Below are 57,671 nucleotides of genomic sequence, written 5' to 3' on the forward strand. Positions count from 1 at the left end.
AAATCGGTGCCGAACCAGTGCCTGACAGCGACTTCTTGACACTGATTAACGCTCGGGGTCGCTTGGAAACCGTCGACGAATTTGGCGACATCGTTCTCAAACGGGGTAGCAATGGTGAGATCCTTCGCCTGGAAGATGTTGCCCGATTGGAGATGGGCGCCGGCAACTACACTCTTCGATCACAGTTGGACGGCAAAGACGCTGTTGCCATTGGCGTGTTCCAGGCGCCAGAGGCCAATGCGCTGGAAATCCGGGATCAAGTCATTGCAACCATGGATGAGTTGTCTGACCGCTTTCCTAACGACGTAAAATACGAAGCCGTCTACGACACCACCATTTTCGTCAGCGATTCCATCAAGTCTGTGGTGGCTACCCTGCTGGAAGCCGTCTTGCTGGTTGTACTGGTGGTCACACTGTTTTTGCAGACTTGGCGCGCTTCGATCATTCCTCTGTTGGCGGTACCAGTGTCAGTGATTGGTACCTTCGGTGCGCTATACCTCCTGGGCTATTCCATCAACACCCTGACGCTGTTCGGGCTGGTTTTAGCTATCGGTATCGTTGTAGATGACGCGATCGTAGTAGTGGAGAACGTGGAGCGGAATATTGAGGAGGGGAGAACGCCCCTCGCCGCTGCTCATCAGGCCATGAGAGAGGTATCTGGGCCGATCATCGCCATTGGCCTTGTCCTGTGTGCCGTGTTTATCCCAATGGCGTTCCTGTCAGGTGTTACCGGGCAGTTCTATCGACAGTTTGCAGTCACGATCGCTATTTCAACGGTGATCTCAACCATCAACTCGCTCACCCTGTCGCCCGCCCTGGCGGCAATGCTGCTCAAGCCCCACGCCGCGCCGAAAGACCGGCTACAAAAGATGATCGATTTCCTGTTTGGTTGGGTCTTCCGGCCATTCAACCGTTTTTTCAACGCAAGCTCCGAAAAATATCGCGGCGGCGTGTCACGCTCTTTGCGGAGTCGTGGCGCAGTGTTCGTCATTTACGCCTTTTTGCTCGCAGGTACGGGCGTCTTGTTCAAGACCGTCCCGCCCGGTTTCATTCCTATTCAGGACAAGCTGTATCTGATTGCAGGTGTCAAACTGCCGGAAGGCGCATCGCTTGAGCGCACCGACCAACTGCTACAGCAAGTCACGGATATCGCACTGGAAACCGAAGGCGTGGCAAACGCCGTTGCGTTCCCCGGCCTGAACGCCCTGCAATTTACCAACACATCCAATACGGGCGTGGTGTTCTTCCCCTTGAAGCCGTTTGAGGAGCGCAGTCTCAGTGCAGGAGAGATCAATGCCCAGATTAACCAGAAGATCAGTGGATTGAAGGACGGTTTTGCGTTTTCCTTCATGCCGCCGCCGATCCTCGGGTTGGGTAACGGTTCGGGCTACCAGTTGTTTATCGAAGATCGCGCCAACCTCGGCTATGGCGCCCTGCAGGATGCGGTAAACCAGTTCCAGGGCGCGATCAGTCAGACCCCCGGAATGGGCTATCCCATCAGCAGCTATCAGGCCAACGTGCCACAGCTGGATGCCAATGTGGATCGGCTGAAGGCCAAGGCGCAGGGTGTTCCGCTTACCGAGTTGTTCGATACGCTACAAACCTATCTCGGCTCCACTTACGTCAACGACTTCAACCGGTTTGGCCGCACCTGGCAGGTCATTGCCCAGGCCGACGCGCCGTATCGTGACAGCGTTGAGGATATCGCGCGTCTAAAGACACGCAACGATCAGGGCGAGATGGTGCCTATCGGGACAATGGTGGATATCCGGCAAAGCTTCGGCCCTGATCCGGTCTTGCGTTATAACGGCTATCCCGCGGCCGACATCGCGGGGGAGGCAGACCCAAGGGTGCTCTCATCGGCGCAGGCGATGGATGCTCTGGCTGCCTTGGCGGACCAGACCCTGCCCGCCGGTATGGCCTTCGAATGGACGGACCTCAGCTTTCAGCAGGCCACACAAAGTAACGCAGCGCTGGTGGTGTTTCCCCTAGCCATCTTGCTCGTATTCCTGGTGCTGGCCGCGCTCTATGAGAGCTGGACGTTGCCACTGGCGGTGATCCTGATCGTCCCGATGTGTATGTTGTCGGCGCTGATTGGCGTGTGGTTTGGCGGTGGCGACAACAACATCTTCGTGCAGGTGGGTTTGGTGGTGTTGATTGGGCTTGCGTGCAAAAACGCGATTCTGATCGTCGAGTTCGCCCGTGAGCTGGAACTGCAGGGCCGTGGCATCGTGGAGGCGGCATTGGAAGCCTGCCGGCTCCGTTTGCGCCCGATCATCATGACTTCGATTACCTTTACCGCCGCCGTTGTACCTCTGGTGTTGGCCACGGGAGCCGGCGCTGAGGTACGGCAAGCCCTGGGTACCGCAGTATTTGCGGGCATGATCGGCGTGACGCTGTTCGGGCTCTTCCTGACACCGGTGTTCTACGTGGCCTTACGCAAACTCTCCGGCAGCCATCCCCTGAAGAGCCACCACACCTCAACACTGATCTGCGACGACCAACCCGATGAAAAGTCACTTCCAGGAGGGAACCATGTTTAAAGTGAGCCTTGTTATCAGTGGCCTGTTCCTGATTGCCGGCTGTGCCGTAGGGCCGGATTACAGGGCCCCAGCCATACCGGAACCAGAAGCCTACTCGAACGGCGAAACCATGGTCGCCAGCGAAAGCGACCAAGCGCTTTTCTGGCAGGGTTTTGATGACCCGATGTTGGAGCAGCTGATTAGCCAAACTCTGGAGTCCAATTACACACTCGAAGCGGCGATGGCACGGTATCAGCGCTCTGCAGCCCTGTTATATGGCGCAGAAAGCGACCAGTGGCCTGACGTGTCATTGAATGCGCAAGCCGCCGAACAATACCTGGCCGATATCGAGCAGTCGCCTCCCGGGGCGGGCCCTGAGCGGGTACAACGATTCCAAGTTGGTGTGGCGGCCACGTGGGAGCTGGACTTGTTCGGGCGCCTGAGACGGGCAACCGAAGCGCAACGGGCAGAGCTTCAGGCCTCCGGTGCTGAGCTGGGTGCCGCCCGGGTCGCACTGGTGGGCGAGCTGGCCAGCAGCTATTTCGAGCTGCGGGGGTTGCAACAGCAATATCAGGTGGCATTACACAACGTCGATTTGCAACGTGAATCCCTGGCAATCGTGAACGCACGGGTGAGGGCAGGCCGGGGGACCGAATTCGATCGGGTACGGGCCAGTGCCCAGCTTGAGCAAACCCGGGCCGAGCTGGAGACACTGCAGGCCGGCGTTCACGCTGCCATGCATCGGATTGCCATCCTCACTGGACAGCCGCCAACCGCCCTGGTGGACAGTCTGTCCATCCCCGGTGAACTACCTCAAGTGCTGCCGGTGATTCCCGTGGATAGCCCTGGCGATGTGCTTCGCCGTCGTCCAGATGTTGCGGCCGCAGAGCGCCGCCTGGCCGCTGCCACAGCAAGCATTGGCATGGTAACGGCCGACTTGTTTCCGCGCTTTACCCTGAGTGGGCTTCTGGGCTCCGTAGCCACAGACACCAGTGACCTGTTTTCCGGGCCTGCAGACACCAGGCAGGTCGCCCTTGGGATTGGCTGGACATTCCTGAACCAGGGCAGGGTAAAGGCCCATATCGAAGCGGCGGGCGCCGAGAGCCGAGAAGCCTTGGCAAACTACCAACAGATCGTACTGGAGGCGCTTGAGGAAACGGAAACCCGTCTGGTGCGGTACAAGCGAGCTCAACAACGACAAGAACGTTTGTCCCGTGCGATGGAACTTGCAGGTCGGGCAGTGGAACTTGCCAGAGAGCGCTACGAGGCGGGTGTTCTCGGCTTTTTCGAGGTACTCGCGGCGGAAAGAGAATTGACGTCGGTTCGGGATGATGTAGTGCGCAGCCGTACCGCGGTTGTGCTGGCTATGGTGGATGTATACCGATCACTGGCCGGACAGCCACTGGGTTAGAGACGATTAAGCTTTTTTGAACGCAGACGCCAACATTATCTGGCTCAAACCACATAACCTGGTATTACTGGGCGTTGGGGTAAAACTGTATGTCATGGCCCTTATTGCCATGGCTACGAATTGAACCGAGGCCCCATAGGAGATGGCTCGCTCGCAGACGCCATGGCTCACCGGAGTTTATTGATTGACACTTGCCATTAGTTCGTCAACCGGCCCCCATTTCTTGCCGTTTTCTGCGCCTTTGCCATACTGAAGGGATTGGAATAGGGCACTCACACGGCCCCCTAATTCCTCCCTGCAATTGACAGAACCCCGGAGGGGAAATGTCAAAATCCATCACCAGCGCGCGGACATTTCCGCGAGCCCGATCCAACACCAAACCTTTTGGATTCGAAGAACGCCCTCTGGTGTCGTTTCCCATCCAACGGGTCGAGATCGATTGGGATCGACTCATCGCCAAACGTCCGATGCTCCTGGAAAGCCTGGACGTCATGCCCAAGTACCTGCTCAAACCGGAGATTCTGGGCCTGCTGGAAAGCGAGTCACACCCTATGCACCGGCTGATCCTGGATCTGATGTGGTGCACCGGAGCCCGGGTCTCCGAGGTGCTGGCCATTACACCAGCCAGCTTCATCGACGACGGCTACGACTTCGGCGTAATGCTCAAGACGTTGAAGCAAGGGGCAGGGCGGCCGAGCAAACGCAGCCTGCAACGCTCCCCCAAACGGTTTATTCCAATTCTGGATCGGGACTTTCAGACCCGGATCCAGAGCTACCTGTGGATGGGGAAGTTTCGGAAGGACGAGCGGATCTTTCCGATCACGCGCCAGGCGGTCAGCGCAAACATCGACCGGCTGATCGATCAGGTGGGGGGAGAGCCGCCGTTCAAGATCGGATGTCATACCTTTCGGCACAGCTTTGCGGTGCACTTGCTCCTGCACGGCCGGCCATTGAAGTTCGTGAGCCAGCTTCTAGGACACAGAAGTGTTGAATCAACAGAGGTTTACACAAATGTGCTAACGTTCGATGGGGCACATTTTTTGGAAGGGGTGGAGTTTCATTAGCTTGAAATTGATGAACTTTTCGAAAAGCAATAATCTCCTGTGGTGGAGATTAAACGGAAGATACGGACTCAAGGAGTATTGGCGAGGCTTGATGGTGTGTAACGATGAGTATACCTCGCCTTGCAGTTAGGACGATTTCCCTCTCTGTGATCCTATTTAGCTCTCGTTGCACTTCCTTTTTCGTTAGTTACACCCACTAGTTTCCAAGTGGGGACAACGCCAGAATGGATCAAAAAAGAAGCAGGCGAAATAGACCAAAAAGGGCTTCAGAATTCGTTGAGGCGCACCAAGAATTTCAAAAATTCGTTCGTAAAGACTTTTCCGGCGCGAAGAATCTCTAAAAACAGCGCTAAATATGGGCTTTCGAAGGGCAGCACTCTGCGCCGCGTCAGCCCTCAGACAACTACACGGAAATGGAATGCCCTGGACCACGGAACATATCAAATGGCTGTTTGACACCGAAGAAAGATTGAACACTGAGGATGGCAAGGAGGTTGAAATCTGGCAGTTTCGCCACGAGCAGGACGACTGTGCACTCTCCGAATGGGCGAAACACTTTCGCAATCATTACTGCCTAGATAGTGAAATTGATTATTGGCGCAAAGGATATGGATGCTCGCGCGAGGAATATTTAAACACCATCAAGTTTCCAGATCCCAAGGATGCCCCAGGTCCTAGCATACGTGCAGGCGACTTTGGAGAGGTACTGGTTGCGGATTTTCTTGAATATCTGCTGGGCTACTGGGTTCCTCGAACTCGATATGGCGATAAAACTGTTCGTAATGAATCGACAAAGGGCAGTGACATTATTGGTTTTTACATTGTTGAAGAGGGCAAAAATTCTTCTGACGATAGGTTAGCGGTCTTTGAAGCAAAGACCCAATTTACAGGAAAGAAAGGGAAAAAGAGGCTTCAAGATGCGGTGGATGGCTCAGCGAAAGATATTGCAAGGAAGGCAGAGTCATTGAATGCCATAAAGCAGAGATTGTATTACCAACAGAAGCGTGAGGAAGCGGATAAAATTGAACGCTTTCAGAATAAAGTGGATCACCCTTACATAGAAGTATATGGCGCGGTCGCGCTTTTCGAAAATGCCCTTTTTGACAGCAGCCTGACGTCAAAGACCAACACGGCCACTCATCCGTATTCCGATAACCTTACGTTAGTTGTTATTTCGGGGAGCGATATGATGGCACTAGCCCACGAGCTTTACAGGAGGGCTGCAGTTGAGGCCTGAACGGAAGTCCCAGCTACTGCTTGGCGTTACTCGGTCAAAAGCCAAGATGCTCGAATATAGTATCCCTGCTGAGCACCACATAAGAATAACCCAAGATCCGGCTGAGCTTTTCCCCCTTTCGATTGGTATGCTGGGAGATCTTGCCTCTGTTTTAAACCGCCAAGAGCTTGACCTCGAACTTGTAACTGAACTGAAAGACAGCCTGTTATTCTCAGCGCGTTTCTTTGACTCTTTTCTCCAATCCAAGCTGAATCAGCCTCTAAATCCTTACCTCCTGCTCGTCGGTTCCGCTTCGTATTATCTATGTGATTTGCCAGGAAGCGCTTCGGTATTGGCGTGGGAAGTAGATGAGGATTTCCCTGACCTGGATGCCTGTGGCCTAGAAAATCTGCTTTTTTGGATGTTAAGAGGAGACATAAGTCGCGACTTTGGTGGTGCCGAGAGAGCACTTGGAAATTTCATTGACGACGTTTTCGAAAACATAGTCCGGTTCCTAAAAAGTGGAGATGGCGAAGCCGAGCTCATTGGCTATGTCGATGAGCTCAGAAGTGCCGTTTACGAAATTGGCTCGCCGCGGCAGCTTCTTCTTGGCGATATCGTCGCCGCCGTAATTAGAAGAAAAATCGAGAATTCTAGTTGGAAAGCTCTGCCTGTTTACTCAGGGATTCCAAGAGAAAAATGGTCGTTAGCGCTTCAGAAAACGTCTTTCATAAAGGAGCTATGGCCTGCTCAACATCTTTTGGGCAAGGCCGGTGTGCTCAGAGGTGAGTCTGCCATAGTTCAAATGCCCACAAGCGCAGGTAAAACCAAAGCAACAGAACTTATTCTCCGAAGTGCATTTCTGGCAGACCGGGTGGCATTGGCCATCATAATCGCTCCCTTTCGGGCATTGTGCCACGAGATCACTAACAGTCTCGCTGAAGCCTTCAAGGACGAGCCAACCAAGGTGGATGAACTATCAGATGCCTTACAGACCGACTTTGAAATTGCTGCACTCTTGGGGCATCAGCAAATCCTGGTTGTCACCCCAGAGAAGCTAGTTTATGCACTTCGACATACGCCAGAGTTGGCGGCCAGTGTTGGCTTACTCGTCTTTGATGAAGGCCACCAATTCGACAGCGGAACTCGTGGTATCACCTACGAATTGCTCCTGACGTCTCTGAGCTCAATGATCCCCGAATCCACTCAGAAAGTGCTAATTTCGGCAGTTATCAGCAATGCAGAGGCTGTCGGCGAGTGGCTGAACGGCCATCCTAATGTGGTCGAGGGCACCGCTCTAACTCCCACTTTTAGGTCTGTTGGTTTCGCGAGCTGGCTAGATCAGTTGGGAAGAATCGAGTATGTCGACAGTCGTGACGCTGAGCAGAGCGAGTTTTTTGTCCCGAGGGTTATCGAGAGATTTAATCTGGGAAAAAAAGGGCAGGAGAAGACCGATCGTTTCTTTCCAGAAAAGACTGACGGGCAGGCAATCGCCCTTTACCTCGGTCTTAAATTGGTCTCGAATGGCAGCATCGCGATTTTTTGCGGAAGAAAGGATACAGCGGCAAAGATCTGCGAGAAGGCCGTTGATATCATAAAGCGAGATGTACCCTTATCATTGCCCTCTGATTTCTCCGACTCTGAAGAAGTAGAAAGACTGACATTTCTACACGTTCAAAATCTTGGCGTTGACGCCCCTGCATCTCAAAGCGCTGCACACGGCGTTTTCTCCCATCATGGCAATACACCGCATGGCATTCGTCTAGCGGTTGAGCAAGCCATGAGGGACGGTCTTGTGCGATTTGTTGTTTGCACATCCACCTTGGCCCAGGGTGTAAACCTACCTATTCGTTATTTAATCGTAACCAGTATCTACCAGGGCATGAAACGGATAGCGGTCCGCGATTTCCACAACCTCATCGGCCGCGCTGGGCGTGCTGGGATGCATACCGAAGGTAGTATCCTGTTTGCAGATCCGTTGATTTATGACAAAAGAAAGGTGTTTTTGCAGAGCTGGCGTTGGAATCAGGTGAAAGAATTACTTGAACCGCGTAATTCAGAGCCATGCATCAGCAATCTTTTATCGATATTCGAGCCCATCAAGAGTGATGACGAGAAAAACACCCTTTCTATGGAACCGTTGGATTTCACTAGAGCGTATATCAACGATCCGGATGGGATTTTCAAAATTGCGGCCGAGATAGTTCCAAGGGTTGCAAATCGAGGATTCTCACAGGACGGAGTCGAGCGGCAAGTCGCCTGGAGAATTGGTCTCATCGGTTCTGTAGAAAGCTTTCTATTATCCCACTGGGATGAAACTGATAATGATCTTTCGGAGGCTGACGTGACGCGATTAGCCGAAGGGACGCTCGCTTTTTTCTTGGCTGACGACCAGAAAAAGGAACACATCCGGGAATTTTTTAAGATTCTCGCCGAGAACATACGTGCAAAAATTACGGATCCCGCCCGGCGTAGAATCTACGGCAGAACGCTTTACGGTATTCAAAACGCCCAAATTATTGAGTCATGGGTACAGTCCAACGCTGGCAACCTACTGTCAGTCGTGGATGACACAGAGTTGCTCGACCTTTTTTGGCCGCTTCTTACACAGCTGATTAAAGGTGGAATTTTCACCAAGTTTGATAAACAAGAGGTGCTCTTGGAAGTCGCTCACGAATGGGTCAGTGGAAGACCTTTCAGTGATCTTTTGAAAACAATCCATAGGCGAAAAGCCAAAATGATTTGGGGCTCTCGCCGGAGGGATTTTAAGATTGATCATGTAGTCGAAGTTTGTGAAGGTACACTGGCTTATGACGCCGCGCTTGTCGTGAGCGCTATGTGTGAATTCTCGAACACCTTTGACCACGAAGGTGCTAGAGATCTGGTTAATCGCTTGGAGCTTTTTCAAAAGCGCTTGAAATATGGCCTGCCTAGCAAAATCACCGTTGCCCTTTATGAGCTTGGGTTTTCAGACCGTGTAATTGCTCAGGATCTTGCCGAATCTTTTAGCTTTTCTTCCGTTCAGAGGCAGGATCTTGTAGACGCACTGAAAAAAGACCAAGTTAAAGCGGAGGCGTTAATAACGAAATACCCCAGGTATTTCCATAAACGTATGAATGAGATCCTAGCCTGATGAAACCTAATGGATGCTAACCGGACTATCGACATATCTTGTCGGTTCATAGCCAATGATTTGGGCGAAGTATTCTGGGTTTTCGCCTTCGAGACCAGAAACCATACTGAGCAATACACGAGCATCGACAGCTAGAGCTTCGAATCCGCTTGCAATTGCTTTCTCAAGCATGCGCCGTGTTCTCGTTTGCTCGAAAGAGCCGTTATTGCCAAACTCTGAATAGGATTGCAGTAGTTGGGACCAGCAAAGCTCGTATGGACAATTCTGCGCGGTTGAAAAATCATACGCCTCATCTGCAATAACAGAAGCCTTTTCCCATTGCTTCAAATACAAATATGCGGATGCAAGTACCAATAGGCCCTCCAGTCGCAGCTGCTTATTTGAGAGATTGTTCAGACGGGCACTCAAGCGTGATGATGCTTTTTTCATTTTTTGGTTGTCATGGTGCGCGAGACAAATTCGAACGTTGGAGAGATCAAGCAGCACTTGTGCGTCTGGAGAGTCAAGTTGATGGCGGGTTTGTTTTAATATCTCTAACGCCTCCTTTGCTTCAATCATAGAGCCTGTACAGATGTAGGACTTGAGTAATTCGTAATAGGCTAGGCTACGCGCAAGCGATGCGTCAGGGCGGACAAGTCGCTCGACCGCTTTTAAAGCAGCGTGGTTGCTTTTGATGGCGTCAGAAAAATTCCCTAGGCGAAAGAAAATTCTCGCCTGAGCACGATAGGGAATGTGTCTTCGGTGACCAGTGGTGCATGTTAAAGCCTCTTCAACTAACCGCAGTCCATCATCCAATTCTCCCAGGTGAATTGCGAATTCAATTGCACCATTCAAGAAGTGCTTACGATCAATTGAATCCCCCTTTTTATCTGCCGCTGGTTCACGAAGGAATGATTTCAAAAAAGCGTGACAGATTCGCTTCCCATCCTTTGGCAATCCAAGACTGAGAAATGCCCCTCCTTTTTCCAAGCGATCCACATAAAGCGATTTAGCATTTTCAATCGCATTACTTTCCAGAAAAGTTTCGATGGCAAGAAGAATGGGTTCAAGCCGTGTAGCTCCAACGAGCCCATTTGCATCAGGTTGAGCTTCGGCCAAGTACCGTGCCGCGTCCATCCCTGCGTCGCGATCCACCTGAAGCAAAGTATCACGAAAGTAGTCTCTGATTATGGGATGACAAGAATATGCTGACACCCCTTCGATATTATCGAGCAGCACTAGTCCCACGGCGGAGAGGCGTTTTAGCTCTACAGCCAACAATGAAGGCTCTATCTCTTGCTCAAGTAACCTTGTAGCCAAGGAAAGCAATAAGTTCTGGGCGGAGGGAGAGCGCATTAACGCCAATGATGAGAGGATCGCGTTCTGCTCCAAGCTGATCGCATCTTGGTAGTACGTGAGGAGCCTTTTTAATTTGTTCCCGAAAGTGCCGTCGATATCTTTAAACAATAACTCGGCATGACTTGCCGGGGCTCGAAGGAGGTGTCTAGGTATGGTGGCGCTGAATAGCCTCAGGCACAGAGCATGCCCGTCAAGCTGTTCCGAAACTGCGCAACGGTCCTCCAAAGAGCCTAACACTCCCAAGTTTGTAAGGATCTGGGCGCCTTCACGAGGAGCAACGCGATCGAGTTTTAGGGAGCGGGCTCTTGGGTTACGATTGAGGTCGGTCAATGGGAACCGACTTGTTGCCACTGTAATCCAGGGCTTTTTCGTCTCTGCAAGCGAAAGTACCAAGTCTCTTAAATCAGCATCAATGAAAGCTCCATGTGCACTTCCAGCAGATACTGTTTCTTGGAGCACTTCAAGCCCATCTAAAACTAGAGTCATAGGAGGGATTCTTCCCAAACCTCGAAGAAGGCCTTCTAGCGGAGATATTGAGTTCTTCGTAAGATTCTCATCGGTAATTTCTTCTATAAAACTTACGAGTTTTTCGATGAACACCGATGTTTGACGCTCTGCGTAAAAGCTCCAATAAAAAATCCCAACTGTGTCTCGTGACAGCATTGCGCTGCAAGACTTTAGAACGTGACCCACCAAAGATGTTTTACCAACTCCCCCCAAACCTATTAGCGATATACATCGAATACTAGAATTATTGAACCAACTGACGAAGCTACCGATCTCTCTGTCGCGTTTTACGTAATTCGCATCGTCCGTTGTTTCATGATTCCACCTCTCATATTGCCAAAGGGGGCGTGGTAATACAGACGCCTGTGGCTTGCCAGCTTGTTCGGCTCTGGCTTTCTCTTCAGCTTGTGTTTTCCATTTAATGAGAACCTCCGCGCTGTAATATTGCCAATCAGTATCGAAGAGTTTGTGGCAGGAGCCGCAGAGCCAAAGCGCATTTTCTATAGAGCGCCGGTCAGAATCGGTTTGCATCGGATCATATCGAGGTCCGCCGGGTTGAGCGGCGTGAATATGCGCTGCTTCGCCTGTATTGGTAGATTTCGAGGGATCGCTATGTGGCCCGCTCGTGGAACGTCGGCAGTCCGGATTGGAACATTTATGTCCGGTTCGTGCTGCACACTGATTTTTGATAGCAACCGTGAAGTCAGCTTCCCTTCTACCCATAAAGGCTAGATTCTCTCATTTTCCTTGGATATTTATTCCATTAGGAAGTCGATGTGTACTTTGATTAGCAAGCAGACTACCGCATGGTGATAGGCATTGTCGCGTTTTTGTCCCTATCTAGACCAGATTCACAATGCAATGCCGCAATGCATCATTCGATGTAACTGAAACCGGCAGTATGAAGCGCCTCCGCAAGCGATTCCTCCGGCGGTTCTTCATAGATCAGCGTCGTGGACGGTGAAACATGGCCGGCAATTTTCTGGGCAATCTTTACAGACTTTTTCTGATCATGAAGGATATTTGTCATCAAAGTCCGTCGGCCACTGTGCGAACTCGCCCGTTCAATCCTTGCCCATTGCCTCTGCATAAGCGCGAAGTGCTCTTGGAGAGTATTTGGAGAGTAGGGGCCTCCTTTTTGAGTCAGGAATAGGGGATCGCTTTTTTTGAGCAAAGGGTTGCTTGCGAGGCGGTCTGAGAGGTAGTTTTCTAGGGCGGTTCTCAGCGCACCGTCATTCATCGGAAGATCTCGCGATTTACCTCGATGTTTTTTTACCTCAGGATAAAAATCCTGCGGTTTAATCTCCGCACCAGCCTTTGCCATCGTCTCAATTTGCCGTACGAGCTTGTCGAAATCGTGCACACTGAAGCTTATCCGGCGACGTTGATACGTTGATTGAGACCGCTTCAGCGCATTTGCACCCTTGGTGTAAGCGGCCGGCAATGCCAAAATTTCTTTAAGTTTGAATGAACGCTGGCCAGAGCTTTCAGGGCCGAGTTCGGCCACGTCTTTGATCTGTAGAAGCGCAATCTCTTGAACTCGTAGTCCGAGCTTGAAACTGATCTGTACGAGGGCCGTGTTCTTTTCCGGATAGCGATGCTCCTGGATGACGCTCAAGAGGTAGGCGAACTGTTCGGGCGTGAGCACGCGTGCCTGGCCGGTTTTGCTCATCGGATAAGCTCCTGGTAAGCCGCTCGGATGCGAGGAGAGGGTAAAGATAAAATCCGTAATAATGTTAAATGAAAGCATATCGAACTGCGCATAATGTATATTATGTTAAATACGATATAGACACACTCAAGCTCATCCCCATACAGTCGTTACACTCCATGAACCCAACTCACCTATCCGGCTCTCAGGTGTTCATTAATGAAGTGGTACCGGCTGTTTCTGTTTTCCCTGTTGTTCTCCTTGATACCGCTGGGTCCTGCGGCGGCTAATCAGGAAACCATCCGGATCACCACCGGCCAGTGGCCTCCCTATCTTGATAAGGAGCGTCCAGATGGCGGTTTTCTAGCGCAGATTATCCGCGAGGCTTTTGCCAGCGAAGACATTCGTGTGGAATTTTCTTTCTTCCCCTGGTCCCGAGCACTGGCCCTGGTTAAGTCCCGGAAGTACCAGGCTTCGGCGGTCTGGTCATGTACGGCGGAAAGAAGACGCGAATTCATCTATTCAGCGCCGATTTTGCCCTATCAATATGTGTTTTATCATCGGCAGGAAATGCCATTTGATTGGGATGCTTTGTCAGATCTGAGTGGCATGAATGTCGGACTTACGCAGGATTACAGCTATGGAGAGACACTCAGCGATGCCATTGATAGTGGCCTTGTAGACGCCGATGTCACCACGTCCGACATTGCCAATTTCCGGAAGCTGTTGCTTGAGCGGATCGATCTTTTCCCTATGGATCCGGTGGTTGGCGAAGCGATGATTGCCCACCACCTGGGGCCAGAAGCCAGAGCCCGGCTGGAGTTCCATCCAAGGCCGCTGAGAAGCGCCCTCTACCATCTTCCATTTTCACGTGACGATCCGGAGGCGGGTCGCCTGAAGCGGGCTTTTAATCGTGGTTTAGCCAATCTGCGTGAAAGCGGCCGCTACCAGGAGATTATTGAAAATGCCCTGGAGGCTCACAGTTCGTCGGCGGCGGCCGCAATACTGGAAGAAAAGCTGGTGAACTGGGATGAAGATCCCAGTTCTTGTGGTTAAGAGTCCGTATCGGTTTCCTCTACCACATTCTCGGCATGTCTCTTTGCCAGCTCTTCCAACGTCATGTATTCACACTCTTTTTCGGCCATAAACGAGTCTGCGGAATCGATGAGAATATTGTCATCGCGCATGAATCGCCGGCCCAGCAGTGCCGGATAGGAGAATTTCCCGCGGTCGGTCAGTGAAAACTGTGTGGTGTGGGTGGTTCCGGCGATGCAGAAGTCCATCATGACCACATATCGTTTTTGGGATGGCGCTCCCTTTCTTTTGATCAGCACGGTCCGTTCGACAGGCCGCTCCAACTCAAGAATGATATCCTCGTGGTCAAGTTCGCCTTCCGTGGGCTGGTCGCTGTGATCTCCCAGGGGTATCTGGAAACTCACCCATTCATCACCCTCTTTTTCAAAGGGTTCGATGTTTACGGCGTGTAGTGATGAGGTTTTTGCGCCAGTATCCAGCCGGGCCTTGAGACGAAGGCTGGTATCCTGCATGACAACCCATTCAACGTAACCAAGGGTTTCAGGTGGGCGCTGATCCTTTTGTGTATCGGTTTCGGCTGAAACCGCCATCGCTGATGGAAAAACCAATGCCACAGCCAACAACGCCCTGTTAACAAACCTCATTCAATACCTCCTGCAAATTTCTGTAAATCTGGGAAAAACGATAAAAATTTGTGCTCCAGTTCGTCCTGGTTTGCGCGGATCTCCGTGATCATGCCGGTAAAATCATTTCTGAACCGTATGCGCCCTGCAACACGGTCCAGTGCGTACCCGATGTTTTCAAGGTCCTGGTAGGCTCCGAACCAGTCGTTCCAAACCATCCTTCGCGTAACCCGGGCCATTTTGTCCGGCATTAAATGTTCTTTTTGCTGCAACTCGTTGTAGATACAGCGAATAAACGCCTCTCGCTCAATGTGACTGAACCGGTTCCAGTGCTTCAGAAGAAAGTGGTCATAAAGAATATCGAGTGCAACGCCGGCAAATCGCCGTCGCTGACGGGAGAACACCTGCTTGCTGGCAAGTACGTCGGGGTGCTGGTCGGTAAAGCTGTCGACCGCCCTATGATGTCGAACGCCCTGCTTCACGGAATCCGGGAGTGTCGAGAGGTCGACACCCCGGGTAAAGTCACCGAGAATGCTCCCCACCCTTGCTTCGGGCGAGTCCGGCGCGAGAAATACATGGGCCAGATGGTTCAAACAGTCTCCCCGGTGGCCTGGTCTCAGAAGTTGAACTGAATGCCGACACCCAGACCATCGATTTCAGCATCACTGTCTTCATAGTAACGCATGTACTCGAGGTTGCCGGACAGGTTCGGCGCAAATTCCATATTCATGCCGATGCCATAGGACACGTCCGTTTCGTCCTCGGTCGCTGTGCCCAGGAACGAAGAGGCTTCAATTTCGACCCGGGTAAAGCCGAGAACGGCGTAAGGGGTGATTGGCGATTCGTTGGCCAGATTGAACGTGGCGTAACCACCGAAGAAGTTATCCAGTGAATAGTCGACGCCGCCGATTCGCTCATCATCCACACCAAAACCGCCCCGGGCTTCGATTCCCAGGTAAGGCGTTGCCATCACACCAACCTTGGCAGAGAGGGTGCCAACATCGGCGTCCGCGTTACCGCTTTCAAGATTCATAAAGGTGTAGTTCAGGCCTGTGTACAGCCCACCAACGCCAGACTTGTACATATCCTGGGCCGAGGCCGTGCCGGCAGCAGCCAGACCGGTGGCAAAAACAACGGCAATTGAACGTACGTGTTTCATCTTGGTATCTCCTTAACCGAATCATTCGGTGTACATCGCTGAACTTGCACCAGGCTCACGCGTTTTACCATCAGAAAGATCCGCATTTACGCGTTATTTACACCGATTTAATTCGCCGGTAATTTCAGTATCCGCGCGGTGTTACCTTGCGGAAGCCGGAACCCACAGGTATTCTGACGCCGTCTCCCGGTATCAGCTGGCTCGAGCATCCATTGAGAAATCTCTACCCCGTCATTTTCATTGTCAGCGTCATGTTCGTGCTTTTGAGCATCTTCATGACATTGCCTGTCATTTTGCTTGCGGGCTCCGAAACGCCGAATGCCATGGCGTTTGCGGAATCGGCCGCTATTGTCTGCGGGCTGGGAATCCTTGGGATGGCCGCTACCTATAGCAAGCCACGGGATCTAAAGCCCCGTTACATGTTTGTGCTCACGGTTTCGTCCTGGTTCATCATCGCGCTCTTTTCATCCCTTCCTTTCTACCTGAGTGACCTTGGGATTTCCGCGGCTGACGCTTTCTTCGAAGGCACGTCCGGTATCACAACCACGGGGGCAACTGTCCTCAGTGGCCTGGACGATATGGATCGGGATCTGCTGATCTGGCGCTCCATTCTGCAATGGATCGGCGGCATCGGGATCATCGGCATGTTCGTTGCGGTGCTTCCGTTTCTTCGTGTCGGTGGTATGAGGCTGTTTGCCACGGAGTCTTCCGAGTGGACGGACAAGGCGCTGCCCAGGATGAAAACCCTCAGCCGTGGCCTGCTGGTGGTTTATCTGGCGTTCTCGATCATAGCGGTGGTGACCTACTATTTCTCTGGCATGACGCTCTTCGATGCCTTTAACCACGGTCTCACCAGTATTGCCACCGGCGGCTTTTCCACCTCAGATCTGTCCATGGGCAAGTTCAATGATCTGATTCTCATGGAAGCCACCTTGTTCATGATTATCGGCAGCCTGCCCTTCTTCCTGTTTGTACGCGAAATGCACGGCCAGCACGGTGTCCTGTTCAGGGACCAGCAGGTTCGTCTGTTCCTGGCGATCCTGTTCTTTGTGCCCCTGTTGCTCACGCTTTATCGCTGGATGGTGTCTCCGGTTCCGTTTGACCCCATTCACAACTACGCGGCCACCCTGTTTAACGTCACTTCGGTGGTAACAACCACCGGTTATGCTTCCGAGGACTATTCAGCCTGGGGACCACTGGCGTTCGTGCTGTTTTTCTTCCTGATGTTCGTGGGCGGCTGTTCCGGCTCCACGGCCGGCGGCATGAAGATTTTCCGTTTCCAGCTCTCGCTGATCATTCTGCGTGAACAGTTGATGCGACTCCTGCACCCGCGAGCCGTGCTTACCCGGAACTACAACGGTCGGGCAGTGAGCGATGAGATTATCTCGTCAATGATTGCCTACACGTTTATTTTCCTGCTCTGTCTCCTGTTGATCACGGTTGCCTTGGCTGCGATGCAGCTGGATTTCGTGACAGCCCTGTCAGGCGCCCTCACCTCTCTGACCAATGTTGGGCCGGGGCTTGGTGACATCATTGGCCCGGCTGGGAACTTCGGCCCCCTGCCTGATGCCGCAAAGTGGGTGCTGTCTGTAGGCATGTTGATGGGGCGTCTGGAGATCCTGAGCGTCGTAATTGTGCTTTCCCCGGCGTTCTGGAGAAGCTGAGGATTACTTGAGCCAGAGTGTGGCGGGGTTTTCCAAAGGCAGGTTCAGGCGTTCATCTCGCACGCGAAGCCTGGGGGTATAGTGCCCTTGCGGCCGTGAAGGCACCGTGCATTCGTAGAGATAGGTGTGGGCAGAACCGCTAAGTGGGTGTTTCATTTCCATGGCGGTTACGGTTCTTGGCCCGTACTCGGATTGTTCCGCTACCAGTTCCACCGCAATCCGCTGTTCGTCGATTCCATCCAAATAGACTTCTACCGTGCAGGTCTGGCCTTCGTGGGCTTCGCTGTTATTGAAGCTGTTGAATCTCAGTCGCGGCCAGTGCCGTTTTATTGTGCTGTATTCGTCCAACAGCGCCTTTGAGGTTTCCCGCGTGCGTTTGCTGCCTTTATCGGCCATGGGCAGGTAGAACTGTTCCACGTACTCACGCACCATTCGATTGGCGGAATACGCCGCCGTCAGCTGGTCCATGCTGGCCCTCATCCGTCTCAGCCAGTTTCGTGGGATGCCCTCGCTGTCGACGTCGTAGAAGCCCGGAATGACCTCGTTTTCCAGCAGATCAAACAGCTCATCCACGTCGGAAAGGTCGTGGTCATGGTTGTTGGAGCCGCTCAGTTCATCGAAGGTTGCGCCGGGTCGAATGGCCCAGCCCACATCCGGGTTCCAGGCCTCCGCCCACCAGCCGTCGTACTGGGACAGGTTCAGCCCCCCGTTCACCAGAACCTTCATGCCGCTGGTGCCACAGGCTTCCCAGGGGTGTCTTGGGCAGTTCAGCCAGACATCCACACCCTGGATCAACTGGTTGGCCACGCCCAGATCGTAGTCTTCAATGAACACGACCTTGCCTTCCACATCCGGTCGCCTGGAAAACGCTTTCCATTGGCGGATAATGTCCTTTCCGGGCAGATCATAGGGGTGAGCCTTGCCAGCAAGAACGATTTGGAGTGGCCGATCCCGGCTTGCAAGGAGTTTGAGCAGACGGTCCTGGTCCTTGAGCAAAAGGTCCGGTCGTTTGTATTCGGTAAAACGCCGGGCAAAGCCCAGAGTCAGGGTTTCATGGTCCAGTAATAGCCCGCAGGCGGCCGAATGGTCGAACCCCGGGTTCTGCTCGCAGTGCTGGCTTGAGAGCCGTCGGCGCAGGTAACTGATCAGCCGGTTCCGCTGCAGGCGCCTCATTTCCCATAAGGCCTCATCGGTGATACCGGTCATAGGGCAGGATTTCTGGAGCGGATGGCGCCACCGGTCCTTGCCGCAGGCCTGGGTCCAGATAGCATCAGATTCCGGCGAGTCCCAGCTGGGCGTGTGAATACCATTGGTCACATAGTCTGCTGGAATATCCTCGGCAGGCCAGCGGGGAAAGAACGGCTGAAAAATAGTCTGGGTAACCTTTTGATGGATACGGCTGACGCCATTAAACCGTCCGCTCATGTTCAACGCCAATAGAGCCATATTGAGCTTTGGGTTTCCGGGCTGATTACCTGTGTCACCGTTTTCGCTTCCCAGAGCCATGAGCTGGTCGATATCCAATTCGCGTCCATCAAGCCATGGCGCAAGGTACAAGCGCAACAGCGATCGGGAAAAATGGTCAAAGCCGGAGGCCACCGAGGTGTGCGTGGTAAACAGGTTGGTTGCCCGCGTTGCGGTACGGGCAACGTGGAATTCGCAGTTGTGCTGGTCCTGCCAACTGAAGGCGCGCTCAATCAGTGCCAGGGCGCAATGCCCCTCGTTGAGGTGGCAGAGGGCGGGCTTACGGCCCAACTGTTCAAGCAGGCGCCAGCCCCCAATTCCCAGTACCATTTCCTGCTGCAGGCGCTTTTCCGGGTCGCCGGTGTAAAGCTCACTGGTAATCCCCCGGTCGCCGGGTTCATTGCGGGGGTCGTTGCTATCGAGCAACAGCAATTCGCAGCGCCCCACCTGAGCTTTCCAGGCACGGAGGCGCAAATGCCTCCCGGGGAACGGAACAATCACCCTCACCCACTGGCCTTCGTAATCCCTCAGAGGAGAAACCGGCAGCATTGTCGGGTCGTTGTAGGGGTAAAATTCGAGCTGTTCGCCATCGGTGCTGATGGCCTGGCGAAAATAGCCCTGCTGGTAAAGAAGGCCTACGGCTACCACCGGGACACCCAGATCGCTCGACGCCTTCAGGAAATCTCCGGCAAGCACCCCAAGCCCACCGCTGTAGAGCGGCAGAGACTCGCTCAGTCCGTATTCCATGCAGAAATAGGCAATGCCCTCGCCCAGATCACCCGGGCAGTCGGAGGAATACCAGGTGTCTGCTTGGATAAACTCATCATGGGCCGCCATCTGCTCACGGTAGCGCTCCTGGAAATCAGGATCGGCAGCCAGCTCTTCCAACCTCTCACCGGAGACACTATTCAGCACCAGCCAGGCGTTCCGGGTGGTGTCCCAGATTTCCGCATCCAGGGCACGCCAAAGCTCGTCGGTGCCGTGGTGCCAGGTCCATCTCAGGTCCAGGGCCAGCTGAAAGAGCCCGGTCAGGGATTCCGGCAAGGACCGCGGGGTATAGGCTGCCAGCGTCAAATTTGAGCTCCGCTCAGGTTGGTCGGATATCAGCGAGCGGTGTAACCGCCATCGATTACCAGTTCACTGCCAGTAACAAACCTGGATTCGTCGGAGGCGAGATAGACCGCGCCCTTACCTTTAAGTCGTTCCATGAGAGATCTCCCTGATCAATTCAATAGGCTTGCTGCCGGCGAACCGGAAAATAGTTGACGGGCATATGATGGCTTTTCAGCCAGTGCATCAGTGATGAGATGGTGAAACTGTCGTTCTCAACCCCTTCAAAATCGACACCCAGTCCCCGGTCTGATTTCCGGACCACATGGGCCTTGAGACGACGGAACCGCTTTTCCTGGGTGTCAGGAAAACGAAATTCCAGTTCTACGGTCTGGTTTAATTGAATGTCGGTGTAGTCTGTGGCAATGAACAGGCCACGCTTGGAAGCATCGCGGATCTGTCCGGTTGCCACCGGCATTCCACGTTTGTATACCAACAGGCCGAGCTTTCCCTGTACGCGTTTACTGAGTCTATGTTCCATGTTCCCCCCTGGTGACTCATTCAGAACGCCATTTTTTGATACTGCCTGTGTTTTATAGCGAAGGTTTGCGCGCGCCTCTTTGATGCTGATCAAAAAATGGTCAGTCTTGGGGGAGGCGCCCATTTCGCTGTACCGCTTCAGAGATAACTTTTGACAGGTCTTCTTCGGGAAAATTCCAATCCAGTTGCCAGATCCAGTTATTAATTGTCGTGCCCGGCGTGTTGAATCGCGCCTCTGTTCCAAGTGCAAGAAAATCCTGCATGGGCACAACAGCGAGAGAACAAACGGACCTGAAAGCTGCCTCAATTACGGGCCATGGCATCCCGTCGCCAGTGGTTCCCAGGTAATCATTCACGTAGCGTCGGGTGTGGTCGTCCAGACTCTGGTACCAGCCCAGTGTGGTGTCATTGTCGTGGGTGCCGGTGTAAACAAGATCCCGGGCATGGTGGTTGTGCAGGAGGTGGGGATTGTTGGGGCTACCGTCGAAACCAAACTGCATCACGGTCATTCCCGGCAACCGAAACCGTTTGCGAAGCTCTTCCACATCGTCGCTGATGATGCCGAGGTTCTCGGCCACCAGTGGCAAGTCCGGAAACCGGTTGAAGCAGGCCTGGAGAAAATGATCGGCCGGGCCGGGAACCCAATAGCCAAATCTTGGTTGCGGCGTTTCGGCCGGAATCTCCCAGTAAGCCTGCAGACCGCGGAAATGATCGATCCGGATCAGGTCGAAAAGATGACGCTGGCTTTCGAGCCTTTCCAGCCACCATTGGTAACCATCTTCCGCCATGGCCTGCCAGTTGTAGAGCGGGTTTCCCCAGTGCTGTCCGTCAGGGGAAAAGTAGTCAGGCGGTACACCGGCAATGACCGTGGGGTCGCCTCGGCCATCCAGTTTGAACAGATGTCGATTGGCCCAGACGTCGGCACTGTCATGGGCGACGAAAATAGGAATGTCACCAAACAGCAGGATGCCCTTGCCCCGCGCATAATTGCGCAGTGCCTGCCACTGATGGTTAAACAGAAACTGCTCGAACCGTATCCGGGCCAGCCGTCCCTGGTTCTGGTCAATAAATGCCTGCAGCTCGGCGGAATAGCGGTCTCTCAGCGGCTCTGGCCATTGAAGCCAGCCCGGCGACTCCTGAACCTCCCTTATTGCACAGAACAGACAGAAATCATCGAGCCAGTAGTCGTTTTTGGCGCGAAACTCATCGAAACCTGCCAGATCGAGGCCGTTCAGGGCTTCCCCCTTGCCATCGAAAAAACGTTGGGCGGCAATGCCCAGCAGTTGCTGGCGTGATTCGGCAACGGGCTGTTTCAGTTCCGTGTCTGCTAGCAGACCAGCCTGCAGTAGTTCGGACAGGTCGATAAAGTCCTGGTTGCCCGCATGCGCGCTCAGCGACTGATAGGGGGAAAGATCCCGATGGGTCGGACCGATAGGAAGAGTCTGCCAGACGGTGATGCCACTGGCGGCCAGAAAATCGACGAAGCGGCGCGCGCCAGCCCCCAGAACACCCAGGGTACCGGGCAGGCAGGTTGGATGAAGGAGCACGCCCGCCCTTCTGACACTGAACAGATCATTGGCGTTGGCTAACGTCATGCCGGTTTATCCGCTTCGTGTCCCGGACGCATGGTCCCGCCACGGGCGGGTTCTCCGCTGCCCTGGCTTAGTTGCTGGAACACAGAAGGAGGCGCCGGGTGCCCGATCATTTCATAGAGGTTGACGAGGTGGCGCCGGTAAAGATGTTCGAAGTCGCTGACGATCTGGGCCGGGTTGTAGTCGCCGAACCACCAGAACCAATCGGACCCTTCACAGATCGCAAGTTGCTGCATGGCGGCCTCTTTCTGATCCGAATTGAGGCCCCCGTTTTCCAGGGCCCGGTCGAAGTGGGCCTTGGCCTCACAGAGCAGGTCCCAGGCACGGTTCTTGTCCGGATCGCCAATCCAGGTCGAGAAGGTTCCGTAAATCCAGCTTCCGGCAACCAGATGCGGCAGATTAACGGGCTCAGTGACCGGGCTAGCAATCAAATCGCTATAGGTGGTCAATTTCAGTGTGGGGTGGTTTGCCAGTACCCGGTAGAGTTCATCCAGGAAATGAAAGCCATTTTCCGGGTAATACTCCCAGGCGTTTTCGCCATCCATAATCACGGAAATCACAGTCCGTGTTTTGCTTTTGCCCTGTCCGGCGATGTTTTCCATGTGGTGAACCAGGTCGCCAACGGCGTCCTTGGCGTGCCAGTCCGCATAGGTAAACCCGATAAGGTCGGAAAGGCCGTCGTCCCGAAAGAACACCGATGTGCTTGATTCGCCGAAGGTGTAGGGCCGGTGAATGCCGTAATCCGGCAGGTCCGGGGTTGTTTCCCTGGCCCGGTTAAGGCTGTTGTGCACAACGGAATCCCCGCTGGCGGTCCAACGGAATTGATGGTCATCCAGCAAGCCCAGAGTGGCCTGGCTGAGGCCGCCCTCGGAGGCCCAGCAACCGGTAGGATCAACGCCGAAGAACCGCTGAAATACCGCTTTTGCTTGCTGTAGCTGCCAGCCAGCCCGTTCCTTACCACCCGGATAATGACTGTGAAACGGCAAGGCAATCTCTGGCATGGCCTCGCGGGCGGAGGCCAGGTCAATCAGCAGAGGCAGCATGGCATGGGTATAGGGGCTAACAGACAGTTCTACCTGGCCTTTCTGCGCAAGGTGACGATACCTCGGACCGATGCCGGATAACACATCAAAAATCACATCCAGTAGCGCTCGCCGGTCATCCATCGAGAAGTTATGGCCTTTTTCCTGAAGGCTCTGGATGCAGTTGCTTTTTCGCCGAATAGTCTCCCCCATCCAGCCAAGGTGGTACCAGACCAGCAGATCGGACAGCAACCGGCTGGAAATGTACCTCTGGAGTTCCGGTTTGCCGCGGTAGACCTCGGCCAGTTCTGCCAGTCGCGCGTACGCGGGATACCGATTGATAATCCTCACCCGATTGGCCCTCAGGGACTTCTCCATCAGGCCAAGAAACGCCGGTGTTCCGGTTTCCGGGAGCTCCTCGGCTACCAAAGCGGACAGTAGAGGATCGCCAATCTCGCCGGCACCGTGGCGCCAACGCTCTATCTGGATCAGGTAGGTCTCGATCTGCTCAAGCAGAACCGGGGCGAAATTGACCACCGCCCTCGCCTCCGGGGCTGCCTCCAGATGCGCGGCCATATCGCTGTAATCCTTGATGGTGTGCAGGTACACCCAGGGGAACAGGAACTGATTGGTTCGCATATCCTGATAGGACGGCTGGTGCATGTGCCAGCACAGTACAACCGGCGTTTTTGTGTCAGAGGCCATGGGGGTAATCCTGCCCGAGCATCTCGGGCGTGATCAGCACAACACCTTTGGGGGAAACGTAAAACCGTTTCCGATCTTCGACAGCATCAAAACCGATGCGTGTGCCCTCCGGAATACGGCAACCACGATCAATCAATGCATTGCGGATATGGCAGTGGCGGCCAATCTCCACATCCGGGTAGATGACCGAATTTGATATCTCACTGAAAGAATGCACCATAACCTGGGAGAAAAGCAGGGAATGCTTCACCAGAGCGCCAGACACGATGCAGCCTCCCGCCACCATGGAGTCCACCGCCATCCCCCGCCGATTGTCATCGTCGAATACAAACTTTGCCGGCGGCAACTGCTCCTGGTAGGTCCATATCGGCCAGTGGGAATCGTAGAGATTCAGTTCCGGGCTGATACTGATCAGCTCAAGGTTCGCTTGCCAGAGTGCGTCGATAGTGCCCACGTCCCGCCAGTACGCCGGTTTGTTCTGGACCGGATTGCGGAAGGGAAAGGCCACAACCCGAAGGCGTTTGATCACGGACGGAATTATATCCTTGCCAAAATCATGGGAAGAGTCGCCATCCATCTGCTGATCGCGCATCAGTTCATCAAACAGAACCTGGGTGCTGAATACATAGATACCCATTGATGCCAGAGCTTTATCGGGCTGACCGGGCATGGCCTTGGGGTGCGCCGGCTTCTCCACGAATTCGGTGATCTTCATTTCATCGTTCACCGACATGACTCCGAATGCGGAGGCCTCGTCAATGGGCACTTCGATGCAGCCAACGGTGATATCGGCGTCGTTTTCAACGTGGGCAGCAAGCATCGTCCCATAGTCCATCTTGTAGATATGGTCACCGGCGAGAATCAGAACATACTCGGGCATGTGGCTGCGAATGATGTCGAGATTCTGCAACACAGCATCGGCCGTTCCCTCATACCAGGAGGTTTCGATGCGTTGCTGGGCCGGTAACAGCTCGACAAATTCATCGAGTTCACCCCGGAGGAAGCCCCAGCCACGCTGAATATGCCGTATCAGGGAATGGGATTTGTACTGGGTAATTACGCCAACCTGGCCTATGCCCGAGTTGATGCAGTTGGAAAGTGGAAAATCGATGATCCGGAACTTTCCGCCAAAAGGCACCGCCGGTTTGGCACGCCATTTGGTGAGATCATGGAGGCGGGAACCCCGCCCTCCGGCAAGTACCAGAGCAAGAGTCTGACGAGTGAGACGACTGACGAAACGCTTGGCCGTTTGCATAGCTGCTTCCCTGGAGAAAACCTTCCCTGTGACCGGTCGTTCAACCGCAAGGGTTTGCCACGTTTTTGACGCCTTAAACTATATTAGAACACTAGCACGGAATTATGACGTAAACTTGTTTTGGGTCATTTTTTAAACAGGCCCGTTCGCGTCCAATGAACGGACGCCCAATGCGCTCCACCTGGTCAGGAATAGCACGGTCTATGGATAGTCCAACGCTCAGCGAATTTGACCTTCATCTCTTTGGCGAAGGCCGCCACTGGCACATTTACAACGTGTTAGGTGCCCATCTTTGCAGGAGCCGGAGTGTGGAAGGCGTGCGGTTCGCGGTCTGGGCGCCCCATGCCCAAGCTGTCAGCGTTGTCGGAGATTTCAATCACTGGAGCTCTGGCGCCAACCCGATGACTCCACACGCTGCAACGGGTGTCTGGTCCTGCTTTATTCCAGGCATTGGAACTGGCTCCCTCTACAAATTTTCCATTACCACGGAGAAAGGCCATCAGCTTCTGAAAACGGACCCCTATGGCCAAGCCTTCGAATTGAGGCCCTCTACTGCCGCCGTAGTGACCGAACGCGGCCACTTTGGCTGGGGTGATGGCGATTGGCTGGCCAGGCGGGGCCGCTGGAACTGGCAGGATTCTCCCATCTCTATTTACGAAGTTCATGCCGCTTCGTGGCGCCACCACGGGTCCGGCCGATGGCTGACCTATCGAGAGCTGGCGGACCAGCTGATCCCCTATGTGCTGGAGCTGGGCTTCACTCACATTGAGCTTTTGCCGGTAACTGAACACCCACTGGATGAGTCCTGGGGTTACCAGACCACTGGCTACTACGCGCCGACCAGTCGTTTCGGTACCCCGGACGATCTTCGATACCTGGTAGACCAGTGTCACCGGCACAACATTGGCGTGATCCTGGACTGGGTTCCGGGGCACTTCCCCACCGATGAGCACGCCCTCGCCCGATTCGATGGCAGCGCGCTCTATGAACATGAGGACCCTCGCAAGGGTCGTCATCAGGACTGGGGCACCCTGATCTACAATTATGGCCGGCATGAGGTGCGGAACTTCCTGATCGGCAGTGCCCTGTTCTGGCTGGATGCCTTTCATATCGACGGGCTGCGCGTGGATGCGGTGGCGTCCATGCTGTACCTCAATTATTCCCGCAAGGAAGGCGAGTGGCTGCCTAACGAGCACGGCGGCCATGAAAACCTGGAGGCCATCGAGTTTCTGCGCGAACTGAACCGGGTCTGCCAGAGCCGATTCCCGGGAACGCTCGTCTGTGCGGAAGAATCCACCTCCTGGCCACGGGTGACCCGGCCACCGGAAATTGGCGGCCTGGGGTTCAACCTGAAATGGAATATGGGCTGGATGCACGACACCCTGGATTATCTGGCGCAGGACCCGGTTTACCGCCAGTACCATCACGACAAGCTGACTTTCGGGCTGTTGTATGCGTTCTCGGAGAATTTCCTGTTGCCGCTGTCTCACGATGAGGTGGTTCATGGCAAAGGCAGCCTCATCAACAAAATGACCGGCGACGAATGGCAGCAGCGGGCCACGTTACGGGTGCTTTTCACCTACATGTTCAGCTATCCCGGTGCCAAATTGCTATTTATGGGCGGCGAATTTGGGCAGCGCCGGGAGTGGAGCGAATCCCGGGAGCTGGACTGGTCTCTGTTGGAGTACCCTGAGCATCAGGGTATCAAAAAGCTGGTTCAAGACCTGAACGGGATCTACCGGCGGGAAGTCTCACTGCACGGTGCCTGCTTCACCCCGGATGGTTTCGACTGGATCGATTGCCATGATTCCCCCCAGTCTGTGATCAGCTTCCAGCGCACGGCGAAAGGCGAGACATCGGTTATTGTGGTCAATTTCACCCCAATGCCCAGACACCATTACCGGATTGGGTTGCCCCAGGGCGGCAACTGGCGTGAAATCTTCAATTCCGATTCTGAGTATTACGGTGGCAGCAACCTCGGCAACCCCTACCCCATGCCTGCCGATCAGCAGCCCTGGATGAACCGGGACTGGTCACTGGAACTGACCCTGCCGCCGCTGGGGGCAATCATCCTGAGGCCGGCGCAATGATCCGGGTTCTCTTCGCCACCAGTGAGGTCTACCCGCTGGTGAAAACCGGCGGTCTTGCCGACGTCTCTGCCAGCTTGCCGGAAGCGCTCTGCCGCCTGGAGTACGATGTTCAGATTCTCTTACCCGGCTACCCGGACGCTGTTAAGGCTGCCAGAAAAGCGGGTTCCCGCAGAAAGGCCCGGTTCCAACTCGGCCAATACAACGTAAGCCTTTGGCAGACCCGACTTCCAGGCACCGCCGTTACACTCTGGCTGGTGGACTGCCCGCCCCTTTTTGATCGCCCTGGTAACCCCTACAAGAATGAGGAAGGGAAAGACTGGTGGGACAACGCCCACCGGTTTGAGCTGTTTGGCAAAGTGGGCGCCATGATCGCCATGGGCGAAGCGGGTTTGAACTGGAGGCCGGATCTGGTGCACTGTAATGACTGGCAGACCGGGCTTATACCGGTGTTCCTGGAAGCCTACCAGGACCGGCCCGGCACCGTGTTTACCATTCATAATCTCGCCTATCAGGGGCTGTTCTCCCACGAGACGTTCCGCGCCCTGGGCCTGCCGGACTCACTCTGGAATCTCGAGCAGCTGGAATTCTACGGCCAGCTTTCGTTCATTAAAGGCGGCCTTGTGTTCAGTGACCGGATTACCACCGTCAGCCCCACCTACGCTCGCGAGATTCAGACTCCGGAATTCGGCAGCGGTCTTGATGGCCTGCTGCGGCACAGGCAACACGCATTGACCGGCATTCTCAATGGCATAGATACCCGGGTCTGGGACCCGGAGGAAGATCCAGAGCTGGCCTTTCACTATGGTCGTGATCATCTGAAGAGCAAAGCCCAGTGCCAGGCCAATTTGCAGCAAGAGCTTGGTCTGGAGGTGAACGGTGGCCCCTTGCTGGGTTTTATCGGGCGATTGGTGGAACAAAAAGGCGTGGACTGGATGCTGTCCGTGATGCCGGCTTTGCTCGAACAGGACTGCCAGTTTGTCATTCTCGGTTCTGGAGAAGACCGCTACGAGGAACCCCTGAAACAACTGGCACGGCAATGGCCGGGGCAGATGTCCCTCACTCTTGGCTACAACGAGGGGCTCTCCCATCGCATCACCGCCGGCTGTGACCTGTTCCTGATGCCTTCGAGATTCGAACCCTGCGGGCTCAACCAGATGTACAGTCTCAGGTACGGCACGGTTCCGGTGGTGCACGGTGTTGGCGGACTGGCCGATACGGTGAAGGATCCCCAGGATGTTGGAATCGATAAGGCCAACGGATTCGTTTTTACCGGCGCCAGAGCCGAGTCCCTGCTGGCCACACTAAGCCGGGCGCTCCAGTTTTTTGAAAATCGCAAACAGTGGCGGCGGTTGCAGGAAAACGGCATGGCAATCGACTATTCCTGGAAACAGCGGGCTCGCACCTATGGCGAACTGTATCAGCGCATCCTCAAAGAACGTGACCAACAACAGCTGGATTAGTGCGAGCGTTTGCCCGCCTGGAGGCAACCAAAATGCATAAAGCAACGGAATTCCGACTTGAAGCTCATCCACTGATTCCAGAACCCCTGGAAAGACTGGAAGAGCTTGCCAACGATCTCTTCTATAGCTGGGATCATGGGGTGCGCAGCCTTTTCGCCCGGATTGATCTCCGGCTCTGGCAGAAGGTGGAGCACAACCCGAAGCTTTTCCTGCGCCGGGTCGCCCAGGACCGGCTCGACGAAGCGTCCGACGACCGTGCCTTCCTGGCCGAGTATCGCCGGGTGCTGAGCAGCTACGATGCCTATCTTGAGGCCGGTCCCGGCCCTGAAGTGACGGAGAAGCTGGACCCGGAGCAGGCCCTGGTGGCTTACTTCTGCGCCGAGTTCGGCTTCCACGAGAGTTTTCCCATCTACTCCGGCGGTCTTGGCATCCTGGCCGGGGATCACTGCAAGGCGGCCAGCGATCTTGCTCTGCCGTTTGTAGCGGTCGGGCTTTTGTACCGGCAGGGGTACTTTATTCAGAGTATTGATGCCCACGGCCAACAGATAGCGCGCTATCAGTCCCATTCAAGCGATGAACTGCCCATAACGCCAGTGGAGATCGAGGGCCAGGTACTCAAGGTGTCGGTTCCCTTCCCCGGTCGCGACGTGGTGGCGCGAGTCTGGGAGGCGCGGGTCGGTCATATCCGGTTGTACCTGCTGGACAGCTACACTGAGGAAAACGGCCCGGAGGATCAGGATCTCACCCTCCAACTGTACGGTGGCGACGAATCCACCCGTATCAGCCAGGAGATGCTGCTTGGCATCGGCGGAACGCGGGTACTGGAAGCCCTGAGCCTGAAGCCGACTGTCTGGCACATCAACGAAGGCCATGCTGCGTTCCAGATCCTCGAACGTTGCCGCAACGTCATGATGAATTCGGAGCTCGGCTTTGAATCAGCTCTGGAAGCAGTTGCCGGCGCTACCCTGTTTACCACGCATACACCGGTACCTGCCGGGCACGATATTTTCCCGAGAGCCCTGGTTCATCACGCTCTTGGTAGATATCTGGAAGAAGCCGGGCTGGATTTCCAGCAGGTGTTCGCGCTGGGTGCGAAAGATGGCGGCGACAGCTTCAACATGACCAGCCTTGGGCTGCGTGGCTCCCGGTACCACAACGGCGTCAGCCGTATTCACGGGGGCGTCGCTTCGCTGATGGAAGGCGATATCTGGCCCCAGGTGCCGCCGGCAGAAAACCCCATCGGCTACATTACCAATGGTGTGCACGTGCCCACTTTTCTGGCGCCGGAATGGTCCAGTCTGTTTGATATTCAGGCGCCCACCTGGAAGAGCGAGCTCAGGAATCCGGATTTCTGGGAATTTATCGACCAGATTCCGGATTATCACTACTGGAGTGTACACAAGGCCCTGAAACAACAAATGGGCGAGTACGTTGTTCGGCGCCTCAAGCGCCAGCATAAGCGCAACGGCACTGGTCACTCCGTAACAGACCGCATGACCCGGCAGCTCACGTCCTCGGAAAAAGACACGCTGGTCATCGGTTTTGCCAGACGGTTCGCAACCTACAAGCGCGCGACGCTGATTTTTTCCGATCTGGAGCGGCTGGAGCGGATTCTCACCAATCCGGATCGGCCGGTGGTGCTGGTCTTTGCCGGTAAGGCCCACCCGAAAGACAAGCCTGGCCAGCAATTGATCAAGGTTATCCATGATCTGTCCATGCACCCCTCGTTGATGGGGCACCTGATTCTGCTCGAGGATTATGACCAGGCCATGGCCCGTCGGCTCCTCAGTGGCGTGGATGTGTGGCTCAACACCCCGGAATACCCGAAGGAAGCCAGCGGCACTTCCGGCGAAAAAGCCGCCCTGAACGGTGCCCTGAATCTCAGCGTACTCGATGGCTGGTGGGGGGAAGGCTACAACGGCAAGAACGGCTGGGGCATTCCGCCCAGGGATACCGAACTGGATCCGGAGTTCCGTAACGAGGAAGAGGCACGGGACCTCATTGACCTGATCGAATTCGAGGTAGTGCCCCTGTACTACGATCGTGCCTCACAGGGTTTTTCCAAGGGCTGGGTAAAGCGCTCCAAGGCTTCGATGAAATCCATTACGCCCCGGTTCAATGCCCAGCGCATGGTGATGGACTACGTGAATAATTATTACCAGCCAGCATCAAGCCAGGGTGCAATTCTTATGGCCGACGGCGGCCAGGTTGCCATCGGGCTGGCAGATTGGAAAGCAAGGGTCAGGTACGCCTGGCCGGGTGTTGAATTGCGGGTGGTCGGCTGCGTTAAATCTTCGTGTCCCCATGATGGCGCCGTAGAGCTTCGGGTAGAGGCGACGCTCAATGGCCTGTCAGCCGAGGATGTTCGCGTGGAATGCCTGGTCAGCCCTGAGTGTACCGGAACCCACGGCAGCCCGGGGCCTGACAGCTTCTTTCTGGATAAGGAGAGTGAAGCGGAGGGCCGAACCGTGTTCGCCACCTGTGTGCAGCCACCCTATCCTGGCTTGCAGACCCTAAGGTTACGGATGTATCCGTACCATGAATCGCTGACCCATCCGCTGGAGATGGGCGCCATGCTCTGGGTATGAGCCCGGGCATGGCGGTTCTTCAAAGCAGGTGTCGGCGAATGAACCGGCCAATGTCCTGGATTTCCTCAAGGCACACGCTGTGTTCCATGGGGAAGGTCTGGTAGGAGGGCTCGTAGCCCATTTCCTTCAGGGCCTCAACACTGCGCACACCCAGTGATTCCGGCACCATCGGATCGAACGTTCCGTGATAGACACTGATTGGCACATCGGCATTTGCCTCCGAACGCTGAACCGTGTCTGCCGTAGCAAAGTAGGTTGAAAGTGCCAGTATGCCGCCAAACCGTTCCGGATAGCTTAGCCCCAATTCGTAGGCAACTGCCCCGCCCTGAGAAAAACCGGCAATGATGATCCGGTCTGCCGGAACGCCCTTCTCCTTTTCACGCTCAACAAGCTTTGCTACGGCGTCGGCGGACGCCCGCAACTGTTCGGTATCCACCACGCGATCAATGTCCATGGCCTTGATGTCATACCAGGCCGGCATGGACATTCCGCCATTGATGGTCACTGGCAGGTTGGGCGCATGGGGGAAGATAAAACGCACCGCGGCATCTTCCGGCAGGCCCAGTTCCGGAACCACCGGCTCGAAGTCGTGGCCGCTGGCACCAAGGCCATGGAGCCAGATGACGGCTGCGGTCGGGTTGTCTCCGGTTTCAATTTCGATGTACTGAAGATCCTGCACGGTTTACCTCTCGTCTGAAAATTGTGTGCCGGCTTATTCGGAGTTGCCGGATTTTTCGGCATTGGCCTCAAGCGCGGTGACTACCGGATTGGCATACATATCCAGCAGATAAGGCCGGATGGCCGGATCGCAGGCTTCCAGGCGCCTTTCCATCTCAGCCTCGGCAGCCTCCATCTCTGCCGGCGACCAGGTTTCGGCAGTGACCACCGAATCGCTGACGGTATCCGGTGTGTCGTGAGACTGGGGATGAAGGCCTCGTTGCTGGTAAGCCACCAGATTTGACGCATGCAGGTGATAGTTCGCATGCATCTCCCGGTCGATACGGCCTGCCAGATCTTTCGGGTTTTCCGGGGAGTCATGAATGGGCGCACCAAAGTGCACATGCACGTGCCCCTTGAAACCGGTCAGTCCCTTCATGATCTGCTCGGTGTCTTCGCCCTCGCGCTTGATGTACTGGCCGGTTCTGGCCCGGGTTTCCAGTTCCCGGGCCTTGTCGGCATCGCAGGGATCGTATTCATAGGCTATGGAAACCGGCACCACATGCAGCCGGTTCATGGCTTCTGCGAAACTGAGCCCGCTTTTCTTCCGGCTCATGTAGAACATCTTGATGATGGCCGGATCGGTGAAATCAAGGCCGTCCTTCGCCCGGCCTTCCCGCTGGGCAATCCATATGCTGTGATTTGTGTCGATGCTATGGTTAATGAAACCGGAGAGTGTGATGTAGGCATCGCGCATCTCCCGCGGGCTGGTCATGCTCCGACGAACCACAAAGCTTTTGTTCAGCCGCATCATTTCAGCAAACACGCGGTTCGCCAGCAGATTGTCGCCTATGGCAATCCGGGTGGTATGAAAGCCGTTCTGGAACAGCAGGTAGTTCACCACCATGGGGTCGAAAACGATGTCCCGATGGTTTGAAATGAACAGGTAGGCGCCGTGCTTGTCGAGGTTATCAAGCCCGCTGGACGTCACTCTTGTGGTGGTGCTGTCAACCAGTTCACCCACGTAGCCGGAAAGCCCGGCCTGTAGATCATCAACGCGGGTGTAGTGGCCAAAATGGTTGCTGAGCCAGCGACGGGTAAATACACGCAACATGGCCGGCGCCCAGCGTGCCAGGGTCGGAGACTTGAAGCGACCAACCATATCCAGAAATTCCTGATCATTGACCAGGCGGTGAATAGCAGCGCCGGTTTCTTCGTCCGAATACGGACGGATGGCATCAAATTCCTGCATGGAAGCCCTGTTATTATCAGTGTCTGTCACAGTATGGCGTGAAACGGTGGTTCAAAAACGCGGTATTGTAGCGTTTCTTCCACTACTTTGCCTCCATCCGACACATGGGTTTGCTGGCCAATCCTCAGGGTTAATCTGGTATCATTGCCAACCGCGCCGAACCCGGCATTTCACCCGTCTCAATACAGCGGCTCCAGGCCGATGAACCGGTTACTCTATGTATTTTGATCAGGACTTCGAACAGCTTTCCACCGAGCGCCCCACCACCTCGGGACGTGATCCGGAACAGGTGCTGCACGAAGTCTTCGGATACGAATCGTTCCGGCCGCTGCAGGGTGACATCATCCGGGAAGTATCGGAAGGCCGCGACGCGCTGGTGCTCATGCCTACGGGCGGGGGCAAATCCCTCTGCTACCAGGTGCCGGCCTTGGTCCGCACAGGCACGGCGATTGTTATTTCGCCCCTGATTGCCCTGATGCAGGATCAGGTTGCGGCTCTGAAAGAGCTCGGTGTGCGGGCCGCGTTCCTCAACTCCACCATGGATTTCGAGCAGGCCCGGGCCACCGAGTATGCACTGATGACCGGTGAGCTGGACCTGCTGTACTGCGCCCCGGAACGGCTGATACAGCCACGCACCATCGAACTGCTCCATGACGCGTCCATCTCGTTGTTCGCCATCGACGAGGCCCACTGTGTGTCCCAGTGGGGCCACGACTTCCGATCTGATTACCTTCAGCTCAGCATGCTCGCCGAGCAGTTTCCCGGCGTCCCGCGCATTGCGCTGACGGCAACGGCGGACGAACGCACCCGAAAAGAGATCGCGGAACGGCTGTCGCTGACCGAGGCAAGACATTTCGTCAGTGGCTTTGATCGCCCGAACATCCAATACCGTATTGCGCCAAAAATAAACGCAAACAAGCAGTTACTGGACTTTATTAAAGCCGAACATGACGGTGATTGCGGCATCGTATACTGCCTGTCCCGCAACAAGGTGGACGCAACCGCGAAAACCCTGGCCCAGAAAGGCTATACCGCTCTGCCCTATCACGCAGGCCTGTCCTCGGAGCAACGGGCCCATCACCAGGAGCGCTTCCTGCGTGAAGACGGGGTGATTATTGTCGCCACCATCGCCTTCGGCATGGGGATCGATAAACCCGACGTGCGCTTTGTCGCCCATCTGGACCTGCCCAAGAGTCTTGAAGCCTACTACCAGGAAACCGGCCGGGCCGGACGGGATGGCAAGCCTTCGACTGCCTGGATGGTGTATGGCCTGCAGGATGTGATCAAACTGCGGCAGATGCTGGAGAGCTCCCAGGGCAACGACCACTTCAAGCGGGTGGAACGCCAGAAGCTGGACGCCATGCTGGGTCTTTGCGAGGTTACCAGTTGCCGTCGCCAGGTGTTGCTGCGTTATTTCGGAGACGAGCTTGAGCAACCTTGCGGCAATTGCGACACCTGCCTGAATCCGCCGGAAACCTGGGATGGAACCGTGGCCGTCCAGAAAGCCCTGTCCTGTGTGTTCCGCACGGGCCAGCGTTTTGGCGTGACCTACCTGATTGATGTGCTCAGGGGATCGGAAAACGAACGGATTCTGCAATCCGGCCATCACCAGGTTTCCACCTACGGCATTGGTACAGAGCTCAGTGCCAACGAATGGAAATCCGTCTTCCGCCAACTGGTGGCCAATGGCTATCTGCGAGCCGATCCGGAGGGTTACGGCGCACTCCAGTTGACGGAGCAATGCCGGCCCCTGCTAAAAGGTCGGCAGGCCATCGAGCTGCGCAAGGATCCGGTGGTCAAGAAAACGGCGGGCCGGACCTCCGGCGGCCGGTCCAGCAGCCCCGTGAAAGACCAGATTACCGATCAGGCCGGCTGGGAAGCCCTCAGGGCCTGTCGGAAGGAACTGGCCGACAAACAGGGCGTCCCGCCTTACGTCATTTTCCATGACACCACACTGTTCGGAATGCTTGAACGCAAGCCCCGCACCCTGGACGAGTTGGCGGAGGTCAGCGGCGTGGGTGCCGCCAAGCTCGAGAAATACGGCGAGATCTTCCTCCAGACCATTGCCGGCCTGGATCAGGCGTAATGGTCAAGCCTCTGCTTTAAAGCCCTTCTTGCGCACCCGGTAATGGGCGATGGAGGTCGCCACATGGTTGCCCTCCTGATCCACCAGCTTTCCTTCCAGGGTAAATTTGGCTCGGCCGGTTTCGTCGGCGTCTGCAAGGATGCCTGCCACGGTTTCTGGTGGCAGCGTGAACTCCACGGTGACATCGCTGTTGGCTGGCTGCAGGAACTGCAGGGTCATTTCCTTGAGGATTGGCGTGTAGGCAGGGCCCAGGTCAAACAGCGTCAGCACACCACCGGGAATCTCGGCCACCAGGAAATAGGCACCGGCATAGAGGCTGCCGAAGTGGTTCTTGTTGCCTTTCAGCCGGATTTTCGCCCGCACATAACCCGGCCTCACCTCTTCAACACTGAAGTTGTTCCTCGGCGCAAAGGGTATGGATAGGCCAATGATCTTGTTCACCGCCGCGTAACCGCCGGTTTTCTTCAGCCAGGCCAACGGGCTGCTCAAGGTAGCCTTGGGATCCGCACTTGCCACCCACTGCCCCGTGGCTCCGATAAGGTTGTCGATAATTGCCATTATCCTGCTCCGTTTTTTGGTCGAAGCCGATGATTACAATGGTCTCCCGAAGCCGCAAGAATCTTTTACAATTTTTTTGGAGATTGTCCGATTTATTTTTGAGTTTTTGTTCTAGAGTGAGAGGTGCCCGTGTGAATCACGATTGCCAATAAGGCCAGCGTTTCCAGGATTAAGAAAGGATCTCTGATTTGGAATGTTATCTGCCCGCTTTCATGAACAGCTCCCCTCTTCGGAAACTGGTGCTTCGCCTCTCGGTTCTGAGCCTCTGCCTCTTTTCAGCGCCCCTGCCCGCAGCGGCGCCAGTCGCAATTGATCCGCAAGCCAACGGTCGAGATTATGTCCTCTGGTACCGGAATTATGACAGCCCGGCTATCCGCGCACTCGTTGAGCTGGCATTGAAGAAGACCCCGGAGTATGGCGACTTCCGGGTTATCCGGAGTGAAGAACTGAGCCAGGGCCGTGCGCTTCGCGAACTGACAGATGGCCAATCCCGTCTTGTTGATATAGCCAATGTAGCGACGTCGGCCGAGCGGGAGGAGTTCCTGACCGCAATTCCCTTCCCGGTTGATGGCGGCCTTCTGGGTTTTCGGGTCTGCGTGGTTTTGCCTGAATCCTTACCGAAGTTCGCAGGTATTAAGAATCTGGATGACCTTCGAGCCAGTCAGATCTGGATCGGCCAGGGCTCACACTGGCCGGACACGCAGGTGTTGGAGGCAAATGGTATTCCGGTAGTTACCCACTCCCGATACGAGATACTTTTCGGGATGCTGCGGAACAAACGCTTTGATTGTTTTGCCCGGGGCGTGAGTGAGGTACTTTACGACCTGGAAATGGAGCAGGATCCGAACCTGGTGATCGAACCCAATCTGTTGATTGCTTACCCCATGCCTTCCTATCTTTTCGTCGGCCCCAACGATCAGGAGACCGCCCATCGTCTGCAACTGGGCATTGAACGAGCCATATATGACGGAAGTTTCAGCGACTTCCTGAGGGCCTACTACGCCCGAGCCGTAAGGGATCTCAACCTCGACACCCGCACGGTGATCGCTCTGGAAAATCCGTTTCTGAGCGAGGAATCGCGGTACGTCGGGCGCAGTACACTGGAAAACCTGCGCCGGCGCCTCGACCTACTCAGTCGTTAGACTTGCCCACTACACCCGGAACCGGGATACGTTCTGGTTCAAGGCCTTGCCAATGCTTTCGATCTGGCCGCTGTAGACGTCATTTTCCGTCGCGGCGGCGGCTGCCTCCTGGCCCTGATCCGCAATTCGGGTAATCGACGAGTTCAGCTCTTCTGTCACGGACGTCTGCTCTTCCGAGGCTGTGGCAATCTGCGAAGTCATCTGGCTGATGGAGGTAATGGCCTCGGCAATACGATTGAGGGCTTCCATGGCGTCCTGTGCTTTCTCCATGCTGACATTGGAAACTGCAGTGGAGGCTTGCATCACATCAACAGCATCACTGGCGCCCTTCTGCAAGCGTTCGATCATATTGTTGATTTCTTCTGTGCTGGACTGAGTGCGCTGAGCCAGGTTGCGCACCTCATCTGCAACAACTGCAAAACCACGCCCGGCCTCACCGGCCCTTGCCGCTTCGATGGCTGCGTTGAGCGCCAGCAGGTTGGTCTGTTCTGCGATGCCCTGGATTACCTCAAGCACGGTGGTAATGGAGGCAACATCTTTACCGAGGGTGTCGATAACCTCGGCGGCAGCGTTGACCTCCTTCGAGAGTTTCTGGACGGCGTCCCGGGAGGCGGCAACGGTCTCCAGCGACGCGCGGCTGTCTCCGTCGGCATTATTGGCGGCATCTGCGGTTTGCTGGGCGTTCTGGGCGATTTCATTTGCAGCGGCCGACATTTCGTTGATGGCGGTGGCCACCATGTCGATCTCTGCCTGCTGGCTCTCTACGCTTGAGCGACTGGTACTGGCGGTGTCTCTCAGGGAGCTGACGTTCTGGCCCAGTTCGGCGCTGCCCTGTTGAACATCCCGAACCACGTTCTGGATGTTCTCAACAAACTGGTTGAAGCTTCTGGCCAACTCGCCAAACTCATCTTTTGCACTATCGTCCAGGCGTTGGGTCAGATCTGCATCGCCGCTACCGATGTCGGCCATGGCCTTGTTCAGCCGGCGAACGGGCGCCATCAGCACCTTGATGCCCAGGTGCAGTATCACCAGTGACACAATAAGGCCGATGACCGCCATGACCAGCCCGGTCATCCGGGCACTTTGAACCGGGGCGTTTATTTTGTCGGCATTCACAAACGTGCCCAGGTACCATTCCACGCCGCGAGCTTCACTGATGGGATGAAAACTGGCCTCCCAGTTCCCTTCCTCATTGCTGTATTCGTGGGCGGACCCGCCGAAGTCCGGTTTGCCTCCAATCAATTCACTGATGTTCTTGCCGACAAGGGTCTGCCGGGGATGGAACAGCACGGTACCCCGCTCGTTGATCAGGGCTGCGTAACCGGTGTCCGCCAGGGTCACGGTAGACAGGGTTTTTGCGATGGCGCCCAGGCCGATATCTGCACCGGCCACGCCTTCGTATTCACCACGCTTAACTGGCGCGAGCGTGGAGATGATCATATCGTTGGTGCTGGCGTCCTGGTACGGCTCGGTAAATGATGCGCTCCCAAGGCTCATGGCCTTCTTGTACCAGGGGCGTTCGCGGGGATCGTAATCGGACGGCAGCGTTGCATTGGCTTCCGGCGACTTCATAAGCATGTAGCCATCTGTGCGGCCGACATAGACATCCCGGAACCCGCCGCCAGTAGTTATGGCTTGCAGCACTACCCTGGCTTCCTCATCATTCCCGGCACTTTCCAGGGCTTTGGCGGTTGCTTCGGTCATCACCAGCCGGGTATTGAGCCACTCGGCAATGCTTGAGGTGCTTTGCTGCACGGTATCGTCGATCAGCGCGTCTACATAGGTTTTGGTGGTGTTCTGCAGCCGTAAATCGCCGGAGAGCGTGAAAGCCCCCATAACCAACAGCAACAGAATACCGAAAGCAGTCAGGAGCTTTTGCCCGAATGTCAGCTGCACAGTTCAATCCTCTGCAATGAAAATTGATATTCGTTAATTTGTCTTTCGGCCTGCGATGCGAAGTCTTTAGCGGCTTCTGTTAAACTTTTACAGTATTGACGCAAATGCTGAGCTTGTCCTCACTCCAAAACGAACGGGAGCCGAACTGAATGGCCCATGAAGAACTGCACCTCAACCTCCGGAACCTGAAGCTTGAAGACTACGAACAGCTTCAGAAGCTCATGGATCGCGTTTACGACGACATCGGAGGCGCCTGGCCCAAGGAAACCATCAAGGCATTGGTGGAGCAGTTTCCTGACGGCCAGATCTGTATTGAGGAAAGCGGCCAGCTTATTGCCGTTGCACTGACGGTCTGCGTAAAGTACGAGCGCTTCAGTAACCCGCACACCTACGATGATCTCATCCTCCGGAACGAGAAGATCTGGCATAACGCCAATGGCGACTCCCTCTACGGACTGGATGTCTTTATCCACCCCGACTACCGGGGCTATCGACTGGGGCGTCGACTGTACGAGGCGCGGAAAGAACTCTGTCGCTCCATGAACCTGCGTGCCATTCTCGCGGGCGGGCGTATCCCGAGCTACTTCAAATACGCCGAGCAGTATTCTCCAGAGGAGTACATTCAGCGCGTCGACCGCAAGGAAATCTACGATCCGATCCTGAGCTTCCAGCTTTCGAACGATTTTCAGGTCACCCGGCTGATGCACAAGTACCTGCCAGAGGATGAGAAATCCCAGGGCTACGCAACGTTGCTGGAATGGCGGAACATTCTTTACACCCCGCCCTCCCCGGTACTGAGCGTAAAGAAAACGCAGGTACGGCTTGGCGCTGTGCAATGGCAGATGCGTGAATTTACCTCTGTTGAAGAAGTGCTCGAGCAGGTGGAGTATTTCGTGGATGCGCTATCAGACTACAAGAGCGACTTTGCGATCTTCCCGGAGTTTTTCAACGCGCCACTGATGGGCCTGACCGACCAGATGGACCAGACCCGGGCCATCCGTTTCCTGGCCGGGTTCACCCAGCAGTTCCGGGAAGAGATGTCTGAAATGGCGGTCAGTTACAACATCAACATCATCACCGGTTCCATGCCGCTGATCGAGAACGACCGGGTTTATAACGTGTCTTACCTCTGCCACCGGGATGGCCGCGTGGATGAGCAGCGCAAGATTCACATTACACCCCACGAGCGTCGGGACTGGGTTATTGAAGGCGGCAACCAGTTTGATGTCTTCGACACCGATGCCGGCCGGGTTGCCATCATGATCTGTTATGACATTGAGTTTCCCGAGCTGGGGCGTATTGCCGCCAGCCAGGAAGTCGATATCATCATGGTGCCCTTCTGGACAGACACCAAGAACGGCTACCTTCGGGTTCGCCAGTGTGCCCAGGCCCGGGCAATCGAAAATGAATGTTATGTCGTAATCACCGGCAGTGTCGGCAACCTGCCGAAAGTCGAGAACCTGGACGTCCAGTACGCCCAGTCGTCCGTATTCTCGCCGTCCGATTTCGCCTTCCCCCACGATGCGGTGATGGCCGAAACAACGCCGAATACGGAGATGATCATGTTCTCCGATATGGACCTGGAGAAGTTGAAGCTGGTACGCAACGAGGGGTCTGTCAACAACCTGAAAGATCGCCGCGTTGATATGTACGAGCTGAAGACAAAGTAAACTGGCCTGATTGGCCGTAAAAGATTGTTAAAAAACTGCGTTAGGGGTCGAACGTATGGCACTGATGGCGTTGCAAAACCAAAGTTCAGTGTCTATTGTTTAATCAATATCCAGCCTGTCTCCCGATGAGACAGGTTGCTGTGGATACGGAAATCACCAGAGAACCTGATTCATGAACGAAGCATTGCCGGATCTTGTCGCCCGATTTCGAATCAGACAGGGCCTTTTCCGAAAGGAACTTGTCGAGGCCGCCCTGTACGAACTGGACGGCTATGGGTGTGTGATGAAAACCGACAAAGTGTTCAACCCCGGTGATACCGTGGTGCTGGACCTCGTTATGGATATGCCGTTTGACGAGATCCGGGCGGAAGGCCTTTCCGGCCTGGTGACAGAGCGCAGAAAGCACTGCAGTAATTTCTTCTATTCCATTGATTTTGTGGAACTTGACTCCAACGGGGGCTCCTCTTTGGCGGAAAAGCTCCGCAGAATCCGGGAAGTGGTATCCAAAAAGCAATCACTCAAATCACGTCGTTCCCCAGGCTCCATTTCCGGTTTCCGGCAAATGGCCTGATCCTGATTTTTCGTTGAAACCTGCCCGTAAGGAGACATTCCATGGCGAAGAAAGCCAAACAGAACGTTGATAAGATCGTTAAAAAGGTCAACAAGGAGTTCGAAAAGACCTCCTCCCAGATCGAAGGCCTGGTGAACGATGCGCTGAAGCAGTTCGACAGCCTGCAGAATCAGGTCCAGGAACCGGTGCGCAAATTGCTCAAGGAAATTGACGAACTTCGCGACCGGGAGATGAAGCGTTTCCACGAAGAGTTTGAACGTCGCCTTGAGGAATTCCACGAACTGCAGAGCAGCATTCTTGAGCGCCTGGGTGTGGCCTCCAAGGAGGCGGGGCAGGAAGTGAAGAAGCTCACCGATGAAGTGAGCAAGGAAGCCAGCACAGCCGCCAAGAAATCTGCTCCGAAGAAAACCACCAAAACGGCCTCTAAAGCAAAAGCGTCTGCCAGCAAGCCTGCTGCTAAAAAGCCAGCGGCGAAGAAGCCTGCCGCCAGGAAAGCGCCGGCTGCCAAAGCTGCCAAGCCGGTGGATAAGAGCGACCTGACACTGGTCAAAGGCATTGGCCCTGCCACTGCCAAGAAGATGAAGGATGCCGGCATCACTTCCATCGACCAGATCGCCAACCCGTCTGCGGAAGACCAGGAAAAACTCAAGGCCTTCTCAAACGTCAAGGGATACAGCCAGTTTACAGCTGAAGCCAAGAAAATCAGCTAATGCGAACGCCTGACCAGCCTGTATTACGGGACATTGTCCTGATTGGCGGCGGGCACAGCCACGTCGGGGTACTGAAACGGTTCGCCATGAACCCGGTTCCCGGCGTGCGCCTGACTCTCATCTGCCGCGACACCCACACCCCCTATTCCGGCATGTTGCCCGGCTACGTGGCCGGCCATTACAGCTACGATGATGTGCACATTGATCTGAGCCGCCTGGCCGAATACGCAGGCGCCCGGTTTTATCGTGCCGAAGCCATGGGTATCGACCGTAAACGGAAGCGGGTTATCTGCCGTGGTCGTCCGGATGTGCCCTACGACATTCTTTCCATCAACATTGGCTCGTCTCCCCGGGTTAATGAAGTGGAAGGCGCCTCGGACCACGCGGTGCCGGTAAAACCCATAACCGGTTTCAATAACCGTTGGCTTGCCCTGCTCTCCCGTATTGAAAACCACGACGGCCCTCTTACCGTTGCGGTGGTCGGGGCTGGCGCTGGTGGGGTGGAACTCACCCTGGCAATGCAATTCCGCCTGAAGAATGAACTGAAGCAGCGGGGCAAAGATCCCGGTCAGCTTCACTTCCACCTCTTTGACGCCGCAGACGAAATTCTTCCCACCCATAACCCGAAGGTTCGCGAGGTTTTTCGCAGGACATTGTCGGAACGCGGTGTGAAGGTTCACCTGGGGTCTCCGGTGAGCAAGGTTCAGGAAGGGTTACTGGTCACCGAATCCGGTGAAACCCTGCAAACCGACGAAGTGCTCTGGGTGACCCGGGCCGGTGGTCCGGAATGGTTGAAAGACACAGGCCTCGCGCTGGATGACGGGCTGTTCCTGCGGGTACGCGATACCTTGCAGGTGGAGAACGACGACAGCATTTTTGCTGCCGGCGACATCGCCAATGTGCTTAACCACCCCCGTGAAAAAGCGGGCGTGTTCGCTGTAAGGCAAGGTCCCCCACTGGCCGACAACCTCAAGCGTCTGGCGACCGGAAAAGATCCGAAGGATTTCTACCCCCAGAAAAAATGGCTGGCGTTGATCAGCACGGGCGATAAATACGCGGTCGCCTCCCGGGGCGACATGCAGTTTGATGGCGCCTGGGTCTGGCGCTGGAAGGACTGGATTGATCGCCGGTTCATGAAGAAATTCACTGATCTGCCTCCGATGGAGGAAGAATCCAAACTGCCGGATACCGCTGCGGCCCAGAATGCCGAAGAAGCTTCCCAGGCAATCTCTGCGGTTGCGATGCGTTGTGGTGGTTGTGGCGCCAAGGTGGGCAGCACGGTTCTTTCACGCGCCCTGGGAGAGCTCAAACCCATCGAGCGTGATGATATCCTGATCGGCCTTCATGCCCCGGACGATGCCGCTGTGTTGAGAGTACCGCCGGGCAAAGCCGTTGTTCACACCGTGGACTTTTTCCGTGCATTCATTGACGACCCTTATATCTTTGGCAAGGTGGCGGCCAATCACAGCCTGGGTGATGTGTTTGCCATGGGTGCCGAGGCGCAGAGTGCCACGGCCGTTGCCACCGTGCCTTACGGCATTGAATCCAAGGTTGAGGACGTGGTCTACCAGATGATGTCCGGTGCTGTGGAAGTGCTGAACGAAGCCGGGTGTGCACTTGTTGGCGGGCATACCGGCGAGGGTAAGGAACTGGCTCTGGGCTTTGCTGTGAACGGCCTGATCGACCCGGAAGATGTCATGAGCAAGGGTGGGCTGAAAGCCGGAGACGTTCTGATCCTTACCAAGCCCATCGGCACCGGCACCCTCTTCGCCGCCCACGCCAAGTTGGCTGCAAAGGGCCGATGGATCGATTCTGCGCTGGCCTCAATGGTTCAGTCCAACAAGGCGGCGGCGGACTGTCTCCGGAAATTCGGCTCCAAAGCCTGTACAGACGTTACCGGCTTCGGCCTGCTCGGGCACCTGGTTGAAATGACCAAACCCTCGGGCGTCGATGCCGAGCTGGATCTCTCGGCCATCCCCATCCTTCCTGGCGCCGAGGAGACTGCCGCAGCGGGCATTCTCAGTTCCCTGCAACCGGCAAACATCCGTTTGCGCCGGGGTATCCGGGATCAGGAAAAGTGGGTTAACCATCCACGGTACCCGCTGATCTTCGACCCGCAAACGGCAGGCGGGCTTCTCGCCAGCGTTGCGGCAGACAAGGCCGAGGAATGTGTTCGGGAGCTGAAGTCTTTGGGCTATCCGCATACAGCCATCATCGGCCGCATCACCGCCCAGGATGATTCCGGGCCCATCGAGCCCATTTCCCTCAGGGATTAATGTCTCTTTGAGCAGCGCTGCATCGCAAGCTGCAGCGCCTGCTCCAGGGATGCCTGCTCCTTTTCTGGCAGAAAACGCCCGGCCAACTTGCCAACCTGTTTTTTGAGGATATCGAGAAACACTGGATCGGTCTCTGCGCGATGAAGCAGATTGGCCAGATCCTGTTCGTCTCCAACGGGGAAATATCCGGCATAGTCCCGGCCCAACAAACCAACATTTCCCGGGATATCGGATGCCAGTATCGGCAAGCCAACCCGGCAGGCCTCGGATACCACGTTCGCGCCGCCCTCCATTACCGAGCTGATCACCATCACCTGACTGTTCGCCATCAACTGTCGGGTGTCGGCTTTGTCCAACTCCCCGAGCCAATGGAAACGCGGATTCTCAGCCATCTCAGCTTCCGCTTTGTGTTGCCACTCTTCGTTGTGCGCCTTGCCGGCGCAAAAGATCCCGACCTGCGAGTCTGCCGGAAGAAGTCGCGCAGCATAGGCCGCCCGGAGCGAATCTTTTTCGTCCCGCAGATGGCCAATCACACATGCGCCGAACGTGCCGCTATTGCCTTCGGCCCGTGGCGCGGGAAAGGACTCAGGACCCTCCGCCGATTGGTATAGGGTAACCAGCTTGTCGGCCAAGTCGGCAGGTATGTCTTCGGCTACGAGATCGTGCAGGCCGATAAGGGTATCGGCCACGTCCATGGAATAGAGGGTGTCTGCCGGATACTCGTGTTGGTGGTGATAGATATCCGTGCCGGTCAGCACCACGATCAGGGGCTTTTCGGGCCAGGTTTCACGAAACCGCCGTATGGCATCAACGCTGCGCCAGGCGTGCAGGGCTATGAGGGCATCACAGGCTTCACCGTGATATTGGGTAACAACCTCGACAGCGTGACCTGCGTCTTCCAGCAGGGCTTTCCAGCGCTCTGCCGTTGCCCGGTTTCCTGCTTTCGAGCCCGGCTGTGCCGGCGTGATCATTATGAGTTGCATAGTGTCTGGTCAGGCCCAGGTTACTGAAAAATGGAGCGTTCGGTCCTGAGCCGTTTAAACCCGCAAACCGTATAGCTGTTCAGAGTTAACGTAAATCAAGGTATCCTGCAAGGCAGCGAGAAGCGTTGACTTCCCTCGTATTGCAACCCACACAGTCTGGCAAAGTAAGGAACTCCAATGGCCCTTAATCTTATACGGAAATTGATGTTTTCCAGCCTTTTTTGTTTCACCGCGGCAACAGCATCGGCTGAAACCTTCGTATTTACCGCCATCCCCGATGAAGACGAAACCAAGCTGGTCGAGCGATTCAAAGGTGTGGCTGATTATCTATCCCAGGAGCTGGATGTAGAAGTCCGCTACATCCCGGTTAAATCCTATGCCGCAGCGGTCTCCGCATTCCGTAACAACCAGGTGCAACTGGCCTGGTTTGGCGGGCTGTCTGGCGTACAGGCACGTCGACTGGTGCCTGGCTCCGAAGCCATTGCCCAGGGCGTGGAAGACGAAGCGTTCCAGACTTACTTTATTGCCAATACCAGCACCGGAATCGAAAGCGCCGAAGAGCTCTCCGCTCTTGAAGAGGAGCTAAAAGGCAAAACCTTCACCTTTGGATCGAAAGGTTCCACTTCCGGGCGCCTGATGCCCGAGTTTTACATCCGTGACGTGTTTGGTGCCCAGCCAGAGGAGTTTTTCTCCCGCGTAGGGTTCAGCGGCAACCACACACGTACCTTGCGCCTTGTTGAAGCCGGCACCTATCAGGTTGGCGCCCTGAACTTCCAGGTCTGGGAAAAAGAACTGGCCGACGGCAACATCGACACCGACGCCGTTCAGGTAATCTGGGAAACCCCGCCCTACCCGGACTACCAGTGGACCATCCGCGGTGACGTCAACGAGCGTTTCGGCGATGGCTTCAAAGAGCGTGTTACCGAAGCCCTGCTGAATCTGGACGACCAGGCGTTGCTGGAAAGCTTCCCACGTTCCGGTTTCATTCCCGCATCGAACGACGATTACGAGCCCATTCGCAAAACAGCGGAAGAGATTGGAATCCTGGACTGATGTCAGGGTTCGATCTTTCAGGCCTGACGGCCTCCTTTGGCGGCGAGCGGGTTATCGGCCCGCTCTCGCTGACGGTTAAACAGGGCGAACAGGTCGCCCTGGTAGGCAAAAGCGGAGCGGGTAAATCCACACTGATCCGATTGATCCACGAGCGGGTAAACCGGGAATCGTCTCTTGTGCCCCAGGATCTCGGGTTAGTGAACGCTCTGCCGGTGTTCCATAACGTCTTCATGGGCCAACTGGATAAACACACTACCTGGTACAACACCCTCACCCTGATCCGCCCGTTCTCAAGAAACCGTGACGAGGTGCGTGAGTTGCTCAGGGCTTTGGGCATGGCAGAAAAGCTTTGGTTGCCCACGGCCTCACTCTCAGGCGGCCAGCGCCAGCGTGTGGCCATTGCCCGTGCCTTGTATCGTAACGCCCCGGTGCTATTGGCGGATGAGCCCATCTCCGCCCTGGATGGCCCCATGGCGCATCTGGTGATGGAGTTGTTAAAAGAACGGTTCCAGACCAGTGTCATTGCGCTGCACGATGTTGAGATGGCGCTGAAGTACTGCAGCCGTATTGTCGGCATTCAGGACGGCCAGGTGGCTCTGGATGAATCCAGTAAACGCCTGACCGCCACCGATATTACGTCGCTGTACTAGGGAAACGGCCTCGCCATGCTCTCTTCCCCAACGGTCCGCACCAGTCTCATCTTTGTTGCCGTCGCCCTGATCGGCTTGCTGTTCGCGGACATTGCCATAACCGCTTCCAATCCCTGGCGAGATCTCGGGAATTTCTTCCTTGGGGTTTTAACGCCGAATTTCTTCAGCAGCGAAGGGCTAATGACCGCCCTGCTGAGAACGGTTGCCTTTGCGTTTGTGGGAGTGGCACTGGGAAGCGTGTGCGGCTTCTTGTTGTCACTGGTCTACCGGTTTCTGCCGGTGCGAATTTTCTGTGCCTTTATACGGGCCATTCACGAGCTTTTCTGGGCCCTGATCTTTCTCCAGTTTTTCGGTTTTCACCCGCTGACCGGCGTACTGGCAATTGCCATTCCCTATTCCGGGATTTTTGCCAAGGTGTATTCCGAAATCCTGGATGAAGCTGACCCGGAGCCGGGGCGGTTGTTGCCTCCGGGCACCGGCACCATTGCAGCGTTTCTCTATACCCGAATTCCTGACTGCTGGGTGCAGCTTCGCACCTATACGGCCTATCGCCTCGAGTGCGGCCTGCGCTCAAGCGCCATTCTCGGGTTCGTGGGGCTGCCGACCCTGGGCTTCTACCTCGAATCCTCGTTTTCACAAGGTCTCTATTCCGACGCGGGCGCCATGCTCATTCTGTTTTACGTACTGATCGCTACCATGCCGTTGTGGGTGAAGCCGAAAATACTGCCCGTCTATATTCTGGGAGCGCCCTTCTTTCTCGGTGAGGGTTTGCCCATTGTCTGGGGCAACGTGGAGCGTTTCTTCACTGAAGACATTGTCCCCAGCCCTCTGCGGGACGGTGAGGGCCTTGCCGGGCTGATCCCCTGGTTCAACGATTTGATGATCAACGAGGCGATGCCCGGTATCTGGAACACCGTGATACTCACCCAGATTGCGCTTGTGGCCACGGGGATACTTACCTTGCTCGCCTTCCCCCTGATCTCAAACCATTTCGGCGGCGCGGTTCGGCGTACTTCTGGCCATGTATTCCTGGTGATTGCACGGTCCACGCCGGAATACATCCTCGCCTACATTCTGCTTCAGCTCTGGGGCCCGTCGATGCTACCCGCGGTGGTGGCGCTTGCTCTCCACAATGGCGGAATCATCGGCCACCTGATTGGCCGCCAGACCAATGGCATCCGCCTGCGGCCAGACGCGCCAACCGGCTTTAACCGTTACAGCTGGGAACTGGTGCCCAGGGTTTACCGGTCGTTCCTGGCGTTCCTTTTTTATCGTTGGGAGATCATCATGCGGGAGACCGCGATTCTGGGCATTCTCGGGATCTACACATTGGGCTTCTATGTCGACAGCGCGATCCAGAACATCCGTTTTGATCGTGCCATGGTGCTGATACTGATCACGGCCCTGCTGAACATCGGCATTGATGCCCTAGGCCGCTACATTCGCCGCAAGCTGGCCCTGCAGACCATGCCCACCTGCTAGCCACAATCGCTGCGATCCCCGTCACAGTTCCGTCATTTCAGTCAATCCGAGGCCAGGTAATGGCGACGGGTTAGCGGTATTTGCCGGATACATTCCGTTACAATCCGATCACCTGTTGCAACATTCAGAGTTCTGGTGATGATGGTTAACGGATTGATTCTCTTAATTCAGGTGGGGCTGCTGGCCCTGCTTGTCCTGCTGGCTATACGGATGATTACCCTGGTTCGCTCGGAGCCCCTGGCAGCGGGCCATCAAAAAATCTTGTCCGGCAAAGACACAATCGAGGCGAATCACTCCGAACTTCCCTCAAACACTTCCGAGTGGCCTGTTGCGGTGCGAAAACCGGTAGTCGATGCTGCCCCGGATCGTGCCGAACTCATTACCCGGCTGCATATCCTGGCAGGCCTTCAGGAGAGGGATTGCCGTGGTAACGGCCTGGAACTGGCAACCGCGCCAGAAGCAGTCAAGGCTTATGCCGCTGCCTGGCTCTATGGCGCCGGATGTGCCCTCAGTGATAAAAGCACCCGGCACTCTGCAGCGCTGGTCGGGATCGTTGCCCAGATTGCCAGTCGAAAAACCGGGATTCGTCAGCCGGAGGCTGTTCAGGCGATAACGACATTGACGGCCAGCACGGTTTACCTGGCCTGTTTCAGGGCGGGATTGGAAGGCGCGGAATTCTGGCGGTATAACCATTACGTACCGCCAACATCGAGTCTCTACGAAGCCATTACCGCTAACGCGTTTATTTAGCAGCCCGACTTGGGGCGGTTTCAAGCACCCAGTCGGTGCCCAGCGCCACGGGTTCGGCATGATCCTGTTCGTCTGCACGGGTGCCGGTAATCTCGGGCCGGCTGAACCCGCCATCATCGGTATTGGCCATGCTGTCCACATCTACCGAACGAACCACGTAGGTCACGCCGCCAGACAACACTTTCGCCCGGTGAGTCAATCCGAACACAAACCGGCAGTAATCCAGCTTGAGCTGAATCAGGTCCTGCTCGGCTTTGCGGATTTTTCTCAGCAGTACCTTCTGAACGCTATCTCCGTAATCCATCACGTTGTCCCTGATAGTGGCGGTATGGTGATTTTACACAATCCCGGCCCGTTGTCAGCCGACGGGCCGCCAGTTCCAATTGGCTCAGTGCGGTTCGGCCTGAAAAACCAGCTTTACCGGGATGCCTTCGAAGGGCTTTTGGCCCTGCTGAAGGTCAATACGCCACGTCATAGTGGCATCTACGGTACAGAAGGGTGCGGTAAAGCGTGCGGCGTATTCGTTTCCTGCCTGGTTGCCCAGCGGTACCGGGTACTCGCCCATATACATGGACTCTCCCCGGAGAACGGCAAGAAAACGTTCGGGGCGCTCTGGGGTAACAACCGTGAGGCGGTATTCCGTGCCCTGGGTGCCCTCGCCCACTTCGCTGAGGCTAACTTCCCAATCACCCGAACTATCCGACCACCGGCATGGGCCTGCTTGCAGCAAATCACACCGGGCCTTGGCGGCACTCTCATCTGAAAGCCCGGTATCCTGGTTTTTATCATCGCCCCCAAGCATGCCCGGGCCGAAAACAGCAACGGCAATAAGCCCCAGAATCAATCCTGCCAAAGCAATAGCGCGTAACATAACGGCACCCCGAACAAACCTGCCGGGCATTATGGAGTTTTCTCCCGCCAAGGCAAAGGTTTCTAAACTGGCGCCAGTCATGAGAAAATACCGCGCCTTCAATTCGACCCATTTTGACCACAGGACACGCCCGTGCAGCCGGATATCTCCGTTAAGCACCTGAGCAAGGTATATGGTGACGGTTTTCAGGCCCTGAAGAACATCAACCTGGACATCCGCCGTGGCGAAATCTTCGCCCTGCTCGGCCCCAATGGCGCCGGCAAGACCACGCTCATCAGCATCATCTGCGGCATTGTGAATCTCTCCTCGGGCGAGGTAAAAGCCGCCGGCTACGACATTGTCAAAGACTACCGCAAAGCCCGCGAGACCATCGGCCTGGTGCCCCAGGAACTGAACACCGATTCGTTCGAAACCGTCTGGGATGCCGTTTCCTTTAGCCGCGGCCTGTTTGGCAAGCCGCCAAAGCCGTCCCATGTCGAAAAGGTGCTGAAAGATCTTTCCCTCTGGGACAAGCGCAACAACCGCATCATGTCTCTGTCCGGAGGCATGAAACGCCGGGTAATGATTGCCAAGGCACTATCCCACGAACCGCAGATCCTGTTCCTGGATGAGCCAACCGCGGGTGTGGATGTGGAGCTGCGTCGGGACATGTGGGAGATGGTCCGCAAACTCCGGGAAAGTGGCGTTACCATCATCCTCACCACGCATTACATTGAAGAAGCCGAGGAGATGGCCGACCGGATCGGGGTAATCCGGCAGGGTGAAATCATCCTGGTGGAGGACAAGACCCAGTTGATGACCAAACTGGGCAAAAAGGAACTGCGCCTCCACCTTGCGCAAAAGCTCGAAAAGGTGCCGGGCGAACTCACCCTGGAACCGGTGGAGCTGTCCGAGGATGGTTACGAGCTGATCTACACCTTCGATTCCCAGCAGGAACAGGCCGGCGTTGCCAGGCTGCTTCGCACACTCGGGGATCTGGGTATCGAATACCGGGATCTGCAAACCCGGGAAAGCTCCCTTGAAGAGATTTTTGTCGGCCTGGTGCACGAGTAAGCCCGCCGGCCCAACGGAGAAAGGCATGAACCTTTACGGTATCCGCGCAATTTACAAATTCGAAATGGCCCGCATGCGCCGCACGGTGATGCAGAGCGTACTCTCGCCGGTGATTTCCACCTGCCTGTATTTCGTGGTCTTCGGCTCCGCCATTGGCTCGCGTATGGGTGATATCGATAACATCGCCTACGGTGCCTACATCATCCCGGGGCTGGTGATGCTGTCCCTGCTGATGCAGAGCATTTCCAACGCCTCGTTTGGCATCTACATGCCCAAGTTCTCGGGCACCATCTATGAAGTTCTCTCGGCCCCGGTGTCTTACGTCGAAGTGGTTCTGGGTTACGTTGGCGCCGCAGCCACCAAATCCGTGATCCTCGGGCTGATCATCCTAGCCACTGCGAAGTTCTTTGTGGATTACGACGTGCTGCACCCGTTCTGGATGTTCTCCTTCCTGGTGCTGACCTCCATCACTTTCAGCCTGTTCGGCTTCATCATCGGGATCTGGGCGGATGGGTTCGAGAAACTCCAGATCGTCCCGATGATGATCATCACACCGTTGGTGTTCCTTGGCGGCACTTTCTACTCCATAGATATGCTGCCGGACGTTTGGCAGACCGTAAGTCTGTTCAACCCGGTGGTCTACCTGATCAGCGGCTTCCGCTGGGCGTTCTACGGTGTTTCAGACGTTCATGTCGGCATCAGCGTGGGTATGACTCTGGTCTTTCTCACCGCGTGCATGGTGGGCATCTGGTGGATCTTCAAAACTGGCTATCGGTTGCGCTCGTGAAACCGGCATCGGGAGATTTGCGAGGGCTGAAAGTCGGGTTTGTACTGGCGGTCAGCGCGCTGATTTACGGGTGCTCTTCAGGCATCGCCGCGCCTCAGGAAGGCCTGCCGGTTATCGAGGCCTGCTTTGTGTCCGCGGCGGGCACAATGCCGGTAAAACTGGAAGTGGCCAGTAGCTCCGAACAGCGCCAGAAGGGATTGATGGGCCGCACTTCTCTGGCGCCTGACGCCGGAATGCTGTTTGAATACAGCGAGCCAAGGCAAGCCAGCCACGGCTTCTGGATGTACAAGACCCTGATTCCCCTGGACATCGCCTACCTCAACCGCGAGGGCGTCATCGGCAGTATCCGCCACATGGTGCCCTGCGCCTCTGCAAGCGGTTCCGGCTGCCCCACCTACCCCGCCGGCGTGCCCTTTATCCAGGCCGTAGAGATGAACGCCGGCTTTTTCCGGGAGCATGGCATCAGGCGTGGCGACCGGCTGAACCTGGGAAAGGACAACTGCCCGGCGCGATAGGCCGGGCGGATTCCTGCAAGCGAGCCTAGCTGTCTTTCCACTCCGGCTTGCGCTTCTCCAGAAACGCGCAGATGCCTTCCTGGGCATCGTTGGCCATCATGTTGTCGGCCATTACCCTGGAGGTGTACTCGTAGGCATCTTCCAGCGGCATTTCCAGCTGCTGGTAGAAAGCCTCTTTGCCAATCTTCAGAGTGTGCCCGGACTTGTCGGCAATGGTGCGGGCCAGCTTGTAGACCATCTCGTCCAGGTGCTGCTCATCAACGATCTGATTGACCAACCCAATGCGTTCAGCCTTCACGGCGCCAATCATTTCACCGGTCAGCAGCATTTCCATGGCGTGCTTGCGCGAGACATTGCGAGACAGCGCCACCATCGGCGTGGAACAGAATAGCCCGATGTTCACCCCTGGCGTGGCAAACCGTGCGGTGTCTGCCGCTACAGCCAGGTCGCAGCTGGCCACCAGCTGACAGCCTGCGGCGGTGGCAACACCGGCTACCCGGGCAATCACCGGCCGGGGCAGATTGACGATCTGCTGCATCACCTTGCTGCACAGGTTAAACAGCGCCATCTGGAATTCATGGCTATCAAACTGCTCCCGCACTTCCCGAAGGTCGTGGCCGGCGCAGAACACATTGCCATGGGCCGCGAGAACCACAACCCGGGTTTCGGTATCGGAGGCGATGGTCTCAAGCTCTTCAGACAGGGCCTCCAACATGGCCATGGAAAGGCTGTTTTTCTTCTCCGGCTGGTTCAGCGTGAGCGTGGTAATGCCATTTTCGTTGTACTTGTGAACCAGATCTGCGGTTTGTTCAGTCATGAGGACACTCCATTTTTAACGTTGCTGCACCAGGCAACCTGCAAACTTACCCAGAGTATTGCTGACTGCGTCTATACTGTCGAAGCGACTTTTGTAGGATGCTCAGTTTTCTGGGCCTTGAGGTTGTTATAGCCCTCTGCCGCCCATAGGCTGTTGGTATAAGCCAAAACGCAGAGAGGAAGAACGCATGTCGAAATCGATAATCCTCAAAGCCATCTTTGCCATCGCGGTTATTGGCGGAGCAATCTTCATTATCATCAAAGACGAACCTGCAACACCAACCGGCGACATCAACAGCATCCAGCCGCTGCCAGAGCAGGACAACCCGTAAGCTAGACCACAAACCACTGCGGAACAGGCGAACCCACATTGCAGACAACCCGAATCAAAGGACTGACCATCGCCGCCCTCGGCGTGCTTTTTATCGTCCCGGATGCGCTGCTTGTGAAAATCACCTCCGTGGACCCGGTGGTGTTCCTGTTCTGGCGGGGGCTTTTACTGGCCCTCAGTTTCTTTGTTATCAGCTGGGCCCGCTACCGTTCCCGGCTGGTGCCTGAAATCCGAAAATGCGGCCGTAAAGGCCTGTTCTGCGCCAGTGCCTTTGCCATCAGCACCCTCGGCTTCGTGGTGGGCATGAAGAACACGGCTGCGGGCAACGTGCTGGTGATCCTCAACACCGCGCCGGTGATCGCGGCGGTCATCGCCTGGGCGGTGTGGAAGGAAACCCTGCCTCTGCGAACTTGGGTAGTCATCCTGGTGTGTGTCACCGGGGCCACTTTCATGGCCGTGGGCGAGTTTGGCAAGGGTGACCCGCTGGGGCTGCTGATGGCAGTGGTCGCCGCCACGGCCCTGGCCTCCAACCTAAACGTGGCCCGATCCAAACCCGACAGCGATATGAGCGTGATGCTCATGTTCGGTGCCCTGGCGCTGGCAGTCGTGGCCGCTGTATTTGGCGGAGCCCAGATGCCATCGGGCCGGGACTTCTTTTTTATCGCCCTGCTCTGCCTGGTATTCCTGCCAACCGCCTGCATTCTGATCCAGATTGGTCCGCGCTATATTCCGGCGGCGGAAGTCAGCCTGATGCTGCTACTGGAGACCGTGCTCGGGTCCTTCCTGGTGTGGCTGTTCCTTGGCGAGGTGCCGCCAAAACTGAGCCTGGTGGGCGGTGTCATCGTGTTCTCTGCCCTGGCGGCGCACGGGTGGACGGAAGTCAGCCGATACCGAAAGGCGCGGCTGGCAGTTGATTAACCCGGTTCCCGCGCGCGAAGATACGCGCTGATCACAAACAAGGAACCGCAACCATGACCAGCGTACCCAAGCTCACCGACGCACTGCTGACCCTGGAAAACCGGGTAGCCATCCTCACCCTCAACCGCCACGACCTGCGCAATGCGCTGACAGGCTCAAACCTGATCGACGACATCGTGACCACGGCGGAATGGGTGAACCAGTGCGACGATGTGTCGGTACTGGTGATCACCGGCGCGGGCTCTGCCTTCAGCGCCGGCGGCAACATCCGGGATATGGCCAACCGCAGCGGCGACTTTGCCGGTGACGTAGCCGAATGCGCCGACCGCTACCGCAAAGGCATCCAGCGCATCCCCCTGGCCCTTCAGAATGTGGAAGTACCCATCATCGCCGCCGTAAACGGCCCCGCCATTGGTGCCGGTTTCGATCTGGCCAACATGGCAGACATTCGCATTGCCTCGGAAAGCGCAAAGTTCGGCGAAACCTTCCTCAACCTCGGCATTATCCCTGGCGACGGCGGCGCCTGGTTCATGCAGCGCCTGATCGGCTACCAGCGCGCTTTCGAGCTCACCCTCACCGGTCGGGTTATCGACGCTGCCGAGGCAAAGGAGCTGGGCATTGTGCTGGAGGTGGTGCCAGCGGACGAACTGATGAACGCCGCAAATGCCATGGCCAGCCGCATGGCCAGCCAGCCGCCAAAAGCCACGCGGCTCACAAAGCGCCTGATGAAGATGGCGCCGAGAATGGAGTTGAAGGATTTTCTGGACGTGTGTGCCAACTTCCAGGGCATGTGCCATAACGAGCCGGAACATCTGGAAGCGGTTAATAAGATGCTGGAGGTGATGTCCAAGAAGTAGCGGTGGCGGCGCCAAGGCCGCCTATCCGGCAGGCGGGGCTATTGCTGCGTAAACACCTTCAGGTCGAGCTCCTTCTCCACCTGCTTCGCAATGGTCTCGTCAGATAGACTGAAAGCTATATGACACTTTAACCAATCTGGCCTGCCCAACAGGCCTAACGATCAGCCGCTTGGCTTTCTCGATGGGATCGTTCACGTAATCTGCGATCTGCTTACCGATAGCTTCAACTTCGGCCATGGCGTTCTGTCTCCTAGTGCGGAAAACATTGAGTTAATGTTTACGCGGGGAGTTGAAACGTCGTTCATCTTTTCAGAGTCGCGAAATGGCAAAAGTGGAGAAAGAAACTGGTGAATACCTGAGTTGTTTCATGATCTATTTCGCTGACCCACCTAAAAACAAGCTGTTGGGTATTTATGCTGAAGTACGGTATTGGTTAGCGAGGTTTTTCAGACGGCTGAGGTTGCAGTAAGAGGCGCGAACGCGCCTCCTTGGAGTTCTGTCAATACCTGTACTGTCACGCTCTACTAAGAGAAAGACTATCGTTGTGCGGTGTGTCCAGAGATTTAAGAGAAAACTGGTACTTTAGAAATGATTGAACGTGCCGTGCTTTACAGATTTCGGAGTATTGCGAATTTAGCGTTTGCCCAATCAGCCAGTCCCAAAAAACGACAGGATTGATAAGCTCTACACTAGAAATTCTCACCTCATTAATCGCACCCAATTGGACGTGACACATACTATGCGAACTTACGTCTTTATCAAAATCGAGCCGGAGGTGGGAGGTATTGACTATATCTACACCGTTTTCCATCCAGTCGACTGCGCCAAAGTAATAGTCCATTAAAGCATCCGTCCCTGCCTCTTCTAAGAACTCCAAAAGCTCTTCTTTGGCATCCACCACCTTTAAAGGTTTAGGGTAGTATGCCAATCTCGCCTTCTTTAATTCACCATTTTCCCAATCATAAAAAAACTGGATTAACGAGTCGTCAATCAGCAAAAACGAATATTGCCGGTCGGCAAGGAGCTTCTCGTATTCTTTGGCGTACGCTAAGAATTTGTCAATACCAGGCCTGTAGGGATTCCAGGAGATACTTTCGCTTTTAAAGACGTAAGCACTATCTTGTATAAGGTCTGAGAATTTACCGGCGATGCCATCTATAGCACCCTTAGCAGAATCAAAGTCCATATCGATCCAAAATCAATTGTTTTTCTTATTCATTCTTTCTAGCTGCTCTCTCAGCAGATCGGGGTTTTTCTTAGCCATTTCCTCCAACAATTTAGACATCTTATCCATTTCAGTGTCAGATTTCGAAAGAATCATTCTCCGTCTTCGGATAATATCGTCCTCGGGACGATAGTATTTAAACATGGGGATATCATTTATAATCGAATCAATCTCAATTACAAGCTGATTCATCCCTATAGTGTTGGCCAGGCCCGTGATATAACACCATCCTCGAGACCTAGTAACCGACACAAAGAATGCATTACGGCGACGGAATGTCGCATCAGGCGTTACACTCTCGGCATCCATCACAAAGACAACGTTTGCCTCGTTACCTTTGGCCTTAAATGGGGTAGTTAAAGTAACCTTACCTTTTTCCTTAAACTGATTAGGTTTTTCAACAATTCCAGGAATAATCGCTTCAATACCACAGGCGTTAAGCATAGTGCGGATAGGCTTCAATCGTTCCTCAGCCGCTCGCGTATTAAGTGTAATAACAAATATCTCTTCTGGTGGAACATTCTGTTCATTAACTAGCTCAAAGATCTTATTTGCAATGAATTCCTGTTCGCCGGATTTATTTTGTGCCGTATAAATTTTTACAAGATTTCGCGTACTCTTATCATTTTTCTTGAGAAGTGCTTCCAGAAGGTTAGTGCTATTGTCGTCTGGGCGTTCGACTTCCACATAATCGTGGGCTTCGATCATTTCCTTATTGCTAGGTGTAACCACGCGATAACCCAGCGCATTCCAATCGGATACTTTATCAATGCTATCGACCAACCCTTCTTCAGCATACATGCCCAGCGCTACGCCGTGAGCTACCATTAACAGAATCCTTGGGTTTCGATAGCAGTTTGGAAGAACGAAGTCCTTCTTTACTCCACCCTCATACTCACCCTCTAAGGCTGAAGACGGAATCAAAGGTTTACCCTCTTCATCAAGCCCAAACATTTCGTCAGGCTCTCTGATTTTTATATCCTTCAGCGATTGAAAGTCGTCGTAGGCCCAAACTATACGCTTTGGGTCCTTAGTAATTTTATGGACGACTTGAAAGATTTCGTTAGGAAAATCCTGAGCCTCATCTATCAGAACTAAGTCATAGATTGGAAACAGATTATCGCCAACTCTTTCGAGAATGTGCTGATAGATTCTTTGGAGGCCATCTTTAGATCCCCTTACATCATTAAGAGTTAATGGCGCGAGTCCATGTAAATTGCACAAAGAGGAGTACAGTCCGGCCTTACCTCGTCCACCCCAAGCGTGAAGTACGTCAACATTCTCCCAGTCAATAGCCGCTTTGGATTCGCGAGCGTAATAATCGCCGATTAGTCGTTCGATCATGTTATAAAGACTTTGGGTATTGAAAAGGTAAAGGATTTTAAAATCCTTAGCCCTTATCGCTGTTAACGCAGCCTTAAGTGACAAAACAACGGTCTTCCCGGTTCCCGCAAGTCCACGAATCCTTTGGGG

Annotated in this window: 47 protein-coding genes and 1 pseudogene (2 of these 48 cut by a window edge); 26 read left to right on the plus strand and 22 right to left on the minus strand. The window is 55.2% G+C overall.

Going from position 1 to position 57,671, the window contains the following annotated elements; genetic code table 11:
- The 5 genes from ACO06L_RS03385 to ACO06L_RS03405 all read left to right on the plus strand — a co-directional run.
- Nucleotides 1-2,543 carry the 3' portion of an efflux RND transporter permease subunit gene (locus tag ACO06L_RS03385; protein ID WP_202348574.1) on the plus strand. It extends 661 nt beyond the left edge of the window, so 2,543 of the gene's 3,204 nt are visible here — the last part of the coding sequence; its start codon lies off the left edge, out of view; the stop codon is at nucleotides 2,541-2,543.
- Nucleotides 2,536-3,933 (plus strand): efflux transporter outer membrane subunit, encoded by a 1,398-nt coding sequence (locus ACO06L_RS03390; RefSeq protein ID WP_202348573.1) that lies wholly within the window; start codon nucleotides 2,536-2,538, stop codon nucleotides 3,931-3,933. Before ACO06L_RS03385 ends, ACO06L_RS03390 begins: the two co-directional genes overlap by 8 nt.
- A gap of 323 nt (nucleotides 3,934-4,256) precedes the next feature.
- Complete coding sequence (locus ACO06L_RS03395) at nucleotides 4,257-4,997, plus strand: tyrosine-type recombinase/integrase (RefSeq protein WP_202348572.1); 741 nt, start codon at nucleotides 4,257-4,259, stop codon at nucleotides 4,995-4,997.
- 418 nt (nucleotides 4,998-5,415) lie between these two features.
- Complete coding sequence (locus tag ACO06L_RS03400; RefSeq protein WP_202348571.1) at nucleotides 5,416-6,234, plus strand: Hachiman antiphage defense system protein HamA; 819 nt, start codon at nucleotides 5,416-5,418, stop codon at nucleotides 6,232-6,234.
- The gene (locus ACO06L_RS03405) at nucleotides 6,224-9,346 is read left to right on the plus strand and encodes a DEAD/DEAH box helicase (protein WP_202348570.1); all 3,123 of its coding nucleotides are present in this window, start codon (nucleotides 6,224-6,226) and stop codon (nucleotides 9,344-9,346) included. Before ACO06L_RS03400 ends, ACO06L_RS03405 begins: the two co-directional genes overlap by 11 nt.
- Nucleotides 9,347-9,352: 6 nt before the next feature.
- Here ACO06L_RS03405 and ACO06L_RS03410 read toward each other — a convergent pair whose 3' ends face one another.
- Together ACO06L_RS03410 and ACO06L_RS03415 are read right to left on the minus strand one after the other, a co-directional pair.
- A complete protein-coding gene (locus ACO06L_RS03410) occupies nucleotides 9,353-11,914 on the minus strand; it encodes an HNH endonuclease (protein ID WP_336143651.1) in 2,562 nt (853 codons plus the stop codon).
- A gap of 151 nt (nucleotides 11,915-12,065) precedes the next feature.
- Nucleotides 12,066-12,863 (minus strand): site-specific integrase, encoded by a 798-nt coding sequence (locus ACO06L_RS03415; protein ID WP_202348568.1) that lies wholly within the window; start codon nucleotides 12,861-12,863, stop codon nucleotides 12,066-12,068.
- Between the two features lie 198 nt (nucleotides 12,864-13,061).
- Between ACO06L_RS03415 and ACO06L_RS03420 the strand changes: the two genes are divergently transcribed.
- Nucleotides 13,062-13,898, plus strand: a complete 837-nt coding sequence (locus tag ACO06L_RS03420; protein WP_336143650.1) for a substrate-binding periplasmic protein — start codon at nucleotides 13,062-13,064, stop codon at nucleotides 13,896-13,898.
- Here ACO06L_RS03420 and ACO06L_RS03425 read toward each other — a convergent pair.
- From ACO06L_RS03425 to ACO06L_RS03435, 3 genes are read right to left on the minus strand one after another with little or no spacing between them, the layout of a single operon-like run.
- Entirely contained in the window at nucleotides 13,895-14,521 is a 627-nt protein-coding gene (locus ACO06L_RS03425) for an ATP-dependent zinc protease (protein WP_202347549.1), read from the minus strand. The genes ACO06L_RS03420 and ACO06L_RS03425 overlap by 4 nt on opposite strands.
- The gene (locus tag ACO06L_RS03430) at nucleotides 14,518-15,093 is read right to left on the minus strand and encodes an ACP phosphodiesterase (RefSeq protein WP_202347550.1); all 576 of its coding nucleotides are present in this window, start codon (nucleotides 15,091-15,093) and stop codon (nucleotides 14,518-14,520) included. Before ACO06L_RS03430 ends, ACO06L_RS03425 begins: the two co-directional genes overlap by 4 nt.
- A gap of 23 nt (nucleotides 15,094-15,116) precedes the next feature.
- Nucleotides 15,117-15,659 carry a porin family protein gene (locus ACO06L_RS03435; protein ID WP_202347551.1) on the minus strand — a complete coding sequence of 181 codons (543 nt, stop codon included), beginning with the start codon at nucleotides 15,657-15,659 and terminating at the stop codon, nucleotides 15,117-15,119.
- A 251-nt stretch (nucleotides 15,660-15,910) separates the two neighbouring features.
- On the opposite strand from ACO06L_RS03435, the gene ACO06L_RS03440 reads away from it, so the two are divergent.
- Nucleotides 15,911-17,323, plus strand: a complete 1,413-nt coding sequence (locus ACO06L_RS03440) for a TrkH family potassium uptake protein (protein WP_202347668.1) — start codon at nucleotides 15,911-15,913, stop codon at nucleotides 17,321-17,323.
- A gap of 3 nt (nucleotides 17,324-17,326) precedes the next feature.
- Here the strand turns inward: ACO06L_RS03440 and glgP (ACO06L_RS03445) are convergent, their stop codons facing one another.
- The 6 genes and pseudogenes from glgP (ACO06L_RS03445) to glgC all read right to left on the minus strand — a co-directional run bounded on the left by glgP (ACO06L_RS03445) (nucleotide 17,327) and on the right by glgC (nucleotide 24,951).
- Complete coding sequence (gene glgP, locus ACO06L_RS03445; RefSeq protein ID WP_202347552.1) at nucleotides 17,327-19,861, minus strand: alpha-glucan family phosphorylase; 2,535 nt, start codon at nucleotides 19,859-19,861, stop codon at nucleotides 17,327-17,329.
- Between the two features lie 29 nt (nucleotides 19,862-19,890).
- Nucleotides 19,891-19,974, minus strand: a pseudogene (locus ACO06L_RS03450) (SDR family oxidoreductase); the annotation flags it as partial.
- Between the two features lie 41 nt (nucleotides 19,975-20,015).
- The gene (locus ACO06L_RS03455) at nucleotides 20,016-20,378 is read right to left on the minus strand and encodes a PilZ domain-containing protein (protein ID WP_202347553.1); all 363 of its coding nucleotides are present in this window, start codon (nucleotides 20,376-20,378) and stop codon (nucleotides 20,016-20,018) included.
- Nucleotides 20,379-20,478: 100 nt separating this feature from the next.
- A complete protein-coding gene (malQ, locus tag ACO06L_RS03460; protein WP_202347554.1) occupies nucleotides 20,479-21,972 on the minus strand; it encodes a 4-alpha-glucanotransferase in 1,494 nt (497 codons plus the stop codon).
- Nucleotides 21,969-23,696, minus strand: coding sequence for a glycoside hydrolase family 57 protein (locus ACO06L_RS03465; protein ID WP_202347555.1), 1,728 nt, complete (start codon nucleotides 23,694-23,696; stop codon nucleotides 21,969-21,971). The genes malQ and ACO06L_RS03465 overlap by 4 nt, the downstream gene beginning before the upstream one ends.
- On the minus strand, nucleotides 23,686-24,951 hold the full coding sequence (glgC, locus tag ACO06L_RS03470; RefSeq protein WP_202347556.1) for a glucose-1-phosphate adenylyltransferase: 1,266 nt from the start codon (nucleotides 24,949-24,951) through the stop codon (nucleotides 23,686-23,688). The genes ACO06L_RS03465 and glgC overlap by 11 nt, the downstream gene beginning before the upstream one ends.
- A 203-nt stretch (nucleotides 24,952-25,154) precedes the next feature.
- Here glgC and glgB point away from each other — a divergent pair, with 203 nt between their 5' ends.
- Genes glgB through glgP (ACO06L_RS03485) form a run of 3 tightly spaced genes read left to right on the plus strand, consistent with a single transcriptional unit; the run spans nucleotide 25,155 to nucleotide 31,089 of the window.
- Complete coding sequence (gene glgB / locus ACO06L_RS03475) at nucleotides 25,155-27,041, plus strand: 1,4-alpha-glucan branching protein GlgB (protein ID WP_202347557.1); 1,887 nt, start codon at nucleotides 25,155-25,157, stop codon at nucleotides 27,039-27,041.
- On the plus strand, nucleotides 27,038-28,501 hold the full coding sequence (glgA, locus tag ACO06L_RS03480; RefSeq protein WP_202347558.1) for a glycogen synthase GlgA: 1,464 nt from the start codon (nucleotides 27,038-27,040) through the stop codon (nucleotides 28,499-28,501). Before glgB ends, glgA begins: the two co-directional genes overlap by 4 nt.
- A gap of 32 nt (nucleotides 28,502-28,533) precedes the next feature.
- Nucleotides 28,534-31,089 carry an alpha-glucan family phosphorylase gene (gene glgP, locus ACO06L_RS03485; protein ID WP_202347559.1) on the plus strand — a complete coding sequence of 852 codons (2,556 nt, stop codon included), beginning with the start codon at nucleotides 28,534-28,536 and terminating at the stop codon, nucleotides 31,087-31,089.
- A gap of 19 nt (nucleotides 31,090-31,108) precedes the next feature.
- Here glgP (ACO06L_RS03485) and ACO06L_RS03490 read toward each other — a convergent pair whose 3' ends face one another.
- Both ACO06L_RS03490 and ACO06L_RS03495 read right to left on the minus strand, forming a co-directional pair.
- Nucleotides 31,109-31,768 (minus strand): alpha/beta hydrolase, encoded by a 660-nt coding sequence (locus ACO06L_RS03490; protein ID WP_202347560.1) that lies wholly within the window; start codon nucleotides 31,766-31,768, stop codon nucleotides 31,109-31,111.
- 33 nt (nucleotides 31,769-31,801) lie between these two features.
- A complete protein-coding gene (locus ACO06L_RS03495) occupies nucleotides 31,802-32,998 on the minus strand; it encodes a lysophospholipid acyltransferase family protein (RefSeq protein ID WP_202347561.1) in 1,197 nt (398 codons plus the stop codon).
- Nucleotides 32,999-33,215: 217 nt separating this feature from the next.
- Here ACO06L_RS03495 and recQ point away from each other — a divergent pair, with 217 nt between their 5' ends.
- A complete protein-coding gene (gene recQ / locus ACO06L_RS03500; protein WP_202347562.1) occupies nucleotides 33,216-35,084 on the plus strand; it encodes a DNA helicase RecQ in 1,869 nt (622 codons plus the stop codon).
- A 3-nt stretch (nucleotides 35,085-35,087) separates the two neighbouring features.
- On the opposite strand, the gene ACO06L_RS03505 is transcribed toward recQ, so the two are convergent.
- Nucleotides 35,088-35,642 carry a PaaI family thioesterase gene (locus tag ACO06L_RS03505; protein WP_202347563.1) on the minus strand — a complete coding sequence of 185 codons (555 nt, stop codon included), beginning with the start codon at nucleotides 35,640-35,642 and terminating at the stop codon, nucleotides 35,088-35,090.
- 188 nt (nucleotides 35,643-35,830) lie between these two features.
- Between ACO06L_RS03505 and ACO06L_RS03510 the strand changes: the two genes are divergently transcribed.
- A complete protein-coding gene (locus tag ACO06L_RS03510) occupies nucleotides 35,831-36,784 on the plus strand; it encodes a hypothetical protein (RefSeq protein ID WP_421845305.1) in 954 nt (317 codons plus the stop codon).
- A gap of 9 nt (nucleotides 36,785-36,793) precedes the next feature.
- On the opposite strand, the gene ACO06L_RS03515 is transcribed toward ACO06L_RS03510, so the two are convergent.
- On the minus strand, nucleotides 36,794-38,680 hold the full coding sequence (locus tag ACO06L_RS03515; RefSeq protein ID WP_202347564.1) for a methyl-accepting chemotaxis protein: 1,887 nt from the start codon (nucleotides 38,678-38,680) through the stop codon (nucleotides 36,794-36,796).
- A 149-nt stretch (nucleotides 38,681-38,829) separates the two neighbouring features.
- Between ACO06L_RS03515 and ACO06L_RS03520 the strand changes: the two genes are divergently transcribed.
- The 4 genes from ACO06L_RS03520 to selD all read left to right on the plus strand — a co-directional run bounded on the left by ACO06L_RS03520 (nucleotide 38,830) and on the right by selD (nucleotide 43,907).
- Entirely contained in the window at nucleotides 38,830-40,350 is a 1,521-nt protein-coding gene (locus tag ACO06L_RS03520; protein ID WP_202347565.1) for a bifunctional GNAT family N-acetyltransferase/carbon-nitrogen hydrolase family protein, read from the plus strand.
- 172 nt (nucleotides 40,351-40,522) lie between these two features.
- Entirely contained in the window at nucleotides 40,523-40,921 is a 399-nt protein-coding gene (locus ACO06L_RS03525) for a hypothetical protein (RefSeq protein ID WP_064230410.1), read from the plus strand.
- A gap of 41 nt (nucleotides 40,922-40,962) precedes the next feature.
- A complete protein-coding gene (locus ACO06L_RS03530; RefSeq protein WP_202347566.1) occupies nucleotides 40,963-41,631 on the plus strand; it encodes a helix-hairpin-helix domain-containing protein in 669 nt (222 codons plus the stop codon).
- Nucleotides 41,631-43,907 carry a selenide, water dikinase SelD gene (gene selD, locus ACO06L_RS03535; RefSeq protein ID WP_064230412.1) on the plus strand — a complete coding sequence of 759 codons (2,277 nt, stop codon included), beginning with the start codon at nucleotides 41,631-41,633 and terminating at the stop codon, nucleotides 43,905-43,907. The genes ACO06L_RS03530 and selD overlap by 1 nt, the downstream gene beginning before the upstream one ends.
- On the opposite strand, the gene senB is transcribed toward selD, so the two are convergent.
- Nucleotides 43,904-44,890: a selenoneine biosynthesis selenosugar synthase SenB gene (gene senB / locus ACO06L_RS03540; protein WP_202347567.1), complete on the minus strand. Its 987-nt coding sequence runs from the start codon at nucleotides 44,888-44,890 to the stop codon at nucleotides 43,904-43,906. The two genes, selD and senB, sit on opposite strands and share 4 nt — an antisense overlap.
- Nucleotides 44,891-45,067: 177 nt before the next feature.
- On the opposite strand from senB, the gene ACO06L_RS03545 reads away from it, so the two are divergent.
- The 4 genes from ACO06L_RS03545 to ACO06L_RS03560 all read left to right on the plus strand — a co-directional run bounded on the left by ACO06L_RS03545 (nucleotide 45,068) and on the right by ACO06L_RS03560 (nucleotide 48,825).
- Nucleotides 45,068-45,943, plus strand: coding sequence for a putative selenate ABC transporter substrate-binding protein (locus ACO06L_RS03545; RefSeq protein WP_202347568.1), 876 nt, complete (start codon nucleotides 45,068-45,070; stop codon nucleotides 45,941-45,943).
- Complete coding sequence (locus ACO06L_RS03550; protein WP_064230414.1) at nucleotides 45,943-46,593, plus strand: phosphonate ABC transporter ATP-binding protein; 651 nt, start codon at nucleotides 45,943-45,945, stop codon at nucleotides 46,591-46,593. The genes ACO06L_RS03545 and ACO06L_RS03550 overlap by 1 nt, the downstream gene beginning before the upstream one ends.
- A 15-nt stretch (nucleotides 46,594-46,608) precedes the next feature.
- Nucleotides 46,609-48,075: a PhnE/PtxC family ABC transporter permease gene (locus ACO06L_RS03555; RefSeq protein WP_202347569.1), complete on the plus strand. Its 1,467-nt coding sequence runs from the start codon at nucleotides 46,609-46,611 to the stop codon at nucleotides 48,073-48,075.
- A 138-nt stretch (nucleotides 48,076-48,213) separates the two neighbouring features.
- A complete protein-coding gene (locus ACO06L_RS03560) occupies nucleotides 48,214-48,825 on the plus strand; it encodes a hypothetical protein (RefSeq protein ID WP_202347570.1) in 612 nt (203 codons plus the stop codon).
- Here the strand turns inward: ACO06L_RS03560 and ACO06L_RS03565 are convergent.
- On the minus strand, nucleotides 48,818-49,129 hold the full coding sequence (locus ACO06L_RS03565; protein ID WP_104322668.1) for a hypothetical protein: 312 nt from the start codon (nucleotides 49,127-49,129) through the stop codon (nucleotides 48,818-48,820). The two genes, ACO06L_RS03560 and ACO06L_RS03565, sit on opposite strands and share 8 nt — an antisense overlap.
- 84 nt (nucleotides 49,130-49,213) lie before the next feature.
- The gene (locus tag ACO06L_RS03570; protein WP_202347571.1) at nucleotides 49,214-49,726 is read right to left on the minus strand and encodes a hypothetical protein; all 513 of its coding nucleotides are present in this window, start codon (nucleotides 49,724-49,726) and stop codon (nucleotides 49,214-49,216) included.
- Nucleotides 49,727-49,828: 102 nt separating this feature from the next.
- Here ACO06L_RS03570 and ACO06L_RS03575 point away from each other — a divergent pair, with 102 nt between their 5' ends.
- Genes ACO06L_RS03575 through ACO06L_RS03585 form a run of 3 tightly spaced genes read left to right on the plus strand, consistent with a single transcriptional unit; the run spans nucleotide 49,829 to nucleotide 52,051 of the window.
- Entirely contained in the window at nucleotides 49,829-50,749 is a 921-nt protein-coding gene (locus tag ACO06L_RS03575; RefSeq protein WP_202347572.1) for an ABC transporter ATP-binding protein, read from the plus strand.
- A 25-nt stretch (nucleotides 50,750-50,774) separates the two neighbouring features.
- Complete coding sequence (locus tag ACO06L_RS03580; protein WP_064230419.1) at nucleotides 50,775-51,536, plus strand: ABC transporter permease; 762 nt, start codon at nucleotides 50,775-50,777, stop codon at nucleotides 51,534-51,536.
- Nucleotides 51,533-52,051 (plus strand): DUF192 domain-containing protein, encoded by a 519-nt coding sequence (locus ACO06L_RS03585; RefSeq protein WP_202347670.1) that lies wholly within the window; start codon nucleotides 51,533-51,535, stop codon nucleotides 52,049-52,051. Before ACO06L_RS03580 ends, ACO06L_RS03585 begins: the two co-directional genes overlap by 4 nt.
- A 25-nt stretch (nucleotides 52,052-52,076) precedes the next feature.
- On the opposite strand, the gene ACO06L_RS03590 is transcribed toward ACO06L_RS03585, so the two are convergent.
- Nucleotides 52,077-52,868 carry an enoyl-CoA hydratase gene (locus ACO06L_RS03590; RefSeq protein WP_202347573.1) on the minus strand — a complete coding sequence of 264 codons (792 nt, stop codon included), beginning with the start codon at nucleotides 52,866-52,868 and terminating at the stop codon, nucleotides 52,077-52,079.
- Nucleotides 52,869-53,055: 187 nt separating this feature from the next.
- Here ACO06L_RS03590 and ACO06L_RS03595 point away from each other — a divergent pair, with 187 nt between their 5' ends.
- From ACO06L_RS03595 to ACO06L_RS03605, 3 genes are read left to right on the plus strand one after another with little or no spacing between them, the layout of a single operon-like run.
- The gene (locus ACO06L_RS03595; protein WP_162841257.1) at nucleotides 53,056-53,199 is read left to right on the plus strand and encodes a hypothetical protein; all 144 of its coding nucleotides are present in this window, start codon (nucleotides 53,056-53,058) and stop codon (nucleotides 53,197-53,199) included.
- Between the two features lie 38 nt (nucleotides 53,200-53,237).
- A complete protein-coding gene (locus tag ACO06L_RS03600) occupies nucleotides 53,238-54,116 on the plus strand; it encodes a DMT family transporter (RefSeq protein WP_202347574.1) in 879 nt (292 codons plus the stop codon).
- Between the two features lie 53 nt (nucleotides 54,117-54,169).
- Nucleotides 54,170-54,973 carry an enoyl-CoA hydratase-related protein gene (locus ACO06L_RS03605; protein ID WP_202347575.1) on the plus strand — a complete coding sequence of 268 codons (804 nt, stop codon included), beginning with the start codon at nucleotides 54,170-54,172 and terminating at the stop codon, nucleotides 54,971-54,973.
- Between the two features lie 99 nt (nucleotides 54,974-55,072).
- On the opposite strand, the gene ACO06L_RS03610 is transcribed toward ACO06L_RS03605, so the two are convergent.
- From ACO06L_RS03610 to ACO06L_RS03620, 3 genes are all read right to left on the minus strand, one after another.
- Nucleotides 55,073-55,210 (minus strand): hypothetical protein, encoded by a 138-nt coding sequence (locus tag ACO06L_RS03610; RefSeq protein WP_227715983.1) that lies wholly within the window; start codon nucleotides 55,208-55,210, stop codon nucleotides 55,073-55,075.
- A gap of 277 nt (nucleotides 55,211-55,487) precedes the next feature.
- Nucleotides 55,488-56,159 (minus strand): DUF2290 domain-containing protein, encoded by a 672-nt coding sequence (locus ACO06L_RS03615; RefSeq protein ID WP_202347576.1) that lies wholly within the window; start codon nucleotides 56,157-56,159, stop codon nucleotides 55,488-55,490.
- 12 nt (nucleotides 56,160-56,171) lie between these two features.
- Nucleotides 56,172-57,671, minus strand: the 3' portion of a protein-coding gene (locus ACO06L_RS03620; protein ID WP_202347577.1) for a DEAD/DEAH box helicase. It continues 702 nt past the right edge of the window; the window shows 1,500 of its 2,202 coding nt (coding positions 703-2,202); its start codon lies off the right edge, out of view; the stop codon is at nucleotides 56,172-56,174.

It is taken from the genome of Marinobacter sp. (assembly GCF_965229985.1).
Lineage (GTDB): Bacteria > Pseudomonadota > Gammaproteobacteria > Pseudomonadales > Oleiphilaceae > Marinobacter.

Coding starts and splice junctions, on each gene's coding strand:
- ACO06L_RS03390 (WP_202348573.1), top strand. CDS start 2,536: ATGTTTAAAGTGAGCCTTGTTATCAGTGGCCTGTTCCTGATTGCCGGC.
- ACO06L_RS03395 (WP_202348572.1), top strand. CDS start 4,257: ATGTCAAAATCCATCACCAGCGCGCGGACATTTCCGCGAGCCCGATCC.
- ACO06L_RS03400 (WP_202348571.1), top strand. CDS start 5,416: ATGCCCTGGACCACGGAACATATCAAATGGCTGTTTGACACCGAAGAA.
- ACO06L_RS03410 (WP_336143651.1), bottom strand. CDS start 11,914: ATGGGTAGAAGGGAAGCTGACTTCACGGTTGCTATCAAAAATCAGTGT.
- ACO06L_RS03415 (WP_202348568.1), bottom strand. CDS start 12,863: ATGAGCAAAACCGGCCAGGCACGCGTGCTCACGCCCGAACAGTTCGCC.
- ACO06L_RS03420 (WP_336143650.1), top strand. CDS start 13,062: ATGAAGTGGTACCGGCTGTTTCTGTTTTCCCTGTTGTTCTCCTTGATA.
- ACO06L_RS03425 (WP_202347549.1), bottom strand. CDS start 14,521: ATGAGGTTTGTTAACAGGGCGTTGTTGGCTGTGGCATTGGTTTTTCCA.
- ACO06L_RS03435 (WP_202347551.1), bottom strand. CDS start 15,659: ATGAAACACGTACGTTCAATTGCCGTTGTTTTTGCCACCGGTCTGGCT.
- ACO06L_RS03440 (WP_202347668.1), top strand. CDS start 15,911: ATGTTCGTGCTTTTGAGCATCTTCATGACATTGCCTGTCATTTTGCTT.
- ACO06L_RS03455 (WP_202347553.1), bottom strand. CDS start 20,378: ATGGAACATAGACTCAGTAAACGCGTACAGGGAAAGCTCGGCCTGTTG.
- malQ (WP_202347554.1), bottom strand. CDS start 21,972: ATGACGTTAGCCAACGCCAATGATCTGTTCAGTGTCAGAAGGGCGGGC.
- ACO06L_RS03465 (WP_202347555.1), bottom strand. CDS start 23,696: ATGGCCTCTGACACAAAAACGCCGGTTGTACTGTGCTGGCACATGCAC.
- glgC (WP_202347556.1), bottom strand. CDS start 24,951: ATGCAAACGGCCAAGCGTTTCGTCAGTCGTCTCACTCGTCAGACTCTT.
- glgB (WP_202347557.1), top strand. CDS start 25,155: ATGGATAGTCCAACGCTCAGCGAATTTGACCTTCATCTCTTTGGCGAA.
- glgA (WP_202347558.1), top strand. CDS start 27,038: ATGATCCGGGTTCTCTTCGCCACCAGTGAGGTCTACCCGCTGGTGAAA.
- glgP (WP_202347559.1), top strand. CDS start 28,534: ATGCATAAAGCAACGGAATTCCGACTTGAAGCTCATCCACTGATTCCA.
- ACO06L_RS03495 (WP_202347561.1), bottom strand. CDS start 32,998: ATGCAGGAATTTGATGCCATCCGTCCGTATTCGGACGAAGAAACCGGC.
- recQ (WP_202347562.1), top strand. CDS start 33,216: ATGTATTTTGATCAGGACTTCGAACAGCTTTCCACCGAGCGCCCCACC.
- ACO06L_RS03505 (WP_202347563.1), bottom strand. CDS start 35,642: ATGGCAATTATCGACAACCTTATCGGAGCCACGGGGCAGTGGGTGGCA.
- ACO06L_RS03520 (WP_202347565.1), top strand. CDS start 38,830: ATGGCCCATGAAGAACTGCACCTCAACCTCCGGAACCTGAAGCTTGAA.
- ACO06L_RS03525 (WP_064230410.1), top strand. CDS start 40,523: ATGAACGAAGCATTGCCGGATCTTGTCGCCCGATTTCGAATCAGACAG.
- ACO06L_RS03530 (WP_202347566.1), top strand. CDS start 40,963: ATGGCGAAGAAAGCCAAACAGAACGTTGATAAGATCGTTAAAAAGGTC.
- selD (WP_064230412.1), top strand. CDS start 41,631: ATGCGAACGCCTGACCAGCCTGTATTACGGGACATTGTCCTGATTGGC.
- senB (WP_202347567.1), bottom strand. CDS start 44,890: ATGCAACTCATAATGATCACGCCGGCACAGCCGGGCTCGAAAGCAGGA.
- ACO06L_RS03545 (WP_202347568.1), top strand. CDS start 45,068: ATGGCCCTTAATCTTATACGGAAATTGATGTTTTCCAGCCTTTTTTGT.
- ACO06L_RS03550 (WP_064230414.1), top strand. CDS start 45,943: ATGTCAGGGTTCGATCTTTCAGGCCTGACGGCCTCCTTTGGCGGCGAG.
- ACO06L_RS03555 (WP_202347569.1), top strand. CDS start 46,609: ATGCTCTCTTCCCCAACGGTCCGCACCAGTCTCATCTTTGTTGCCGTC.
- ACO06L_RS03560 (WP_202347570.1), top strand. CDS start 48,214: ATGATGGTTAACGGATTGATTCTCTTAATTCAGGTGGGGCTGCTGGCC.
- ACO06L_RS03565 (WP_104322668.1), bottom strand. CDS start 49,129: ATGGATTACGGAGATAGCGTTCAGAAGGTACTGCTGAGAAAAATCCGC.
- ACO06L_RS03570 (WP_202347571.1), bottom strand. CDS start 49,726: ATGCCCGGCAGGTTTGTTCGGGGTGCCGTTATGTTACGCGCTATTGCT.
- ACO06L_RS03580 (WP_064230419.1), top strand. CDS start 50,775: ATGAACCTTTACGGTATCCGCGCAATTTACAAATTCGAAATGGCCCGC.
- ACO06L_RS03590 (WP_202347573.1), bottom strand. CDS start 52,868: ATGACTGAACAAACCGCAGATCTGGTTCACAAGTACAACGAAAATGGC.
- ACO06L_RS03595 (WP_162841257.1), top strand. CDS start 53,056: ATGTCGAAATCGATAATCCTCAAAGCCATCTTTGCCATCGCGGTTATT.
- ACO06L_RS03605 (WP_202347575.1), top strand. CDS start 54,170: ATGACCAGCGTACCCAAGCTCACCGACGCACTGCTGACCCTGGAAAAC.
- ACO06L_RS03610 (WP_227715983.1), bottom strand. CDS start 55,210: ATGGCCGAAGTTGAAGCTATCGGTAAGCAGATCGCAGATTACGTGAAC.
- ACO06L_RS03615 (WP_202347576.1), bottom strand. CDS start 56,159: ATGGACTTTGATTCTGCTAAGGGTGCTATAGATGGCATCGCCGGTAAA.